Here is a 57,671-nt window from a genome sequence, read left to right as displayed (position 1 = left end):
CGACAGCCCATCGCGGATCGCGCACATCGAGGCGCCATTGCCAAGATGGGCGACGACGACGCGTCCGGCCGCGTGATAGGGCGCGATTTCGCGCAGGCGCCGGACGATATATTCATAGGAAAGCCCATGAAAGCCGTAGCGCCGCACGCCCTCGTCGTAAAAACGGCGCGGCAGAGCGAAGACGTCGTTGACGAAGGGGTGCGTGCGATGGAACGCCGTATCGAAACAGGCGACCTGTTCGAGATGGGGCCAGGCTTCGCGCGCGCCGAGAATGCCCGCTATATTATAAGGCTCATGCAAAGGCGCGAGCGGGATCAGCGTGTGCAGATATTTCAGCACCTCGTCGGTGACGACGACAGGCGCGGAGTAATCGACGCCGCCATGGACGACGCGATGCCCCGCGGCGACGACATTGGCGTCCGGGAAGGCGCTCTGGCGCCAGGCGAGGATGCGCCGCAGAGCCTCGGCATGGAACGGCGCCTCGACCTGTTCGGTTCGCTTGACTTCGTAGATCTTTGCGCCGGCGCCGTCGTGGACGGCAATGCGGCGCTCCTCGCCAACCATCTCGGCAAGCCCGATCGCGAGGGGCTGTAGCTCTTTTGCCTTCCCCTCTTGCGCCAGAACTTCCTCAAAGAGAGCGAATTTGATCGAGGACGACCCGGCATTGAGGGTCATGACGCAGCGGCTCATCTGCCGCCCTCCGCGTCCGGCGCGACCGCGCTCTTGCCGGTCTCGAGCCAATGCGCGTAGAGCATGGCGACGGCGCAGGAAAACAGCCGCGAAGCCTCGTCGTCGGCCCGGCTCGTGAGCAGCACGGGAACTTTGGCGCCGATCACCAACCCGGCGCCCTCGGCCTGCGCGGCATAGGTCAGCTCCTTGGCGAGGATGTTGCCCGATTCGAGGTTGGGCGCGACGAGAATGTCGGCGCGCCCGGCGACCAGCGAGGTCAGCCCCTTGGTCCGCGCGGCGGAAACGCTGATGGCGTTGTCCATGGCGAGCGGCCCGTCGACCACGCCGCCGGTGATCTGTCCGCGTTCGCTCATTTTCGAGAGCGCCGCCGCATCGAGCGTCGATTGAATTTTGGGGTTGACCAGTTCGACGGCCGACAGAATGCCAACCTTCGGCTTCTGGAGGCCAAGCGCGAGGCCAAGGTCGATCGCATTTTGCACGATGTCGACTTTTTCCTCGAGCGTCGGGGCGATGTTGATCGCTGCGTCGGTAACTAGGATCAGCTGCGACAGGGTCGGCGCATCCATGACGAAAACATGGCTGATGCGCCGTCCGGTGCGAAGCCCGCCCTGCGACTTCACGACATGGCGCAGCAATTCATCGCTGTGCAGATGTCCCTTCATCACGGCTTTCGCCTTGCCCAGATGGACGAGTTCGACGGCGCGCGCCGCCGCCGCGTCATGGCTCGGCAGATTCTCGATCTCGACGCCGGTCAGATCGGCGCCAAGGCTTAGCGCCAGCGCCCGGATCTTCGCCTCATCGCCGATCAGGATCGGGACGATCAAATGATCCCTTCCGCCGGCGAGCGCGCCGAGCAGCGCGTTCTCTTCCTCGGGCGCAACAACCGCCGTCGGCATCGCCGGCAGATTGGCGCAGGCCGCCAGTAGACGCTGCACGTGCCGATGGCGCTCGACCCGCAATTCCGGCAGTTCGACGAGCTCGAATGTTTCCTTGGTCTCAGGCGCGCGGACCTCGGCCGTCCCGTCGACAATGAGTTCTCCGGCCCGCTCGACCTTCGTCGCCAGCACAACGGTCGCCGGCGGCCGCAGCGCCTCGACCCGCACCGATATCGTCAGCTTGTCGCCGACCCGGGCTCTGGCATGGAAACGCAGGTTCTGCGTCTCATAGATCGTGCCAGGCCCTGGCAGCAGATTGCCGAGAACGGCGGAAAACAGCGAGGCGACCCACATCGAGGGAGCCGCCGGCGGGTCGGCGGGGGCGCACTCGCCCGGCGCCGGCGGCAAATTGAGCGGGTTGAGATTGCCGCTCACATGCGCGAACACATAAAGATCGTCCGGCGTGACGATGCGCGTGATCGTCGCCTCGTCGCCGGCCGCAAGCTCCGCGTAAAGCCGGTTCGAATAGGTCATTGCAGCGCCTCGATCGTGTCACGCTGGCGGAACAATGGCGTCAAATCGCTTCTCACCCGGGCGCCGTCGTCGGGCGCGCCCAGCTGCTGGCGCAGCCGCGCATACATGGCGACGGTCGGTTCGCTCATTTCCCTGACCTCGCCAACGATGTCCTTGACGAGATCGAGCGCGCGCCGGCGATCGGCTTCATAAGGCAGAAGATCGGGCAAGGTCGCCAAAGCCGCCTCCGGCTCGAAGTCGATAATCAGCGTTTGCTCATGGATGATCCGCGTGCGCTCGCTCTCGCCAAGGCTCTTGAACGGCTCGGCATTCTGCAGCGTGGCGTTGGAGCGTTCGAGGCGGGTCTGGCGCACCTCCCCGCGCGAACGCGCGAGCAGGATCAGCATGCGGATGACCGCCTCGGCAAAGCCGCCGCGCGAGAGATTCGTCAGCGCTTCGCGCACAAGCGGCAGTTCGCGCAGACTATCGGCCGGATCGCTCGCGGCCGGCGAGCGGTCGCGGTCCGTCAGGCGGGACAGCAGCGGATTGGAATAAATCGCGAAGAAGGCGAGTTCGTCGAACGCGCCGCGCAGATCGCTCCAGAAATTCATCGATTGTTCGATCATCGCCGCGGTCAATTTTTCGGTGGCGAAGAAGGGGTTGTCGGCTGCAACGGGTTTGCGCGCCTGCCGCGCCGCGGCGGCGAGCGGCGCAACAAGCGGCATGACGGGATTTCGGTCCGACAGAATGGCGCGGCGAGCGCGCAGCGGATGCGCCCGCGCCATCATCTGCGCCGAGGCCGGCGTCGCCAGGGCCTGGATGGTGGGCCGAAGCAGCATTTCGTAAAGATCGACGCCGAATTCGGAGATCCGCGCGACCGCGGCGAAAGCCTGATCCTCGTCGCCATCGTCATAGGCGTCGAGATCGGCGAGGGTGCGCTCCTCGAAACCGACGAGATAGCTTGGCTCGGAAGCGTCCGAGACGAGCTTTTCGATCTGCATTTCATAGAGGCCCGGCGCCAGCGCCTCGATCGCATCGAGGGTCGAGACGATGCGGTCGTGCTCCTTCAGCGCCACCTTGGCGGAAACGAAGATGCCGAGATGACCGATATCCTCATGCACGATGTAGAGAATCTTCTGTCCGCGCGCTCGTATCTCGCGTTCGTCGCCATAGACTTTGGCGATCCAGGCGAGCGCCTGAGGCGGCGGCGTGATGTCGTCGCCCTTGCTCGCGAAGATGATGATCGGCGATTTGATCTGCCGCAAATCCACCGCGCCACGGCCGCCGAGCACAGCGTCGCCGCGCTCCAGTTTGTCGCCGATGAAGAGATTTTCGACGATCCAGCGAATTTCCGCTTCGTTCATGTCATAAAATGACGACCACCATTTCTCGAACGCCTTGAAGCGAGGCCCCTCGCTGTCGACATTCGCGAAGACGTTGTAATATTTGGTCCACCATGTATTGCCGGGATTCATCGATTCGAAGTTGAGGACGAGATTGGCGCCGTCGAAACGGCCATTGCCAAGATCCGACAAAAGCAGAACCGGCATGGCGCCGCCCTTGAGCCCGCCCTTGTAGCGGAGCGGATTTTTACCGCGTTCGCCGGCCCAATAGCTGAGCGGCGCGCCATTGAGCACGATCGGACCGGTGACATAGGGGTTCGAGGCGGCGACGAGCGCGGCGGCCCAGCCGCCCTGACAATTGCCGAGAATCGCCGGCTTGTCGGCGCCAGGATGACGCCGCGATACTTCCCGCACGAACAGGCCTTCGGCGGCGCAAACATCGGCGAGAGTCTGGCCGGGCTCTGGATCAGGAAAGAAAATCACGAAATAGACGGCGTGACCGTGCGCGAGGGCGACGCCGACTTCGCTGTCGAGCTTGAAGCCGCCGATGCCGGGGCCGTGTCCGGCGCGCGGGTCGATGATCATGAAGGGCCGGCGCATCGGATCGACCGGCGTTCCCTGCGGCGGAATGATGCGGACGAGCGCATAATTCACCGGCCGGCTCATCTGGCGGCCGTCGAGCGCCATTTCATAATCATAGACGAGCACGGGCGTGCGCTCGCCCGCCATCTGCTCGTTGAACGCATTGCCGACATCGCGCATGATGTCGAGAAACAACACGGATCGTTGCGCGAAATCGACCGCATATTCGTTCCAGGCGCGCAACAGCTTGGCGCCGTCGCGGCGTTGCGACCAGATCTCGCGCAGTTTGGCCGCGTTTTCCTTGCGCGCCTGCCCTTGCGTCGTCCCGATGCGTGCGAAATGGCCGGAGCGCAGCTTTTGCAGCGATTGCGACAGCGCCGTGACATCACTCAGGCGGCGGCTCAGGCTTTCGCTTTTCTGGGCGAGGCCGAGACGCTCCAGCGTCGCGGCGGATTGCGCTATAGGCTTCATCGGACGGTCCTTAATCATTGCATCGGATATGGGCGCGGCGGCAGGCCGAAACTCAGGCGACGATATTGAGGCCCGCATCAACATAGATGGTGTCGCCGGTCATGCCCGAGGAAGCGCCGCTCACAAGAAAGGCGACGACGCGTCCGACCTCGGCGATATCGACGATCCTTCGGCTCGGGGCGCGCTCGATGGCGTCGTCGATCAAGCCCTTGAATTCGGCGATCCCGCTCGAGGCGCGCGTCCGCAGCGGTCCGGGCGAAACCGCAAAGACGCGGATGCGCTGCGGACCGAGTTCGGCGGCCAGATAGCGCACGCTGGCCTCGAGCGCCGCCTTGACCGGTCCCATCATATTGTAATTATGAACGACCTTGTCGGCGCCGTGATAGGTCATCGTCAGCAGCGCGCCGCCGTCCGTCATCAGGGGCTCGGCGAGCTTAGCCATGGCGATGAAGGAATGACAGGACACCGTCATCGCCTGCTGGAAGCCCGCGAGCGAGCAGTCGACGACGCGGCCGTGCAGATCCTCGCGCGGGGCGAAGGCGATCGAATGAATAAGGAAGTCGAGGCGGCCCCATTTGCCATTGACCTGCTCGAACGCCGCCTCCATCTGCCCGGGCGCCTCGACGTCAAGCGGCAGGATAAGCTCCGCGCCGATCCCCTCCGCCAGCGGCCGGACAAAATGTTCGGCCTTTTCATTGAGATAGGTAACGGCGATATCAGCCCCGAGCTGGCGCAGGGCGGTGGCGCAGCCATAGGCGATGCTCTCTGCATTGGCGACGCCAACGATCAGCCCCTTGCGCCCGCGCAGCATGTCGCCGATGCGCGTGGCAGGATCCCAGATCGGCGGCGGGCAATCGTGGCTGGGGGAAGGCTCTGACACAGACGCCTCTATGAGAAAGTGCGCGACGCCGCAGCGCCGCTTCTCCTCTTCATAGACGAAATCTTATCGCAAAATTATGACGCAGCGCAACATAAGCAGCTGTCCCCGCCAAGCCAGCGCCCCGGGGCCGATTGAAGCCTGGGGGCGAGCGCGGGCTGGCCTGAATGCAAACGCGCCGCCGGCGGAGTTCGGGCCTTGCTGCGCAACCGGCCGACCGGATGGGCGGAAAGGAAAGGAGTTTCGCTTCGTCCATGCCGGCTCCCATCGCCCTGTCGAAAGCCTCCTGGCGCGACCAGCGATGACGCCTGAAGCTCCGATGCGCCATCCCGCAAGCCTGATTTGCGGAGAGCAAAAGCGACGCGACCGCCATCCTGTTGCGGATAAGGCACGTCAACGATTAATCCGGCCTCTTTCGCGCCTGACGCATGACGTCGCGGCGCCAAGACACGATAATTGCCAAATCGGCGGACACTTGATCAGGCCGATCGGGATAAGGAAACGCCACGTGATTTCCCTAAGCGCCAAGTTTCACAACGCGCGAGCGCTATTGGCCGCCGGCTGCGCCTGCCTCGCAGCGCCGGCTTTCGCCGCCGATCTCGCTCCGCCGCCGCCGGTCTTTACCTGGAGCGGCCTCTATATCGGCTTTAATTTCGGTTACGCCGTTCCTGCCAGCACCTCGTTCAACACATCAGCCGTCGATCTTGGCGATTCGTCGGCGGTCATTCCGCACCTTTGGGGCGCGGCTGCCGCGGCCGGAGCGACAGGCGCGGTCGGCGCGCGTCTCAATGGTTTCATGTCGGGCGGCCAGCTTGGCTACAACTGGCAGTTCGGCGATCGCTGGATCGCCGGCGTCGAGACGGACATCGCCGCCGGCGGCGTGCGCGGCGGCGGCGGCTTTACCACGGTGACGCCGGCTGCCGTCCCGCCCTTCAACGTAGCCACCAGCGTCAGCGTCAACCGCACGCTGGAATATCTCGGCACCGTGCGCGGGCGCCTCGGTTACGCCGTCACGCCGACGATCATGGCCTATGTCACTGGCGGTCTCGCCTATGGCGGCCTTTCGACAGCGACGACAGTCAGACAGTCGTTCAACCCGTCGGTGTTTCCGTCAGCGGCGGCGCAGAGCGACTTTTTTAGCAACCGCTTCGGCTGGACCATCGGCGGCGGCGGCGAGATGGCGCTGACCGACGCGATGTCAGCCAAATTCGAAGCGCTCTACTACAATCTCGGCTCCGCCAACACGAGCGGCGTTCCATTGATCCATAGCGCGCTGATCGGCGACGGCGTGGTTGGCACGGGGATCTCGACTTCGACCCGCTTTCAGGGCGTCATGATCCGCGGCGGCCTCAATTATCGCTTCGTCGGCAGCGCGCCCACAGCGTCCGGCGCCGCGCCAACGCTTCCCGCGCCGCAATTCGTCGCGCTGACGCCGCCGGCCTTCGCCGACTGGCATGTGACGGTGATGCCCTATTTGTGGGCGCTCTCGCTCAACGGCACGACCACCGCGCATGGCGAGCAGATCGGCGCCAATGTCAGCTTCCCCGATCTTTTGACCAAATCCAGCTCGCCACCGCTCGAGGCCGCCGCCCATATCGAGGCGCGCAACGGCCCGCTCTCCATCTTTGCCGATTATGTCTGGGCGCAGGTGCGCGCCTCGGGTTCAATCCTCGCCCAGCGCACGCCGGTGACCGGCCTCACTCTTGCCGCCGACGGGACCGGGCATCTAAAATTCAACGCGAGAGCAATCCTCGAAGGCGGCGGCGCTTATGAGGTTCTCCGCTGGGACGGGCCGTCAGGCTCCTCTACCGCAATCGACGCCATCGCCGGCGCGCGATACTGGAACATGCGCACAAACGTGTCGCTCGACATTGTCGGAGCGGCCAACATCCCGGCGCTGGGGCTGACCCAGATCGGACGCCAGGCGCTCGCTGATTCCGGCGAACTCGCCTGGGTCGATCCGCTGGTCGGCCTGCGCCTGCGCCAGGAACTGGCCTCGGGCGACGAATTCCAGCTCAAGGGCGACATTGGCGGCTTCGGCGTCGGCAGCAAGATCAGCTGGCAGACGGTTGGCGGCTACGTCCACAACTTCCAGTTCTACGGCTTCAATTGCCAGAGCATGATCGGCTATCGCGCCCTCGAGGTCGATTATGCGAAGGGCAGCGGCGTTGGCCAGAGCGGCATCAATATCGTCCTCCACGGCCCGATCGCCGGAATCGGCCTGCGGTTCTAGAAGTCCATTTTTCCAGTCGCGCTTGCCCGAGGCGCCTCTTCATTATTGATCCGTGTAACCGGTCCTGGATCTGTGCAAATGCAACAGATCCGAACGTAATAATCCCGAAATACGGCCTCGCCAGCACGCGCCGCGCCGCCGTTTCCTTCTTGCGCGTAGCCTTCGCGGAGGCGGCATTCAAACAGGAATAACGCCATCTTGCGCGAAGCGGGGGTGGCGCCAGACCTGCTTGCGGTTATGATCTGATCAGAAATTTAACGTCCGGGTGCAGAGAATGCTGACCACAGGCTATCAACTTGCCGCCGCGCGGGCGCTGATCGGCATGGATCAGGCGACGCTGGCCAGATTGGCGAAGGTCGGCGAGGAGACGATCGCGACCATGGAAGCCGCCGGGGACGGCGCGATCGCGGGGCGTCCCGAGGCTCTCGCGGCGGTTCAGCGCACGCTTGAGGCGGCCGGCGTCGCGTTTCTCGGCGAGGGTTCTCCGGGCGTCCGTTTGCAGAACGGGTCGCAAAAAGGCGGCTCGATCGACGTCGAGGATCTGACCAGCGAAAACGACGAATAGAGCTGCCGCGAACGCTTCCGTCTCCTGCTCCCGTCGCCGCCCGCTCGAGGCGCCGCGGATGCGCATGCCGGGTTGCGCCGCGTCATTCGTCCGCGCCAACCATATGACAAGCGGCCAAGCACACCCTCTGCGCCTGATTTCTTGCACGGCGGCTTTTTTGCGCGCCGGAACGAGTTTGCGCTTTGCCGATGCAGATATTATTAATATCATCTTATGTAGTGAATTTTGATTCGAATATTGCGCTGCAACCAATTTGCTGTGAGGATTGAATGTCAAGATATGAGAAAGGTCATAAGGCGGATACGCATCGCCGCGTCGTGGAGATCGCCGCGCAGCGGTTTCGCGCGGAGGGGGTCGACTGCGTCGGCGTCGCCTCGCTCATGGCCGACGCGGGCCTGACCCATGGCGGCTTCTACGCCCATTTCGCCTCGAAGGAAGCCCTGGTCAAGGAAGCGCTAATTCTCGCGCTCAGCTCCTCCTCTGTCTATGCGAAAGACGCGACCGCCGTCCCTGCTTCGCCGCTCGATTTGCGCGCCTATATCGATTTCTACCTATCCCCACCGCACCGCGACAAGCCGGCGACCGGCTGCGCCATGGCGGCCCTCGCGCCCGAGGTGACGCGCCGTCCAAAAGCGACGCGAACCGCATTCGGCAAGGAGCTGCAGCGCCTCATCGCCCGGATTTCGACAGGCCTGCCGGAAAAAAAATCTCCCGAAGAGCGCCTCGCTTTGGCCTATGGGATCTTCGCCCAATTGATGGGAAGCCTGCAGCTTTCCCGCGTCATTGCCGACAAAGCGCTTTCTGATCAGGTTCTGACGCTTGGCCGCAACAACGCGCTCGCTTTCGCCGGTCTCGCGCAACAGCCGGCGGCAGAAAAGCAGGCTGTGGTCTCAAAAAAGCGCTGAACCGGCAGTCGGGGCCGCTCGCGCCAACACAACAGGGCGTATTTTTCCCTGTCAATGATCTGGATCATATTTTGGAGATGCGACCCTTGAGACCAGCGTTCGCGCGCGGCGCCCGTCGAACAAGGCCGCATGATGTACTGGCTTGACGGCGTCCTTTACCCGCAAAGCCGCGCGCCCTTCGATCTCGGCGATCGTGGCCTGACGCTCGGCGACGGCGTATTCGATACGGCGCTCGTGCTGAACGGCCGCGTGTTCCTTGAGGAGGCGCATCTTGCGCGTCTCCTGAACGCCCTGCGCGAACTCGACATCGCCGCCGATGAAACATCCATCCGCCAATGTATCGGCGCGCTCGCGCCCCGCGGCGACCGGCATGTGCTGCGCGTCACCGTCACGCGCGGCGCGGGGTTGCGCGGCCTTGTTCCCGCAGGCGTTCAGAAGCCGGTGATCTTTGGCGCGCTTTCGCCCTTCACGCCGGGATTCTTCGGGCCGCCACTTGCGATCGACGTCGCCGAAATCCGGCGCAATGAAACCTCGCCGACCTCGCGCCTGAAAACGCTCTCCTATCTCGACGCCATCCTCGCCATGAGGGCCGCAGCCGCGCGCGGCTGCAATGAGGCGCTGTTTCTCAACGGCGCCGGACGCGTCGCCTGCGCCTCGATCGGCAATCTGTTCGCGCTCCATGGCGACGAGCTTGCCACCCCGCCGCTCGCCGACGGCGCGCTGCCTGGAATCATCCGCGGCTTTCTGCTGGAGCGGGCGCCGGCGCTCGGCCTCGACTGCCGGGAACGCGCCCTGACCCTTGAAGAGTTTTGCTCCGCCGACGCCGCCTTCATGACCAACAGTCTGCGCCTGATCGCGCCCATCGAGCGGATCGGCGCCGTTGCAATTGGTTGGAAAGGCGCCAAAATCGTCGAAGCGTTGCAGGAACTGCTGCGGCGCGCTATCGCCGCCGAATGCGGGGCCGAAGTCCGATGATGCGCGCGCGCCGCGCCGGCGATCCCTTCACTGAGGCGGCCGCCATGCTGCGCTCGGCCTTCACCTTGATCGCGCCGCCGCTGCGCGGCGCAGCGCGCGCCGCTGCCGACCTTGTATTTCCGCCGTCCTGCCTCAGTTGCCGGCAGGCGACCGCAGCGCATGGCTCGCTCTGCGCCACATGCTGGGCGAAAGTGCGCTTCATCGAACGGCCGTTTTGCGAACGTCTCGGCGTGCCCTTTGCCTTCGATCTCGGCGGCGAAGGCCTGCTGTCGCCCGACGCCGTGGCGAACCCGCCGGTCTATGAACGCGCCCGCGCCGTCGCGCAATTCGAGGACGGCCCAGTCCGTCATCTCATCCACCGATTGAAATATGGCGACCGGATGGAGCTCGCTAAGCCGCTCGGAGCCTGGATGGCGCGCGCCGGCGTCGATATTCTCAACGAGGCCGACGGCCTGATGCCGATCCCGCTGCATCGCGGGCGCCTGTTTTCGCGACGCTTCAATCAGGCGCAGGCGCTGGCGCAGGCGGTCTCGGCGGCGAGCGGCGTGCCGGTCGATCCGCTCAGCCTCATGCGCGTGAAGCCGACAGCGTCGCAGGTCCGCCTCACCAAGTCGCAGCGGGCGATCAACATGCAGGGCGCTTTTCGCGTCCGGGGGGACATGATCGCACGGGTCGAAGGCCGCGCCATCGTGCTGGTCGACGACGTCATGACCTCGGGGGCGACGGTGAACGCCGCCGCCCGCGCGCTGCTGCGCGCCAAGGCAAAACGCGTCGACGTTCTGGTGTTCGCGCGGGTGATCTAGAGCCTTTTCACAATTCATGGAATCGTGAAAAGGCTCTATCTATTTGTTTCAACGCATTTTCTTATCGCAAAAGTCTGCAACTTTTGCGGAAAATGCTCTAGAAGAGCTACGCCGCCTTGACCTCAAGGTCGGGCGCGACGGTGAATTTGGCTTCTGTCTTGGCCTTGATCTCGTCGACCGTAACGCCGTCGGCGAGCCGCATCAGCACCATGCCGGTTCCACCCGCCTTGTCGATGTCGAATACGGCAAGATCGCTGATTACGCGATCGACGACGGCCGAGCCCGTCAGCGGCAGCGTGCAATGATGCAGCAGCTTCGACTGCCCCTTGGCGGTGTGCTCCATGACGACGACGACGCGCTTGACGCCGGCGACAAGGTCCATCGCGCCGCCCATCCCCTTCACCATCTTGCCGGGGATCATCCAATTGGCGAGATCGCCCTTTTCGGTGACCTCCATCGCGCCGAGGATGGCGAGATCGATATGGCCGCCGCGGATCATGCCAAAACTGTCGGCGGAGGAGAAAAAGCTGGTCGTCGCCAGTTCCGTGATGGTCTGCTTGCCGGCGTTGATGAGATCGGGGTCTTCCTCCCCCTCAAAAGGGAAGGGGCCCATGCCAAGCATGCCGTTTTCGCTCTGCAACTGCACATTCATGCCGGCCGGAATATAATTGGCGACGAGCGTCGGAATGCCGATGCCGAGATTGACATAAAAACCGTCGCGCAATTCCTTGGCGGCCTCGGCCGCCATCTGATCCCTCGTCCAGGCCATCGATTTCTCTCTCCTTGAAGTGGGTTCGCTCAGGCCGCGGCGCGAGGACGCGTCGTCCGCTTCTCGATCAGCTTGGCGATGTTTGGCGTATGCACGATGCGCTGCACGAAAATGCCGGGGGTGTGGATCTGGTCGGGGTCGATCTCGCCGGCCGGCACGAGGTGCTCGACCTCGGCGATCGTCATCTTGCCGGCGCTCGCCATCATCGGATTGAAATTGCGCGCGGTCTTGCGGAAGACGAGATTGCCCTCGGTGTCGCCCTTCCACGCGTGGACGAGAGAGACGTCGGCGACGATGCCGCGTTCCATGACATAGGTCGCCCCGTCGAATTCGCGGGTTTCCTTGCCGTCGGCGATCACCGTGCCGACGCCCGTCTTGGTAAAGAAGGCCGGAATGCCCGCGCCGCCCGCCCGGATGCGCTCGGCCAACGTGCCCTGCGGATTGAATTCAAGTTCAAGCTCGCCCGATAAAAACAACTGTTCGAACAGCTTGTTTTCGCCGACATAGGACGACACCATCTTTTTGATCTGCCGCGTCTCGAGCAAGAGGCCAAGCCCCGCGCCGTCGACGCCAGCGTTGTTGGAGACGACGGTCAAATGCTTGACGCCCGTGTCGCGCAGGGCATGAATGAGTTCGGTCGGAATGCCGCAGAGGCCGAAACCGCCGCACATCATGGTCATGCCGTCTTGGACGGCGTCCGCCAGAGCCGATTTTGCGTCTGGAAAAACCTTATTCATGCGCGGCGCCCGCCTCCGATTGATTTCCACGGGCGGGTCATTTCGACGCAGCCGCGCGCCCAATATAGCCAAGGCGAAAAAATGATCCAGCAGGTTTTCGCAATGCAGAAGAGCGTTTTGCGCGCGCCGCCAGAGAGCGCCGGAGCCCCTTCTTATGGCGCAGCTCGGCGCTCTGGACCGCGGCCGCGGTGAGCGCCGAGGATTTGTTCGACCGTGCCTTGCTACGCCGCAGATTTTTGCGCGCGGTTCGATCCGGCTTCGAGGATTTCTTGCTGCAGGCGGCGATCGACGGGGTCTGCGACCGTCTCGGTCTGGTCGTGCGGCCCTTCGCTAATGTGGCCGATATCGGCACGCCCTCGCCGGAACTGGCGCGGCGGCTCGCGACAGAGGGGCGCCTTTTAACGCGAATGGCGGCCATTCCGGCGGCGCTCGGCGGCTGCGGGCTGCGGCTGGTCGGCGATGAAGAGGGTTTGCCCTTCGCTGATGCGAGCTTCGATCTCGCGGTCTCGGCGTTCAATCTGCAAAGCGTCAATGATCTGCCGGGCGCGCTGATCCAGATCCGCCGCGCGCTCAAAGCGGACGGGCTCTTTCTCGCCTGCCTGCTTGGCGGGCGCTCCTTGCATGAATTGCGCAGCGCGCTCGCTGTAGCCGAAACCGAGGTCAGCGGCGGGACCAGCCCGCGCGTCGCCCCTTTCGCCGATGTGCGGGACATGGGCGGGCTCCTGCAGCGGGCCGGCTTCGCCCTGCCCGTCGCCGACAGCGAAACGACGATCGTGCGTTATCGCGATCTGTTTTCGCTGATGGCGGATCTGCGCGCCATGGGCGCAACCAATTCGCTTGTCGCGCGCCGCCGCCGTCCTGTCCGTCGCGCTCTGTTCCAGCGGGCGGCGGAGATTTACGCGGAGCGGTTCAGCGATGCCGACGGGCGCATCCGCGCGACATTCGACCTCGTCTTCATCTCCGGCTGGGCACCGCATGAAAGTCAGCAGAAGCCGCTGCGGCCGGGGTCGGCGCAAATGCGCCTCGCCGACGCGCTTGGCGGAATCAAGCCGCCCCCGCAGTAAAAGCTACTGCGCCAGCTCCCAGGCGACCTGCACCTCAATGCGCAGCGTCTGCACGCCGGGCTCGATCGGGATCGCAACGCTGGCCGCGTCGCTCTTTGCCGCCCGCGCCGCCATCGCCATCGGCATCGGACCCCGCCCGCGCTCTGGCGGGGAGATTGCCAGCACACGGCCAAGTCTTATTCCAAGGCCGCTTGTGAAAGAGGTCGCCTTGCGCAGGGCGTCGCGCACGGCTTCGCCGCGCAGCGCGTCATATTTCGCTTCCTTTTGATCAACGTCGAACTCGACGCCGCCGAATTGATTGACGCCCTTCTCGATCCATTGCCGCGCCAGCGCTCCGGCCTTGTCGATCTGCCGAACCCGGACCGACAGATCATTGCGGGCCTGATAGCCGCGTAAAGTCTGCTTGGTCACGCGGCCATTGGCGTCGGTCGTCTCGTCATAGACGGGCATGAGCGTCACCCCGAGGGTGCGCATATCGCGCGAATCAATTCCCGCGGCCCTGATCTCGGCGATCACCGCCTGCGTCGCTTTGGCGTTCTCATTGGCCGCCTCGATCGCGGTCGGCCGCTCGGTCTCGACCCCAAGCGAGAGAATGGCGATGTTGGGTACGACTTCAAGGCTCGCCTCGCCTGTTATGGCGATCGAGGGGACCGTATCCTTCAGGGTGAGAAATTCCTGCGCGGGGGCGGCGCCTGCCGGGGCGGCGAGGAACGCGACGAGGGCAAGGCGAGTCGGCAGTGAACGAAAAACTGGCATGTTGTGTCCCGGATCGAGGTCGAGCGGCGATGATGTGTGCTGCTTTGTGAACGGGCGTTCAATGCATCGGGATTATGGAGAATTCCCGCCTTCCATGGTAAGAGGCGCGGATGACCTCGTCCACTTTGCTTGAAACGCCGGCCACCGCGGCCGATCACGATTGCGCCAGGGCGCCGCGCTCGCTCGCCGGACTGACCCGGGACGGGCTCGCCGCCGCGCTCCTCGAGATCGGCGCGCCGGAGCGGGAGCTGCGCATGCGCACGGCGCAGCTCTGGCACTGGATCTATCATCGCGGTGCCGCCTCCTTCGACGACATGCTGAACGTCAGCAAGGTTTTGCGCGCGCAGCTGGCGGAGCGCTTCACGCTGGCGCGGCCGCAGATCGTCACCGAGCAGGTTTCAACGGACGGCACGCGGAAATGGCTGATCCGCCTCGCGCCCTCGCGCGAAAGCGATCGTCCTGCCGAGGTCGAATGCGTCTATATCCCGGATGTCGACCGCGGCACGCTCTGTGTTTCGAGCCAGGTCGGCTGCACCTTGACTTGCTCCTTCTGTCACACAGGCACGCAGAAATTTGTGCGCAATCTAACGGCGCAAGAGATAATTTCTCAATTGATTATAGCCCGCGATAGGATTGGCGATTTCCCCGGGCTTGTGCCGCAGGACGGCAAGGGTTCGAACAGCGGTTCGCGCCTCGTCACCAACATCGTCTTCATGGGGATGGGCGAACCGCTCTACAATCTGGACAGTGTCGTCGACGCGGTGTCCGTCCTGTCCGATGGCGACGGGCTGTCCCTGTCGCGGCGGCGCATCACGGTTTCGACCGCCGGCGTCGTCCCAAAACTGCCGGAACTCGGCGAAAAGACCGGCGCCATGCTGGCGATCTCGCTGCACGCCGTGCGGGACGATTTGCGCAACACGCTTGTGCCGCTCAACAAGAAATATCCGATCGCCGCGCTTCTGCAGGCCTGCCGCGACTATCCCGGCGCCTCCAATGCGCGGCGGATCACCTTCGAATATGTGATGCTGAAGGGGATCAATGATTCCCCGGCCGACGCGCGGGAGCTCGTGCGGCTGCTGAAGGGCATCCCGGCCAAGATCAATCTGATCCCATTCAATCCATGGCCCGAAACGGCTTATGAATGTTCCGACGACGCCGTGATCGAGAAATTTTCCGATATCGTCTTCAACGCCGGCTATGCGAGCCCGGTGCGCACGCCGCGCGGGCGCGACATCCTCGCCGCCTGCGGCCAGCTGAAAAGCGAGACTGAAAAGCTCAGGGCGCGGGCGCTTCTGGCCGCCGGAGACTGAGCGCGACGCCGATTGCCGCCAGCGCCGTAAGCCCCACCGAGATCGCCGCGTTCCAGGCAGCGAGCGAGAGGCCGAAGACGCGCAGCGCGACCTCATCGCAGCGCACCACCTTGACGGTCTGAAGCTGCTTTAGAAAATCATTCACCGAGCCGGCGTGATCGAGCGGACCGGTGCAATCCGTGGGGCCCGGCCAAAAGCCCCATTCGACGCCGGAATGATAGACGCCCAGCGCGGCCCCCGCCGCGAAGATCACGGCGATGGCGGCGAAGCAGGCGGCGAGCAGACCCGGCCGGCCGCGCCCGGCAAGCCACACGGCCAAGGCGGCGAGCGGGATTGCGGCATAGTAGGGGATGCGCTCCTTGAGGCAAAGTTCGCAGGGCGCATAGCCCATCGCCTGAAAGATCCAGGCGCCGCCGATCGACCCCACCGCTACAAGGAAAATGGCGGCGGCAAGCCGCATAGGCGTCAGAAACTTTGACATTGCGCGCTCAGAGGGAATGCCCGGCGATCCAGAAGCCGAGCACGATAACGACGGCAAGGATCAGGAGGAACCAGCCGAAATAACGATCGAGCAGCTTCTTGATCGGCTCGCCGTAATATTTGAGGACGAGGGCGAGGGCAAAAAAGCGGGCGCCGCGCGTGATCATGCACAAGAGGACGAACAACGGCAGATTATAGGCAAGAAGGCCGCTGACGATGGTCACCAGCTTGAACGGGATCGGCGTAAACCCCTTGATGAGAATGACCGCCCAGCCCCATTTGGCATAAAGCGCCCGCATTTCGTCGACGCGCGCGCCATAGCCGTAGAGATCGATCAGCCATTTGCCGAGAGTTTCGAAAAGCAGCGCGCCGATGGCGTAGCCAAGCAAGGCGCCGAGCACGGAGCCGACCGTGCAGATCAACGCATAGGTCCAGGCCCGTTTCGGCTGGGCGATCGACATCGGCACGAGGATCGCGTCGGGCGGAACGGGAAAAAACGAACTCTCGGCGAAGGCTATGGCGCCGAGCGCGAGCGGCGCATGCCGGCTCTCCGCGAGCTGCAACGTCCATCGGTACAGTTTTTGAAACATCGTTCCCCTGGCCGGAAAGCGCCGGGCGCGAAAGGTCGCGGCTACGGCTGTCGGAAGATGCGGCCGCCCGCGATGCGGTCGAAGCGAGGCTGCCGCTTGCGGCGCATGCTCCAGAGGCCGGTTGAGGTTTAGCCTCATTTGCGCGGCGATGTCCACAAACCGCGCCGCGACGGATGGTCCCCTTTTGGGATTTGCCGCGGCGATCGGCTATGCTGACCGCGCGGCCGGTGCTTGCCGCCGCTTGCCCGCCGGAACGCTCTCGAAGAGGATTTGATGCCGCGCCGCGACAGTTTTGGACGATCGGGGACGGCGGCGACGGAAGAGGACGCGCGCGCGCCGGCGCAGTTGCGCCTTCTGCCGGCCGAGGCCGGCGCGCGGCTGCAAGGCTTCAACGCCGCGCTCCTTGCCTCCCATAGCGCGACTGCGACGCTTGAGCAGTGGCGCCGTGGCGCCGCGGCGGGCGGCCCGATCCGCGCGCGGCGAATGGCGGGCCCGGACAAGGCCCCGACCCGCGAGCAGCGCGAGCGTCTCGAAGTCGGCCGCGAGGAGATCGTGCTTTACCGCCGGGTCGAACTTCTATGCGGCGGCGCCATTCTGTCCGAGGCCGAAAACTGGTATGTGCCGAGCCGCCTCAGTCCCGGCATCAGGGCCATGCTGGAGACGAGCGACATGCCGTTCGGCCGCGCGATCATCGCGCTCCATCCGGTGCGAAAAACCTTTGCCGTCGAGATATACTGGCGCCCTGCGGAAGATACGCAGCCTGCGATCTCCGCGATTCCCTGGCGCGTGTTGCAGCATCGCGCGCTCGTCCACGGCCCGGACGGGCGCCCCTTTTCCGAGGTGAACGAGTTTTATACGCGCGAGATTCTGGCGTTTGGCGCGGACGGCCTGCCTCAGGACAAATCGACGGCGTAACGCTTCAGATCAGACAGCGCGCAGGATTCGAGCGCGCCCTCATGCGTCGCCTGCAGCACGACGCGCGGAGCGGCCTCGGCCTCAAGCGCCTCGGCCCAGCGCGGCGCACAGAGGCACCAGCGATCGCCGGGGTTAAGTCCCGGAAAGCCATATTGGGGCAACGGCGTCGAAAGATCATTGCCGCGCGATTTCGAGAAGCGCAGAAATTCCGCGTCGACGACGATGCAGACCGTGTGACTGCCGACATCCTCGGCGGCGGTGTCGCAGCAGCCGTTGCGGAAGAAGCCGGTCAGGGGATCATCGGAGCACCCGGCAAGCGGCTGGCCCAGAACATTGCGCGACGGCCGCCGGCCGCCGCCGCCCGTATCGTCTCTCAGCATGCTGGCCTCCGATGGGAAGATTGTCCGGCCCACACGGATGAAACCAGAGTTTTACGCCATCAGCAATGCGCCCGGCGCTCCCCCCGCTCAATCAAGGCTGGCGCAGAAGCGCTGTATTTTAATGCAGGCGTCTTCCAGCACGGAGGTCGAGGTCGCATAGGAGATGCGGAAATTCGGCCCGAGCCCGAAGGCCGAGCCCTGGACCACAGCGACTCCCTCTGCGTCGAGCAGCGCCGAAACGAAATCCTCATCGGATTGGATCAGCTTGGCGTCCGGGGCGCGCTTGCCGATCGCCTCGGCGCAGGACGGATAGACGTAGAAGGCTCCCTCGGGCATCGGGCAACGCAGATATTTGGCCTGATTGAGCATCGAGACGACAAGATCGCGGCGCGCCTCGAAGGCCTTGCGCCGTTCGGGGATGAAATCCTGCGGCCCGTTCAGCGCCTCCACCGAGGCCCATTGCGCGATCGAGCAGGCGCCGGAAGTCTGCTGCCCCTGAAGCATCTCCATCGCCTGGATGAGCTGAGTCGGACCAGCGGCGAAGCCGATGCGCCAGCCCGTCATGGCGTAGGATTTCGAGACGCCGTTCATGGTCAGCGTGCGCGAAATCAGGCGCGGCTCGACCTGAGCCGGCGTCGTGAAGGCGAAATCGCCATAGACGAGATGCTCATAAATGTCGTCGGTCAGGATCCAGACGTGCTCGTGGCGCAGCAGCACGTCGGTGAGAGCTTTCAGCTCGTCACGGGTATAGGCGGCGCCCGACGGGTTCGACGGCGAATTCAAAAGCAGCCATTTCGTCCTTGGCGTGATCGCGCGCTCGAGCGCGTCCGGCTGCAGCTTGAAGCCGTGCTCGATCGTCGTTTCAACGGCGACAGGGCGCCCGCCGGCGATCAGCACCATATCGGGATAGCTGACCCAATAGGGCGCAGGGATGATCACCTCGTCGCCCGGATTGACCGTGGCGAGGAAGGCGTTGAACAGGATGTGCTTGCCTCCGGTGCCGACGATGGTCTGCGCCGGCTTGTAGTCGAGCCCGTTCTCGCGCTTGAATTTGGCCGCGATCGCCTCCCGCAGGGGGGCGATGCCGGCGACCGGCGTATATTTCGTCTCGCCGCGGCGGATTGCCGCGATCGCGGCCTCCTTGATGTTGTCCGGCGTATCGAAATCCGGCTCGCCGACCGAAAGGGAGATGATATCGCGCCCGGCGGTCTTCAGATCGCGCGCCTTCTGGGTCACCGCGATGGTGGCGGAGGGTTTTACGCGAAGGAGGGCGTCGGCGATGAAGGGCATAACAAAGGGCTCCGGTTTGCCAGATGAATAACTGATTTAGCGTGCTCGTCCAGCCACGGGAATGACGCGGCGATCAGGAAACGGCGACGGGTCGATTCGTCCAAGGCAGTTCAAGGCTCGGCGCCGGACTTGAGGATAAGCTATTAACCCTGAAACCTTTTTCGACTGAGCACGTTTGCGCGCCAAATGCTTTCTTTACCGAATGAGGGCCAAAAGCGCCCTTGCGGGTGCCGTGTTCTGGCGCACAGGCAAACTGCCTTCGAAGCTGCATTGCTGCACTCAGCAAGCGCCTGATCGTTTTTGCCGCAGCGATGCGGCGAGGGAGTTGCGGCATGTCCATCGCCGATCATTTCGACCCAAGCCCCGACGCCGGCTTCGTGCGCCGCTATGATCTGCGCGCGGCGCGGCGGCAGCTTCAGGTTTCTCTGTTTTTGGTGGTAGTATTAGCTTGCGCGGCTGTCGCCCTCGCTGTGATGTCTCGTCTTGAAACAGGCGCCAAGCCCGAACATCCCGCAGCAATGCGCAGCGGTTCATCACTGGTCGCTCAATCGTTACTAGACAAAACCGGCAAAATTCATCAAATTGTCATCTGAACTTCCCAGAGGCCCCCGGGAAGCTCGCATGATGGCCGCGCTTCAGCTCTGCTGGTGCGCGGCCTATCTTTTGGTAGTCTTCGCTGCCGCCCCGCTCATCTTGCTATATATTTATGGATATAGATTGGCCTGAACGACCACTGCGGTTTCGCGCCGTTATGAGTGTTCCGAGAGGCCCAGCACATCGGCCATCACATAGAGGCCGGATTTCCGGTCCCGCCCCCATAACGCCGCCTTGACGGCGCCGCGCGCGAAAATACTGCGGTCCTCCGCCACATGCGCGAGTTCGAGCCGCTCCCCTGCCCCGGCGAAATACACCCTATGCTCGCCGATGACGCCGCCGCCGCGCAGCGAGGCGAAGCCGATCGCGCCCTCCTGTCGCGGCCCGGTGTGTCCATCGCGGGCGCGCAGGGAATGGGAGGCAAGATCAATGTTCCGGCCGCGCGCCGCCGCCTCGCCGAGAAGAAGCGCCGTCCCGGAGGGCGCATCGACTTTCGCGCGGTGATGCATCTCGACGATTTCGATGTCGAATTCGGGCCCGAGCGTTCGCGCCGCTTTCTCGACGAGCGCCGCGAGAAGATTGACGCCAAGGCTCATATTGCCGGACCGCACGATCACCGCGTGACGCGCTGCGGCGGCGAGCCCTTCGAGATGCGCCGGCAAAAACCCCGTCGTGCCGATGACGTGAACGACGCGCGCCTGTGCGGCGAGGGTCGCAAGCGCCATGGTCGACGTTGGTGAGGTGAAATCGAGCACGCCGTCACAGTCAGCGATGGCGCGCAAGGGATCGGCGCTTATCTTGACGCCGATTTCGCCGCAGCCGGCCAGAACTCCGGCGTCCTGACCGATCGCAGGCGAATCGGCCCGGGCCAGCGCGCCCGAAAGCATGGCGCCGGGGGTTTGCTGGACGATCTGAACAAGGACCCGGCCCATCCGGCCTGCCGCCCCGGCGACCACGAGGCGCATGTCGCCCATTCCAACTCTCCTTTAGATCATGAAACGCGGATGCGGCCTTGCGCCTCCGCGATGTCCGCTAGGATGGCCTCAGCCGCCGCGCGCGGATCGGCCGCGCCGGTGATCGGGCGTCCGATCACGAGATAATCGGCGCCGGCGCCGATGGCTTCGCCCGGCGTCATGGTGCGTTTCTGGTCGCCGGCCGGCGCGCCCTCCGGCCGGATGCCGGGCGTGACGAGAAGGAAGTCCGCCCCGACCTCGCGCCGCGTCGCTTCGAGCTCGCGCGCCGAGAGGATCAACCCATCGACGCCGGCGAGGCGCGCTTGCTTCGCGCGGCGGGCGACGAGCTCGCTCACGCCAAAAGCGTATCCGGCCTCAGCAAGATCGTCGTCGTCGTAAGAGGTCAACACGGTGACGCCAAGAATGCGCAATCCGGAGCCAGAGGCGCCGCGGACAGCCGCGGCCATGGTCTGCGGATAGGCGTGCACGGTCAGAAAGGTCGCGCCAAGCCGCGCCACATTGGCGCAAGCTTTCTCGACAGTGGTCGGGATATCGTGCAGCTTGAGGTCAAGAAAAAGCCTCTTGCCCGCGTCGATCAGGTCGCGCGCAAGCGGAAGGCCTCCACCATAAGCGAGCTCCATACCGATCTTGTAGAAGGAGACGCTTTCGCCCAGCGTCGCTATCATCCGCCGCGCCTCTTCGGGCGTCGCAAAATCGAGCGCGACGATGAGCGCTTCGCCGCGGTCCCGCCCGGCGATGTCCCCTGGCTTCATGGCCGCAGGGATTTGCCGCCCCTGCCCTTGTGGGATGACGGGGCCCCCGGACGCCTCGTCTTGCGGGCAGGCTCTGAGAGCCGCGCCTTGGGCGAAAGGCGCGCGCGCGCGCCATCGAATTCGCGCTTGAGGTCGATCTGGATCCGCTCGGCGCCGCTCCTCAGCCGGTCGAAAAACTCCTGCGCCGGATTTGGACGCGCCCGGCTTTCAAGTGAGGCCCCCTGCCGGTAAACCCAGACGCGCGCCGGCGGCAGGTTAAGCCAGACGGGCGGCGACGGTTCGGCGCGAAACGCCGGCCCCATGGACGAGTCGCGCGGGATCGGCGAGACCACCCCATAAGTGAACTGAATGAACGTGCCATCGGCCGCCATACAGTCGAAGGCGTCGCCTAGCAGGGCGAACCGCTGCTTTTCTGATTTGACGAGAAGGGGCAGGCTCGAGACGACGGAGGTCACGGCCTCATCGAAACGCCCCGCGAGCAGTTCGCGAAAACGGTAGGCGTCGCCCTCGATAACATGCACGCCGGGAAAGCGCCGGCGCAGGTGACGGCAGAAATTCGGGTCGAACTCAATGAGATACAGGCGGTCTGGCGCAACGCCGCGGGCGAGCAGCGCTTCAGTGATCGCGCCCGTGCCCGGCCCGAGCTCGACAACCGGGCCGGCCTTGTGCGGATCGACGTAGCGCGCCATCATGCGCGCGAGAAAGCGCCCCGAAGGCGACACCGCGCCAGCGCGCAGCGGATTCTCAAACCAGGATTTAATGAACCGCGCCTCGTCGGCGAGGCCCGTTTCGATCGGCTTACGCTTTTTGGGAGAGGGATGCTTTGGGCCGCGCGAGAGATCGCCTAGCACATAAATTCTCCCCGAATTCGATAATAGGCGCGCCGAGAAGCCGCACGCGAGGTTCCGCGCGAAAATAGCGACAATCGGCGGTGCGTCAAGGAAGCCGCATGCGGCCAGGACCGCTTTGCCGCCGCCGCCGACAAGTCGAAGTCTACTGTCCGCTCAGATTTTCGAAGAAATCTTTCATCTTGGCGAAGAAACCAGAGGCTTCCGGGTGGGTCTTGGTCGATGATTCGGCCTCGAACTCCGCCAAAAGCTCGCGCTGGCGCTTGGTCAGATTTTGCGGCGTTTCGACGTCGACCTGAATATAAAGATCGCCCATGTCGCGCGAGCGCAACACCGGCATGCCCTTATGACGGAGCTTGAACTGCCTGCCGGACTGCGTTCCTTCCGGAATCTTGACCTTCGCCGACCCTCCGCCGAGCGTGTGAACCTCGACGTCGCCGCCGACCGTCGCCTGCACCATGGAAATCGGCACGCGGCAGAACAGATCGGCGCCGTCACGCTTGAAGAAAGGGTGCGGCTGCGTCGACACGAAAATATAAAGATCGCCGGCGGGGCCGCCCCGCTGACCCGCCTCGCCCTCGCCGCTAAGGCGAATGCGCGTGCCATCCTCGACGCCCGGCGGCACGTTGACCGAGAGGCTACGCTCGCGCGTCACGCGTCCGGTCCCGCCGCAGGGCGAGCATGGGTCGTCGATGATCTCGCCGCGGCCGTGGCAATTCGGACAGGTGCGCTCGATCGCGAAAAATCCCTGCTGCGCGCGCACGCGGCCGTGGCCGCCGCAGGTCGGACAGGCGCGCGGCTTCGCCCCAGCCTTCGCGCCGGAGCCGGAACAGACATCGCAGGTGACGGAAGCCGGCAAAGTGAGGGTCGCGACCTTGCCGTGAAAGGCCTCCTCCAGCGTGATTTCCATATTATAGCGCAGATCCGAGCCGCGCACCGCGCCGCTGCGGCCGCCGCCGCCGCGCCGGTTCATTACGTCGCCGAACAGATCGTCGAATATATCCGACATCGACGCGGCGAAGCCGTCGCCGGCGCCAAACCCGCCCTGCTCGAAGGCGGCATGGCCGTAACGGTCATAGCTCGCGCGCTTCTGCTGGTCGGAGAGCGTCTGATAGGCTTCGTTGACTTCCTTGAATTTGATCTCCGCTGTATGGTCGCCCGGATTGCGATCTGGATGATGCTCCATCGCGGCCTTGCGGAAGGCGGCCTTCAGGTCGATTTCCGTGCAACTTCTGGAAACGCCCAAAACCTCGTAATAGTCGCGTTTCGCCATTTCCGCTGCGTTCCGATTCATAGCTTATCTTGCCTTCAGGCGCGCGGCCCGCGCTTCGTCGCAACTTTGCCCGCAGCCGACCAACGCCGCCTCCATCCCGCTTTCGAATTGAATGAAACGAAGGCCCCGCTTTGGTCAGACAAGGCTAAAGCAAAATATGTGCTGCGAGGCAAGCTCCCGCTGCCGTTCGCTTTAGCCCAAAAGACCGCCTCCAGACCGCGAGATTTCAAGATCCCTCGGGCCTGGAGGCGCATCGTCACGTCACGGCGCTCCGGATTGCCCGGTCAGGCCGATTTCTTCTTGTCGTCGGGGCCGACTTCCTTGAAGTCGGCGTCGATGACATCGTCTTTCTCGGCGCCGCCGCCCTCCTGCGGGCCAGCTTCGGCGCCCGCCTTGTACATGGCCTCGCCAAGCTTCATCGAGGCCTGCGCGAGATCATTGGTGCGCGCCTTGATCCCTTCGACATCCTCGCTTTCGAGCACGCCCTTCACCGAGGCGATCGCAGCCTCAACGGCGCTCTTGTCGGCGTCCGAAACCTTGCCAGCGAATTCGCTCAGCGATTTCTCCGCCGAATGGACCATCGCTTCGGCCTGGTTGCGCGCGTCGACGAGTTCGCGCCTCTTCTTGTCCTCCGCGGCGTGGAGTTCGGCGTCCTTCACCATCTTGTCGATATCGCCCTCGCTGAGGCCGCCCGACGCCTGGATGCGGATCTGCTGCTCCTTGTTGGTCGCCTTGTCCTTCGCCGTCACATTGACGATGCCATTGGCGTCGATGTCGAAGGTGACCTCGATCTGCGGCACGCCGCGCGGCGCGCCGGGAATGCCGACGAGATCGAACTGGCCAAGCAGCTTGTTGTCAGCCGCCATCTCGCGCTCGCCCTGGAACACGCGGATCGTGACCGCCGTCTGATTGTCCTCCGCCGTCGAAAAGACCTGGCTCTTCTTGGTCGGGATTGTCGTATTCCGGTCAATCAGACGCGTGAATACGCCCCCTAACGTCTCGATGCCGAGCGAGAGCGGCGTCACGTCGAGCAGCAGCACATCCTTGACGTCGCCCTGCAGCACGCCGGCCTGAACCGCCGCGCCGATGGCGACGACCTCATCCGGATTGACGCCCTTGTGCGGCTCCTTGCCGAAGAAGCTTTTCACGACTTCCTGAACCTTCGGCATGCGGGTCATGCCGCCGACGAGGACGACTTCGTTGATCTCGCCAGCGGTGAGGCCCGCGTCCTTCAGCGCCTTGCGGCAGGGCTCGACGGTCTTCTGGATCAGATCGTCGACGAGCGCCTCGAATTTGGCGCGCGTCAGCTTCAGGGTCAGATGCTTTGGACCGGAGGCGTCGGCGGTGATGTAGGGCAGGTTGATCTCGGTCTGCGTCGCCGAGGACAGCTCGATCTTGGCCTTTTCGGCGGCTTCCTTCAGCCGCTGCAGGGCCAGCTTGTCCTTCTTGAGGTCGATGCCGCTCTCTTTCTTGAATTCGTCGGCCAGATATTCGACGAGGCGGATGTCGAAGTCCTCGCCGCCGAGGAAAGTGTCGCCATTGGTCGACTTCACTTCGAACACGCCGTCGCCGATCTCGAGGATCGACACGTCGAAGGTGCCGCCGCCGAGATCATAGACGGCGATGATGCCAGCGCCTTTCTTGTCGAGGCCATAGGCGAGCGCAGCCGCGGTCGGCTCATTGATGATGCGCAGCACCTCGAGCCCGGCGATCTTGCCGGCGTCCTTGGTCGCCTGGCGCTGGGCGTCGTTGAAATAGGCCGGCACGGTGATCACCGCCTGCGACACCGGCTGACCGAGATAGGCTTCGGCCGTCTCTTTCATCTTTTGCAGGATGAAGGCGGAAATCTGCGAGGGGGAATATTGCTTGCCGTCGGCCTCGACCCAGGCGTCGCCGTTCGGGGCGCGGATGATTTTGTAAGGAACGAGGCCCATGTCCTTCTTGGTCATGGGATCGTCGTAGGTGCGGCCGATCAGGCGCTTGATCGCAAAAAAGGTCCGCTCCGGATTGGTGACGCTCTGGCGTTTGGCCGGCTGGCCGACGAGACGTTCTCCATCGTCGGTAAACGCGACGATCGAGGGCGTGGTGCGCGCGCCTTCCGCGTTCTCGATCACTTTTGGAGTCGTCCCCTCCATGACGGCCACGCAGGAATTGGTGGTGCCAAGGTCGATTCCGATTACTTTCGCCATGTTTTTTCTTCCCTTCGATACGCAAGACCAGCGGACCCCGAAGCGATCCAGCTTATGGGCGGACGGATTTCCGCCCGGTCCCCGATAGTCAACAAATTGGCATTACAAAGCAGGAGCGCAAGATGGCGCACGAGATCGCCCGTATATAAGAGGAGCCTCGCCGCGCGCAAGACGAAGCGGCCGCGCTATAGTCGCTCCGCTCACGTCGCGACGGCGCCATGCGCGTCCGCGAACGTCGGGACGGAGGGGGCGATAAGATTATGATCTGGCGAATAAAATTGTCATGACGCCGCAGAGCCAGGCATGAATTCTGTCCGCTCTGGCGGGACCGCGCCTCAGGCGGCGATTTCCTTCGCGGCCGCAAGCCGCTAGATTGAGCCCTCACGTCCCATGTCCCCGCCCTTGCTCCGAGGCTTTCCTTGAAACTCCATTTTCCGGCCGCCCTGCTCGCCGCGCTTCTGGCCGGCTCGCAGGCGTGCGCGCAAATGATGCTGCCCGGCGCCTTGCAGGCGACGCCGGAGGGCGCGGCGAAGCCCCCGGGGGCGCCGTCAGCAGAGGGGACGTCGGCGCCGGCAAAGCCAAAACCCGTGATCGAGAAGCCGCCCTCGGAAGAGTCGATCGTCGACCGCGATCTCCTGCGCGACGGATCGCAGGGGCGGATCGCCTTCAAGCGCGGCGACGGCGCGGGGACAAGCGGGGCGCCGCTCGAAATCACCGCCCTCTCGCTCGAAGGCGAACAAATCTCCCATCGCGGCGAAACCTGCCGCGTCGATGTCGTCGCCGGCGCGCCGATCGAGGCGACGCCGGCCGTCAAGACGCGGGGGCTGCTCCGCTTCGAGGTCGGCGTCGAGGCCTGCCCTTTTGCCTTCGACGTGCTCGACGGCGCCATTCTCGTCACGGGCGGCGGCGCATCCTGCACCTTCACGGCCGCCGACTGCCGGGTCAATCCCGCTGGCCTCTGGGGGCCTGCCGGCGCCTCGATCGACGACAAGCAAATCAAGCTGTTCGAAAAGGCGAGGGGACGCGCCGAAGCTTCCATGAGAGACAATTTTCGCGCGCTGCTTTCGAGCCCCGGCAAGGACAAGGACGCAGTGAAGAAGATCGCCGCCGAACAGGCGGGGTTTTCTTCCGAGCGGGAAGTCGTCTGCCGCACTTACGCGAAAGAGGACACGCACGGATTCTGCGCCCTCAAGATGACGCAGGGGCGCGCCTTCGCGCTCAAGGCGCAATTGCAGGAGGCCGGCAAGACTCAGGGCTCGGGCAGGAAAGGCAAGAGCGCGCGCGTGGAGGCGCCAAAGGAGCCGAAGCCTTAGAGCAAAAGCCGATCTGATCGGCCTTTTGCTCTAACCCATTGCTTCAACGCATCCGCTTGGTCAAAAGAGCCTTCAGCTTTTGGGCTGGCGCGGTGGACCGTCCGCAGACGCCCCCCTCCCCCGGGAAAACGCTATGTCTCCGCGCGGCGAGGCATGAGCCCCGCCGCGCAAGGATTGTTGCTTGCGACGCCACGTTCGACGCCGCTGCGGAAGCGCTCGCTCAATGCGCGCGCCAAAACATTCAGTTCGCCCGCCTCACTTCGACGAGGTTGTCCGAAAATGTCGGCGCCCGGCCGAGCCCGCTCCAGGCGTCGGATGATATGCAGTTCACCGACCCGTCCGAGCGGTTGAGCGAGCGCCAATAGCCGAGCGTCGCTACGATCACGCCTTGCGGCGAATCCTCGCTGACGCGGGCGACCCCCTGGAAATCGCCGCGATCATTGAAGACGCGGACCGGGTCGCCATCGCGGATGTCGCGATTTTGCGCGTCGCCCGGATTGATGATGACGAATTGCTCGCCCTGCCCTTTGATCTTGTGCGGCTCATTGGCGTAGCAGGAGTTGAGGAAGCCGTGGCTTTTCGGTGAAATGATATTCAGCGGGAAAAGCTCTGCGCGCGCCGGGTTGGTTTGCGGCGTCTCGCGCGGCGCCGCATAGCCCGGCAGCGGATCGACCGGCTCGCCCGATTGCTCAGCCTCATACATCATGCGGAAGGGCGGCGCGACGAAGTTTTTCGCGTCATGCAGCAGGAATTCGACCTTGCCCGATGGCGTCGGGAAATTGCCATGCGCATGTGGCGCCCGCTCGTCCGGTCCACCGACGTTGATCCGCAAAAAGCCCTGCTCTTTAAGGTGGGCGAAGTCGGCCCCGCCCAGCTGCGGCGCATCCCAATTGATATAGGCGGCGCAGAGCTCTTCGTCCGTCTGCGAGAAGACCGGATCGTCAAAGCCCATCTCACGCGCAAGCAGGCGCCACATCTGCGACGACGGCTTGCATTCGCCGCGCGGCTCGATCGCCTTCTGATTGTAGGTCAGATAGAAATGGCCCCACGACCACATCATATCGTCATGCTCGCCGGCCATGGTGGCTGGCAGCACGATATCGGCGTATTTTGCCGTATCGGTCAGGAAATGCTCTGAAACCACAGTGAAGAGATCTTCGCGCTTCAGGCCTTCGACGATCCTGTTGGTTTCCGGCGCCTGACTGACCGGATTGGTGCAGTAGACGAACAGGCTCTTGATGGGCGGATCGAGCGGCATGCCGCCGGTCAGCGCGGCCCCCAGCTTGAGATTGTTGACGACGCGGGTTCCGGGCCTGATCCAGTCCGGCCGCGACGCCTTGACCCAATCGATTGGAAATTCCCACAGCGGCATCTGCAACAATCCGCCACCGACATGGCGCCATGAGCCGACCAATGCCGGCAGGGCGCATACCGCGCGGATCGCCTGCGCGCCGCCGGCGCTCCGCTCCAGCGCGACGCCGACGCGAATGACGGACGGCTGTATGGTCGCGAACTCCATCGCGAAGCGCTTGATGTCCTCCGCCTTCACGCCGGTCAGTTCCTCGACATAGTCGGGCGTAAAATCCGCCGCGCGCTCCTTCAGCTCCGCAAATCCGTAGGTATGTCGATCGACATAATCTTCGTCGACCAGCCCCTGTTCGATGATGGCGTTGATAAATCCGAGCGCCAGCGCGCCGTCGGATCCGGGCTTTGGCGCAATGTGCCAATCGGCCGCCTTCGCCGTCCTCGAACGGCAGGAATCGATGACGACGATCTTCGCGCCGCGCTTCCTCGCCTCGAGCACGAACGGCCAATGATGCAGATTGGTGGAGATCGAATTCGCCGCCCAGATGACGATATATTTGGCGTGGACGAAGCTTTCGGGATCGACCCCGCCTGTCGGTCCGACCGTCAGCAGCCAGGCGGTCGAGGAGCCGGAGGCGCAAAAGGTCTTTTCATTGACGGTCGAGCCGAGGCGGTTAAAGAAGGGGTCGCCCGAGTTGATGCCCTGCACCAGCCCCATGTTGCCGAGATAGCTGTAGGGCATGATCGCCTGAGAGCCAAATTCGCCAATGATGTCGCGCCAGCGCGCGCCAATCGTCGCGACGGCTTCATCCCAGGAGATGCGCTCGAATTGCCCAGACCCCTTCGGGCCGGAGCGGCGCAGCGGATAAAGCAGCCGGTCCGGATTGTAGTGATGCGCGTGAAAATCCTTGAGTTTCACGCAAAGGCCGCCGCGCGTGAACGGATGCTCCTTGTTGCCGACGACGCCGACGAGCGCCCCATCCTTCGCCTCATAGACCATCGCGCAGGTATCGGGACAATCATGCGGACAGGCGCCGTGGAAAAACTGCGAGCCGGACTGTTCGTTCATCTTTTCCTCCCGGCGCCAAAGCTTGAGCTATGCTTTTTATCGTGCGCCTGCGCAAGATTAGGCGGGATTCGGATTTTGGGAAAGATCTGCTCTCAAACGCCCCGCGGGGGAAAAGGACTTCCTCTCGCTCGGGGCGGTCCAAATCCGCGAAATAGGCGCCTGCATCGCTCAGTGGCAGTGGGAGGCCCCGATCCGCTCCCGGCTCTCGCAAACGATGTCGGGGCTGGTTTTCACCGGCTCCGATGCTAGGATGACGACGCAAGCTGCTTGAAAGGGTATATTTGATGACCGATCCACTACCTATCCATCACCTGAGGGCCGCCCTCGAAGCGCAACGCCTGACGGCCGTTGAGGAGCTGGCCGCCGAAGGCGGCGCTCAGACGCTCGAGTCTTTGCAAAAGCTCGCGATAATCCAGGGCGCCTTGCAGGCGGTCGGCGACGAGATCAAGGCGCACGAGATCAAGGTTGGCGGCGGCGGGGAAAAGCCTCTGGCGTAATGGATCAGCCAAGAGCGGCGCAATTTGCCGCTTCAGAAAGCGCAAGCCAGAACGCTCCAAGGTAGATCCGCTAACGCGATGGCCCGGCGAGAAAAGGCATTCTGCACCATCGACGCCATGAGATCAGGACCGGGATGGAATCGGAAGACGGCGACATCACAGTTCACGGGACAGCTGATGATTTCGCCGCCTTCACCCAATCAGGAATAGTAAAGTCTAGGGCAGCTTCTTCAAATTGGCTTGCGCCCAAAACGGGACGCCAAAGCGCCTCGAAGGGCAGGTTACTTTCGAATCTGCGGCCGACTCGAAGTTAACGCTTGCCCCGTTGCGAGCCTCGCGTTGGTCGCGTTGTCCATCACCAGCTGAACCGCATATTTGATCCGTTTCTCGATCAATTCATGTTCGGGCTCATCAGCGAGCCGCAATAGCGACCGCAAGATGAAATCTCCAGCGACCATCGCAAACAAAATGGCGGACATTTCCTGAGGATTGGAGATATTCAATTTGCCGCGCTCGGTTTGAAGAATGATCCATTGTTCCAATGCGCCTTCGCCGCGATTGAGACCGAGATGGTCGAAGGCCGTCGCCATTTCGAGTGAGAGGGGAGCCTCGACGATCATCAATCGCGCCAGCGCGATCTGGCGAGGCCCGACAGCAAAGGTCACGAGATGTCGCAGCAGGTCTGTGAGCACCTCCGCAACCGGGCGCGCGCCATCGTCTTCCACGGGCAACATGATTGGAAGAAAGCGATCCCTCAACAAGGCTTCAATCAGCGCCTCCTTAGAGGCAAACACCTGATATAATGTTTTTTTAGACATGCCCGCACTCCGGGCGATGTCGGCCATGGTGGTCGCGTGATATCCATGGACCAGGAATAATTCTTCCGCAGCATCCAGTAATCGGCGCCGGCGATCACCGACCGTGAGTAAACGCGGACGCCCCCGCCCGCTGGATGGCGCGCCGCCTGTCGCGGATTCGGTCATCTCCCTCTCCTTTTTTTGATCTCTAACCGCATCCAGCACAGCAGGTTCGACAATCTTGACTCTAAATCGGAAACCGTGCAGTTTCCGATTTAGAAACCGATCGGTTTCCAATCTAAGCCACAGGCTTCGGTTCGGGCAAGGTGTTTCTGACCCCGCACGGCCAATGCCTGTTATGCGCAGAGAAACATATGTCACGCCCGCCGTTTGTATCCGCAACTTCGTGCGCCGCACTTCTACTCGTTGTCCTCCTCGCCGGATGTAAGGAGGACGCCAAGATGGCGCCCCCCCCCGCCGGGCCGCCAAAGCAGGTCGGAATCATCAAGGTCTATCCTCAGCCGGTCGCACGCACAACGGAGTTGCCGGGCCGGACCTCCGCGGTGATGACTTCCGATGTCCGGCCACAGGTGAATGGCGTGATTCTCAAACGGCTCTTCACCGAAGGAAGCGAAGTCAAGGAAGGTCAGCAGCTCTATCAGATCGATCCCGCCACCTATCAGGCCACCCATGACAGCGCGCTGGCGACTTTGGCGCATGATCAGGCGGCCCTCGAATCGGCTAACGCCAAGGCTGCGCGCTATAAGCCTTTGGCGGCGGCGCAGGCTGTCAGCAAGCAAGATTATGACGATGCAGTGGCCGCCGCGAAAGAGGCCGAAGCCGACATCGCCACCGCCAGGGCGAGTATCGAACAGGCCAGCATCAACCTCAACTATACCAAGGTCCTCGCGCCGATTTCCGGCAATATTGGTCGCTCCGCCTTCACTCCGGGCGCTCTTGTCACTGCGAACCAGACATCAGCCCTCGCTACTGTGACGCAGCTCGACCCGATCTACGTCGACGTCAACCAATCGGCAACTGTGTTGCTGCGTCTCAAGCGCGAACTCGAATCCGGCGATATTCAGACAGAAAGCACGGGCGGCGCCAAAGTAACGCTCAAACTGGAAGACGGCAGTACATACCCATTGCCGGGAACCCTGCAGTTTTCCGAAGTGACCGTAGACGAAGGGACCGGCACAGTGCTTCTGCGGGCGGTGTTTCCGAACCCGAAGCATTTATTGCTGCCAGGCATGTATGTGCACGCGGAACTGCAGGAAGGCGTAGATCGCAACGCCATACTGCTGCCGCAGCAAAGCGTGTCGCGCAATTCGCATGGCGATCCCACAGTACTCGTGGTCGGCGCCGACAATACGGCGCGGCTGCGTATGATTCAGACCCAGCGGGCGATCGGCGACCAATGGGTCGTCACCGGCGGATTGAAAGAGGATGAACGCGTGATTGTCGACGGTCTGCAGGGCCTTCGTCCGGGAATGCCGGTACAGCCAATCCCGGCAAGCAGTCCCTTGGCGGCTGTGAAAACATCCAACGTTCAATAGCCGAGGGACGACATGTCACGTTTTTTTATCGACCGCCCAATATTCGCTTGGGTATTGGGCCTCATATTGATGCTCGGTGGCGCCATCGAGATTTTCCAGCTTCCCATCGCCCAATATCCGAGCATCGCCGCCCCGCAGATCTCGATCACTGTTACCTACCCCGGCGCCTCGGCGCAGACGGTGGCGGATACGGTGGTGCGACCCATCCTGCAGCAAATATCCGGTTTGGACGGGCTGGAATACGTCTCCTCAAGCACTCAGTCCAGCGGGGCGATGGAAATAGATCTCACCTTTGTTCAGGGCGTCGATCCGAACATCGCGCAGGTGCAAGTTCAAAATAAGCTTTCTTTGGCCGAGGCCAACCTCCCGACCGAAGTGACCCAGCAAGGAATCAAGGTCAATAAGGCGGTCAAGAATTTCATGCTGATCGTCGGATTGGTTTCGAGCGATGAAAGCATGTCCGGCGCCGACATCAACGACTATGTCGCCGCGAATTTGCAAGATCCGCTGACCCGCATTTCCGGCGTCGGCGATTTCACCCTGTTCGGTTCTGAATATGCCATGCGCATCTGGCTCGACCCCGACAAGCTCTTTAAATACTCTCTGACGGTCGGCGACGTCTCCACTGCGATCAGCGCGCAGAACGTGCAGATTTCCTCCGGCGAACTCGGCGGCCTGCCAGCACAAAAGGGCCAGCGGCTTGATGCGACCATCATTGGCCCAAGCCGGATGGAGACGCCGGAGCAATTTGAAAATATTCTGCTGAAAGTGAACCAGAATGGTTCGCAGGTCCGCCTGCGTGATGTTGCGCGCGTAGAATTGGGCGCGCAATCCTATGCGACGGAAGCGCTCTACAATAACAAGCCGGTGTCTGCCCTTGCATTGAAGCTTGCCCCAGGCGCCAACCAGCTCTCTACAGAGACCGCGGTCCGAAACGAACTGAACCGCTTGGCGCAATTTTTCCCGGCCGGGCTGGAGATTGTCTATCCACTGGACACGGAGCCGTTCATTACCCTGTCGATAGAAGAAGTGGCCAAGACGCTGATCGAGGCGGTCGCCCTCGTCTTCCTGGTCATGTTCATTTTCCTGCAGAACTTCCGCGCCACGCTAATCCCCACCATTGCCGTGCCCATCGTGCTGCTGGGCACCTTTGCCGTGCTGGCCGCTTTTGGCTACTCAATCAATACGCTGACCATGCTTGCCATGGTGCTTGCCGTTGGCCTGCTGGTCGATGATGCGATTGTCGTGGTGGAAAATGTCGAGCGCCTGATGAGCGAGCGGCAGCTTTCGCCACGTGAGGCGGCGCGGCAATCCATGGATGAAATTTCCGGCGCTCTTGTTGGCATTGCGCTGGTCCTTTCAGCGGTGTTCCTGCCCATGGCCTTCTTGAGCGGATCGACCGGCGTCATCTATCGTCAATTCTCGGTGACGATTGTCTCGGCCATGGCTCTATCCGTTATTGTCGCGCTGACTTTGACGCCGGCGCTCTGCGCCACATTGCTCAAGCCGCGCGCGCATGGCGCAGAAAGCAGCCAGAAAGGCCTGTTCGGCTTGTTCAACCGAGGCTTCGCCTGGACGAATCGGCGCTATTGCGGCGGCGTCGGACGAATGATCGCGCGATCGCGCTGGTCGATGCTTGGCCTCGTTCTGGTGGCGGGATCGGTCGTCTTCCTGTTCGCGCGTATGCCGACCGGGTTTTTGCCGGACGAAGACCAGGCGCTTTTGTTTGGACAAGTCACACTGCCGCCCGGCTCGACGGCCGAGCAGACTCAGGCCGTGACCCGGCGCGTGACCGATTATCTGTTGACCCAGGAAAAAGACAGCGCCGAATCGGTTCTCTCGGTCAACGGGTTTAACTTCTCCGGCCAGGCGCAAAATGCGGGATTTTTTGTCGTCAAATTGAAAGATTGGTCGGAACGGCCGAACGCATCCCAATCGGGAGCTGCGGTCGCAGGTCGCATCATGCAGCATTTCGGCGGCGATCGCGACGCGCAGATCTTTGCGTTTCAGCCTCCGGCCGTGATGGAACTGGGCAATGCCACCGGCTTCGATCTGGAACTCGAGGATCGCGGGCAACTCGGGCACGAGAAGTTGCTTGCCGCGCGCAACCAGCTTCTTGGCATGGCGGCGCAGTCCCCCGGCCTCATGGCGGTGCGCCCTAACGGTTTGGATGACGCTCCGCAATATCGTCTCGATATCGACCGCGAGAAAGCGAACGCGCTTGGCGTTTCCGTATCAAATCTCAATACAACGATCCAGGGCGCCCTGGGCTCGGCATTCGTCAATCAGTTCATGCGCGGCGGACGCGTCAAACAGGTCTATATTCAAGGCGACGCCAGCTCACGCATGCTGCCCTCGGATCTGTCTCAATGGTATGTGCGCAATACAGCCGGCAACATGGTGCCGTTCGATTCCTTCCTCGGCGGCTCCTGGTCATCGGGCCCGCAGAAAGTCGAAGGCTACAATGGCCTGACCTCATTCGAGATTCTTGGCGCTCCCGCTCCAGGTTCAAGCACCGGCGCCGCCATGGCCACGATGGAAGGCCTGCTCGCCAAACTTCCACAGGGCGTCGGATATGAATGGACCGGGCTGTCCTACGAGCAGCAAAAGTCCGGCTCGCAGACCGGGCCTCTTTACGCCATATCCCTGATCGTGATTTTGCTGTGTCTGGCTGCTCTCTATGAGAGCTGGCCGATTCCGCTCGCCGTATTGCTGGTCGTGCCTTTAGGCGTTGTCGGAGCAATTATCGCCACGCTGACTCGCGGCCTCGACAATGACGTATATTTTCAGGTTGGATTACTCACCACCGTCGGTTTGGCTGTCAAGAACGCCATTCTGATCGTGGAATTCGCCAAGGCGTTCTTCGACAGCGGCATGTCCCTCGCGGAGTCGGCCATTAAAGCTGCGCAGGAGCGGCTGCGGCCGATCCTGATGACCTCCATCGCCTTTATGTTCGGCACGTTTCCGCTTGCCATCGCGTCCGGCGCCGGCGCCGGCAGCCGTGTCGCCATCGGCACAGCGGTCGTCGGCGGGATGTTGAGCGCAACCTTTCTCGCCATCTTCTTCGTGCCCGTCTTTTTCGTGGTCGTGCTGCGGCTGTTTCGGGTGGCACCGCGGAGATCACGCGAAGCAACCGATCATGTCGCTCCTGACGCCCGGCAGGAGGCCTGACATGCGCCCACTTCCCTTGACGATCATAACGCTCGCAATCAGCATGGGTGGTTGCAGCCTTGTTCCCGACTATCAGCGTCCCGCGTTGCCGGTCGCCGCCAATTGGCCGGGCGGCTCTGTCGCGGCTGGCGTAAAGCCGGCCGATATGATTCCCGCCGCCGACGTCGGCTGGCGGGATTTCTTCATCGATCCCGTGATGCGCGAATTGATCGCGCTCAGCCTAGCAAATAACCGGGATCTGCGGGTCGCCGTACTCAATGTCGCTCAGGCTCAGGCGCAGTACCGCTCCGACCGCGCCAGCCTGTTTCCGACGATTGACGCCACTTCTGGCCTGCAATGGTCCCGCACGCCCGGCGATGTATACGGGTCTACCTCCGCGACGACCATGCGCGAATATAGCGTGGGGCTCGGGGCCGTAAATTGGGAGCTCGACCTCTTCGGACGTATCCGCAGTCAGGCGCAACAGGCGCAGGAAACCTATCTGAGCGACGCCGCCACCCGCCTCAGCACGCAAATTTCGCTCATCGCCCAGGTCGCCTCAGCCTATCTCACCTGGCTTGCTGACAGGGACGCGCTCGCCGTTTCGCAGAATACGGTCAAGGCGCAAGGCGATTCCCTACGTTTAACCAAGCTGAAGGCCTCGCAAGGTAGTGACAATGCGCTCAACGTTGCCCAGGCCGAGACGACCTTGCACACAGCGGAAGCGAGCGTCGCTCAATATACGAGGCAGGTCGCGCAGGATATGGATCAGCTTGTATTGCTGGTCGGCGCGCCTTTGCCGGACCTGCTCGTCAAGCGGATGAACGCCGCCGGCGGGCTCAGTTCGCAGTCCAGATTTCCGCAACTTCCGGCAGGTTTGCCGGCAAATCTGCTTGAGCGCCGGCCTGATATTGTCGCCGCCGAACACACTCTGCTTGGCGCCAACGCCAACATCGGAGCTGCAAGAGCGGCTTTCTTCCCCAGCATCACGCTCACGGCGAATAATGGAACGGCCAGCAGCAGCGTCGGCCGCCTCTTCAGCAAGGCCCATGGCGCGTGGCTGTTTGAGCCCAATATCAGCGTGCCTATCTTCGATGCAGGCCAAAATCTCGCAAATCTGGATATTGCGAAGATCGAAGAGCGAACCGAAGTCGCGAATTACGAAAAAGCCATTCAATCCGCTTTCCGGGATGTCGCGGATGCGTTGGCCGCGCGCGGCGCCTACGTGAAACAGGTTGCCGCCGAGCAGGCCCTCGTCGATGCGAACGCGCTCTACTATCACTTATCCGACATGCGGTTTCGCGCTGGAGCCGATACCTATCTAAACGTCTTGATAGCGCAAAACGCATTGTTCAGCGCACAGCTCACGCTGATTAGTCTAAAGTTAGCTGCGATGCAGAATAGCGTGACCTTATACAAAGCCCTTGGCGGAGGGTGGCGGGAACATTCTTCGCAAGCCGCCGTAAACTGATCGCGAAGCAATCACGGACAGCGATTCATCGCTAGCATTCGTGAGTTGAGAACTTTCCCCCGAATCGGACAAGTGCGATGCTTGCTGCCATCTGATCCAGGGCCGTTTCGATCACGACGCTTAAGGTCAAGACCATCGCTCTTCAAGTCACGGAAAGGCAGGAAAATGGATCCGGCTCTGATTTCGGCCCTGTCCGCCCTTGCCGGCTCGCTTATTGGCGGCCTGACGGCGATCGCGACGACTTGGTTTACGCAGCATGGGCGACTAGTCAGTGAAAGGCGGGTTCGTGAAGTAGTTCGACGCGAGGCCCTTTATACTGAGTTCATAGCCGAGATCTCGCGCCTGCTGGTCGACGCCCTGGAACATGAGTGCCAGACCCTTGGACAATTCGTGAATGTCTATGCCCAGATTGGGCGAATGCGTCTGATATCCAGTCCCGAAGTGGTCGCAAAGGCTGAAAAACTCGTGCGGTTTATCGGAGACGCCTACATGGCGCCCAATATGAGTTTTGCCGACCTGAAAGCGATGGTCTCCAAAGGCGACGCAGACCCGCTCAAGGATTTCAGCGAAGCTTGTCGCACCGAGATGATCGCGTTCGAGAACCTTCGATAAGCCAGCGACCGACAGTCGAGATAGATCATGCCGATAGCGAAATCCCGCCAAGGCGTTCAATCCGGGGATCGGCTGCGGTCCGCAAAACGCGCACTGGCCGATCCGTCAGAAGGCGGCTACGACGATTGATGAATGCCTGATGCTCCCAAACCGCGGCCGGTCTATTGGAAGCATAGCATCCCAATCTACGTTATGAATGTCATATGGAGCGGGTCATGACAGGTCGGACGGGCGGCGAACTCATTCAGGACTTCCTTGGGACGTACGAAATTCCATTCGTATTCGGCAATCCGGGGACAACGGAGACGACATTCCTCGCGGCCGTAGCGGCGTCGAAAGCTACATACATCCTGTCATTGCACGAATCGAGCGCGGTCGGCATTGCCGCCGGCTACGCGCTGATCACCGGCAAGCCGTCGATCGTCAGCCTGCACACCTATCCAGGTCTGGCCAACGGCATGTTCAATATGCGCAATGCATTGATGTCCGGTGTACCGCTGCTCGTGATCAACGGGCAGCAGGATTCGCACTTCCTCATTCACAATCCGGTCCTTGGCGCGCCGAACACAAAGCTTGCCGAGACCGCCACCAAATATGCGTATGAGGTGATCCGCACCGACGATCTGGCGGTGGCGCTGCAGCGTTGCTATTTGCAGGCAAGGCTTCAGCCGAAAGGGCCGGTCTTCCTGTCGATTCCCATGGATTTCATGCTGGAGCAAACCGAAAACACGACATTCAAGAAGACGCGCATCATTGACGATATGGCGCCGCGCGAAATCGGCGAGGTCTCGCGCGCCTTGCAGGCTGTTCCGCCAGGCAAGCTCGTCATCGTCGTCGACTATGCGGTCGGCGCCGCGCATGGCGTCGACTCTGTAAGCCGCATTGCGACGGCGCTCGCCGCCGACATCTACGCCGCGCCATTCCATGTGCAGGGCGCCGTCGATCCCCTGCATCCGAACTTCCGCGGCCAGCTTCCGCCGACCACCAAGGAAATCAACACGACGCTCAGCCGCTATCACACGATGCTGTTGATCGGCGAGAAGGTTGACACCTTCACATATGATGGCCTCTCCGCAATACCGAACGAATTACAAGTGATTCAGATCGCGCCCGCGGCCAGTCAGCTGGGTTTCGATTATCCCTGTGACCTCGCAGTTCTCGGCGACATAAAAGCGACATTGGAGGCATTGGCGGCGGACATCGGAGCTCCAGCCGCGCCGCCCGGCGAGCGGACCGCCGATGTTGCGGCTTTGGAAGCCAAATATCCATCGTCCGGCCAGCGCCCGAGCGACGCTTTGATACTGGGATTACTGCGTCATCTCGATCTGGCGACGCATGTCATCACCGAGGGCTCTTCCGAGGATCCGATTGTGCAGGACATGGCAGTTCGCCTGGGTTTTCGCAACGTTCATTTTTCGCCCCGCGGCGGAGGGTTGGGCTGGGCGATGCCGCTTGGCGTCGGGATTGGACTTGCGACAGGAAAGCACGCCGTCTGCTTCGTCGGCGACGGCGGGAGCCTTTTTTCGATCCACGCGCTTTGGACAGCGGCCAAATACGCCATCCCGTCTATTTTCGTCTGCTTCGTGAACCACGAATATAGGTTGCTGAAGGATTTGTGGTGTAACGCGATGGGGACGACGATCGAGACCACGCAGTTCGTCGGGATGGATTTCAATAATCCGGATCTGGATATGCGACGTATCGCCGAGGGCTTCGGCGCACGCACCGAAAAGATCGAAAATCTTCGGACGATCGACGAGGTTCTCGGCCGCGCGCTCGCGCATCGGGGGCCGAGTTTCCTGATCATCGATCGTGAGCCCTGACCGGCCGCCGAGCCGGATGCAAGGAGAGGAAGGCTGCAGGGGCGCAGAGCGACGATGGGCTCCGACGACCGGTTTCAACGACGGCTGAACAGAAGCCGCGGAATGCTGGCCGCGCGCTAGCGTTTTTTCTTCGCACGGACTATCAGTTTTTCTCCCTTTCACTGAGGAACCGCCATGTCGGAGGCCAGCGAAACCGGCGGCGCGAAGCCGCGCCTTTATCATGCGCCGCCCTCCTATTATTCTATGATCGCGCGCCTCGCGCTCGCCGAAGGCGGCGTCCCCTATGAACGCGTCTTCGTCGACATCCATTTCAGGCTCAGCCAGGAACAACCGGACTATGTCCGGCTCAATCCAAACATGACCGTGCCGACCCTTGTGCTGGCGGACCGCGTTCTCGATCAGAGTCGCGACATCGCCGAATATGCTTTTGGCGTCAACGAGGCGACGGTGGGCGCGGAGGCCAAAGCCTGGCTCGATCTCCATTACGCCCTTCCAATCGAAGAGCTGACCTTCGGGTTGTTTCTCGCCCGTAGCCGGCTGGCGCGCATCATGGTCCCAAAAGTGCTGGCAAGGGTCCACCGCCACCTGCTCAAGCACGCCGCGGAGACTCCCGATCTTGCAGCGGTTTATCGCGCGCGCGCCGAGGTCTTCGCCAAGCGGCTCCGCATCTTCGATCCCGCCGCGGCTGGGCCACTTGCGGAGCGCCGCCGCGCCCAGGCGATCGACATTCTGGAGCGGATGGAGCGCGCCCTCAGCGACGGCCGCGCGACGCTGACGCCACCGGCTTATGGCGTCGCCGATACGATCCTCACTGTGTTCCTCGCGCGCGTCGCGTTCGTCGGCCTTGGCGCCGAAATATCGGGGCGGCCGGCGCTTGAGCGCTATTGGCGCGCCATGCAGGCGCGCCCCAGCTTCGCCGTCGCGGACATTTGGACGAGGGCGCATATCCTCCGGATGCTCAAAGGAATTCTGTTCGATAGAGCGTGACGGCGACGCGATCGGGCAAAACGGGCCAGAACCGTCGACGGACCCGGCGCCCTCCGATGCAAAACTCGCGGCTCCCGCCGGAGGGTGACATGGACGCCGCCGTGGAGAACAGCGCTTCGGCGAGCGCTGCGGGCCGGTCGAGCATCACGTCGTGACCACGGATTTGAAAGATCGAAGGTGAACGGACCGCGCACAAACTCCACGGATTTTCCACGTCTGCGCACGCCATGTTCTGCGAGTGTTCGCCAAAATGTGCCTGATAGGGTCAGGCTAATATCATCTAAGTCTTTGATTTAATGGTGGGCGCGACAGGGATTGAACCTGTGACCCCTCCCGTGTGAAAGGAAAGAAACGCCGGTTTGGCGGGGTTAACTTCGGCTTTCTCGCTATATTTCATGTTCGCGTTGTTGTTGATTTATATGGCTTTTCTGGAATATTAGCGTATAGCTTCGGCTGAACGCGTATTTTCAAACCGTGCTACCCAGGTGCTACCCAAGGCCCGTGGGTAGCACGGCGCCAAGCTGCGTACGCGCGAGCGGGAGCGCCCAATGCCGAAAAGAAAGCTCACTGATGCCTTTGCCGCGGATGCGCAGCTCGACGAAGGCTCGGGAGAGACGATCTATTGGGATACCGACGTAACCGGCTTCGGCCTTCGGCTGCGGCCGGGATCGAAAACCTGGATCATGGCTTTCCGCCCGGCCGGCGCCGGCCGGGCCGCCAACATGAAAAAGCTCAAGCTTTCCACATTCCCTAGCGTCAAGACCCTCGACGCCCGGAGGCTGGCGCGCGAGATGGCGGGACGCGTCGCGGCCGGCGAAGACCCCGCGGCCGAACGCGTCGAGCTCAAGCGGAAGGAAGCGTCGAGCGTTGAGGCGCTCCTAGACCGCTACGACGCCGATCTCGGCCGCCGTGGCTATGTCAACCGAGTGACCGTTATAGGCGGCCTCCGGAACCGCCTGGCGCCCTTCAAGGCGCGAGACGTAAAGGCGGTGTCCGGCGCCGATCTGTGGACGATTATCGAAGCCCTTCAAACAGGCGGCATGGCCGGGGCCGCCGAAGATTTCCGATCGAGGGCCCGTGCTTTCTTCACCTGGTGCGTCAAAAGCAAGGCGCTCCAGACAAATCCTTTGCTCGGCTATCGCAAAGAGCGAGCGACGCGAGCCGACAGAATTTCGAAGCAGGAGCACGGCCGGGCGCTTTCAGACGTCGAGCTCGCCAAGATTTGGCAAGCAGCGAGCCTCAGCACAGCGTTCGGGCGTCTACTCCGTTTCTTGATCCTGACCGGCTGTCGGCGGGGCGAGGCCGCCGGGCTGACGTGGTCAATGGTCGACCGGGAGGGGGGAGTTATCAATCTGCCGGCTGCGTTTGTGAAACAGGGCCGCGGCCATGCCGTGCCGATCGCGCCGGCGCTCGCCGATTTGATGGACGCATGCCCGCTTAGCGCCGGTTCCGATCTTGTCTTCGCTTCTGCCCGAAGCGGCGGGGCTATGTCGGGCTGGTCCGATCTGATGGGCGCCCTTTCGAAATCCTCTGGCGTGGACTTCAAGCTTCACGATCTGCGCCGGACATTCCGCACGGGCCTCTCACGGTTGAGCGTGGAAGCCGATCTTGCCGAGCTGGCGCTCGGCCATGCGCGATCCGGGCTCGAGGCGCGCTACAACCGGGACGCCGGCCTTGCCGCTTTACGAACGGCTTTTGAGCTATGGGCGGATCACGTCGGCGCGATCACGAGACCGTGAAAAACTCACATTCCATGAGTGCAAATTCGACGTATGGCAGATAGATCATCCACTTGCACTCAACCATGTCACAAGATTAAGACATACAACAGACATACATTTACTCGCCATTTCCCTGAAGAAACTATTTTTATTCTTGACTTCAAGTATAGCCGCGGGTATTGATGATTATCAGTCGCAATGATCCCTGTGTCCCTGTTGTCCCTGTTTCCGCGATCTGACTAACCGGGCGCCTCGGCGCTTAATCATCAGGGACACTACCATGCCCGCTTCAAGTTTGGCCGAGGCGCCCCCGCGCAGGCCGCGAATGCACGCGAAAAAGCCCCTTCCTGATATCGACACATTGCCGGCCTCTGCGTTGCTTAACGACGCGCAGGTTTCCGCGCTGTCAGGGTTCGCAATTATCACCCTGAAAGTGTGGCGCCGAGAGGCGCAGGGGCAAGGGCCGAAAGTAACGCGGATCGAAGGATGGCCGCGCTATCGCGCCGGCGACGTGCGCGAGTGGCTCTCGGGCAAGACGCAGCCGAAATGAACTGCCTTCGCACGCAGGCCACGGGCTTGCTGCAAGCGACGATCAAGCGCCTAAGCCAATCCAACGCGCCAGCACAATTCGAGGCTGCTTTCGGCCGGGGCATCGTCTTGCGGACATTCGCGCTGCTCGTCGCCTGTTGCGACACGCCTGAGCGCCTCGGCGCCCGCGCTCGCGTTGAGGCCGTCGCATGGCGCTTCACGCTGCCATTTGCTGACGCCGGCGCTGCCGAGGCTGTCGATATCTTTGAAGGCCTGTTGATGGCTGTTGCCGAGGATGACGTCGAGCCAAGCGAGCGGCCGAGAAGCAAGTGGGCCAGGCGTGCACTCGGCGTGCTGCTTTCGTGCCTTGCGATCGAGGAAGCCGAGCAAGACCTCGAGCTGGCGCTCCTGGCGCTGACCGGCCCTGAGCGAAAAGAACGGAAGGTTTCTGCGTCGAGCGCGCAAGGCGTCCAGCCGAACAGCCGTCAGGGCGCTTCCGCCGCGACGTCGCCAATGATGGAACGCCGCGACGACTGGCGCTGATCGACGCCGGCGGGGAAAGAACGAACGCAGCGCGCTTGTTGTGCGCTGCCGACACAACCAAAGAGCAGACAAGAAAAATCCCTGCAGCGCGCGACTGATGCAGGGATTTTCCGAAAGGCGATTTAGTAATGGATCATCACTCTATACCGCCAAGCGTTGGCGAAGACAAGTCGTCTGCCGACGAACCAGCGGCGCCGGCGGCCCCGCCGCAGCACGGCTCGCCTTCGTCCAATCGCTTCACAGAGCTATGGGATCGCGGATATCGCGCGCTTCGGCCGATTATCCCGCACGACGCGAGGATGAGCGCGGGCTCGAAAATCAGGCCCGAGCTCATCGGCAAGATACCAGGCAAGCGTAACGCAGACGGGGCGTGGAGCGGTTTTCACGGCTGGCAAACACATAGCACGACGGACGCTGATCTTTTCGAATGGGCGGCATGGGGCGCCGGCGTCGGCCTCATGACGGGGCTTGTCTCCGGCGTGATCGCAGTCGACATCGACACGCTTGATCATGGCCTATCAGCGCGCGCGTCCGAGCTCATGCGCAAGATGCTCGGGCCGGCGCGGCCGCGCGTCGGCCGCGCGCCAAAAGCGCTTTTCCTCTATAGATGCTCGCTGCCTGTCCCGTTCCTAAAGGTCAAGTTCGATGGCCTTGACGGGAAGCGCGAGCTTGTAGAGCTCAGCACAGACCGGCGCCAGATCGTCATGCGCGCGACGCACCCGAAGACGGGAAAACCTTACAGCTGGCCGGAAGGGATACCGCCGTTCAAAGAGCTGACAGAGGTAACGCCCGAGCAAGTCGAGGCGTTTTTTCTTGAGCTCTCGCACATCATGCCGAATGCAGAGTTCCGGGGGCGAAAGCTGTCGGCAGGATCAGGCTCGGGCGGCGATCAAACGAAGTTCACCGGGCCGGCGGAAGCCGTCGCGCGCGCCGTGCGCAGCCTGCCGAACACCGAAGCGCTCTATCCGACGCGCGAAGCCTGGCTTGACGTGCTCTATTCGATCAAGGCGGCGCTGCCGGACGATCCGGGAGCCGCAGAGGCCTTGGCTATCGAATGGTCTGACAAATACGACGGCGAGCCGGCCGATCCAGACGACGTCATTGCAAACTTGGCGCGCTGCGTTCCACCGTTTCGCCGCGGCGCAAGCTGGCTTTATGAGCAAGCAGAGTTACACGCGCCAAAAGACTTCGACCGCGTCTCGGTCTATTTCGACGAGATTGATGAGGACAAAGACGCCGCGATAAAGAGCCTTAGTTTGACGACCGGCGCCGACCGCGACGTGCTTCGGGGGGCTCTGGAAGGATTTGACGTCAAAACCAAGGTCGTCCCGGCAGGACCGACCGGCGCGATAAAATTTCGGGCGGTCCTGGGCAAAGACGCGGCTCCCGTCATAAACGGCAACTGGACCATCAAGAAAATCCTGCCGCGTGTCGGCTTAGGGGTTCAGTACGGCGCGCCCGGCAGCGGCAAGACGTTCTCTGCGATGGACTTGGCTTTGCATGTCTCAGCCCCGGCGAAATTGTCTTGGCGAGATCATCGCGTCAAAACCGGCGGCGTCGCTTACATCGCCTGCGAGGGCGGGAGCCTTACCCAAAACCGTGTCGCCGCATGGCGCGACAAGCACGGCGATCCGGGCAACTTCGCGCTGTACCCATACACCCCTGATCTTTCGAACGCGACGTCAAGCGACGTGGCGAAGATTTGCCAGGATATAAAAGATCAGCAAGGGGAGGTTGTGCTTGTGGCGATCGACACGCTTGCAAAAGCCATTAAGGGCGCCGACGAAAATTCAGGCGTCGATATGGGCAAATTTATTGACGCGTGCGAGCGAATAAGAACAACGCTGAATTGCTTTGCGCTAATCGTGCACCACAGCGGCAAAGATGCGGGCAAAGGCTCTCGCGGGCACTCATCATTGCTCGGCGCTATTGATCTCGAAATGGAGGTTACGCGCGCGACCGGCCAGGACGGCGTGCACACCATGAAAATCACGAAGCTGCGCGACGGTGAGGCCGGAGCCGTCTTCGGGTTCCGCCTAAAGACGATCACCGTAGGAATGGATGAGGACAGCGATAAAGTGACAACGTGCCTCGTCGAGCCCGTGGAAGTTTCTTCTCACAAGGTGAAGCCACGCAGAGGGCAAGAAAACGATCGGAGAGAGCGCGTGCTTTTGGCGTTGAACGAGAACCCTAGCCAAACGCAGCGCATGCTAGCGGCCGAGCTGGGCATGGACCGGCGAGCGGTGGCGGCGGCGCTCGAGACTTTAAGCGCTGAGCGTCTCATTCGCGAACCGACAAACTGTCGGGCCAGGTCTTTAACGCCGGCAGGTTTAGCGTGCGTAAAGTCTATTATTGCGACTAATAGCGACGTTATAAGCGATGATCAAAATAGCGAATGACATACAAGGTATGTCGCCCGAGACTGAGGATTTGGTACACCGGCCTACACCAAACAAAAGCTGCGCCAAAACTGCACCAACGGGTGCACCACGGATTAAAAAATACTCTATAAAACAGATGTATAGCCGCTTTTTGCGAAATGCACCAGAAATGCACCACTACGCACCAAAGGGCCTATTTGGTGCATGGTGCGCAACCTTAAGGGCGCGCAACTTGCACCAACCGCGCCGAGGATCGTTTTTTGATGGGCCAAGCTAAAATTATAAATCATCTTGAAACCTTGCAAGCCATCGGGTGGAAGCCAAAACAAGCCGGCGCTCAAACAGTATGTCCGCGGCGGCGTCTGGGCCAGCAGGCCGGTGCGGATGGACCGAAATTAAGCTCACCCGTCCTTTGATCTAAAATAGCAGCGGCAGGCGCGCATGGATTATTCCCGTAGAGCTAAAAACCTCCTCGCACACAGCCGCTCTCTGGCATGGCGAAAGCGATGTTCCGATCTCATGAAGCGGATCAACGCCGAGCGCCTCGCCGGACCGCGCTGCGGCGCCCGTCGCAAGCGCGACGGCGAGCCTTGCCAACAATTGATCCTCTATTCGAACGGCCGTTGCCGCTATCACGGCGGCAAGACGCCCAAGGGCAAGCACTGGCACAAACTCCAGCTCCCGACCGCAGACGCAGGCGCCGACGCCCTGGCGCGGAAAGAACGGTCGGTCGCCCAACGCCAAAAAAAGCGCGCCGCCGCTCGCGCAGCAAAACTGGCGGACATGACGCCGGAGCAACGAGCCGCATATGACAACCAGTTCGCCAAGCGCGTGATGAACCCCGGCCCGGCGAAGCGCCGCGCCGGCATTCGCAAACAGCGGGCCGACGCCAAAGCCTTCAGAGAGATCGTCCTGGCGACGGAGGCCGCTTTCGAAGCCAGAAACCACGCCCAAGCTGCCCGCGGCGCCGAAAGCCAGCCAGCGGCTGCCGCTGGCGATCCAGGCCTTATCTCGCTTTCACCCGAAACTCTGAGAGAACTTTTTCCATGACGAAGAAACAATCCAGCATTTCGGCGACAGAAGCATTTGCCGACCTTAAAAAGCTGATCCGCCGAGAAGGGGTCGAAGTCGCCTATGCGACGTTGCTTTCGGTTTGCAATGATCCCAAAGCGCCAGCGCCGGCACGCGCGACCGCAGCGACGTCGATCTTCCGCGCCGCCGGCTTGTTTGATAAGGTGGAAAACGCAGCCGACGATAAGCCGTTGTCCGAGATGACACACGCCGAGCTTGATCAAATCATTCGCCGTGGGGAAAGGGCGGTTGGCTCCAGCGCCCCGAAAGCCAAACGGCGCAAATCGAGCGACACTGCGCCAGACGTTTTCGAGTGACTGCGGATGACCATTGCGGCGTTTCCCGGCGCGCTCGTTAGCGGCCAAAACGCGCCGCCGCCGCTGTGAACCGAAGGAAATCAGATGCTCGCAATTCCAAAGATAGCATTCGAGCGAACTATACAGGCCCTTGCGTTGCTGACGTTTTTGGGCGCCGTGGTTCTCTTACCGGTCCTGATCGTCGCCGGCATTTACCAGGGCGCGAAAGAGCTTCCAGGCGCCATAGCGCGCATAGTGACGGGCGTGGAAGAACTTCCAGGCTCCATCGCAGGCGCCATAGGGAGCACGATGACCCTAGAACGCCAGGAAGCTCAGGTGGCCGCGTGCGCACCCTGCTATTACGCGCTCGTCGCCATTCTCAACGCCGTGCGGCCGGGCGATGAGCAGATCACGCCGCTCGACGCGGCTTTCGAAGCGAGGCAGGCGGCAGAGGCCAAAGCGGCCGAGGTCGATAGGCGTTACGCCGAATATCACGCGGCCCGCCCGGTTCGTGAATACAAGATGCTTGATTTGATCGAACGCGACTATGAAAAGTCATTCGCCGCGTCGCAGGTCAGTGATCCTTCGCAAAATTCTTTTGCCGCCGAGCTCGAGCGACGTAAATTCCTCGCGGAGATCGCGGAGCAGAAACATTCGGCGATGTCGCGCATGCAGCTTCAGCCAGCCGCCGCAGCTGCCCCCAAGACCCGATAGACACTCGCGCGGCCGATGCCGAGCCGCTCGGCAATCTCTGTCGGGCCAAGCCCGTCGACGTCGCGCAGCCGTCGCACAGCCGCCACGTCGATCGACGGCTTGCGGCCCTTATAAACGCCCTCAGCCTTCGCTTTGGCGATCCCCTCGAGCTGGCGCTCCTTGCGGATGTTGGTTTCGAATTCAGCAAACACGCCGAGCATGCCGAGAAACGCCTTGCCGGCCGCTGTGCTTGTGTCGATCGGCTGTTCCGTCGCTTTGAGCGCCGCGCCCTTGCTTTCGAGCTCGCGCACGATCCCCGCCAGATCGCCTATCGAGCGCGCCAGTCGATCGATGCGCGTGACCATGAGAATGTCGCCAGCGCGAATGAAGTCGAGCAGCGTGCGCAGCTCTGTGCGGCCGACGAGCTTCGTTCCTGTCATCTTCTCCGCCCGAATGATCGTGCAACCGGCGGCCTTGAGAGCTTTCTTCTGCAAGGCGAGGTCTTGGTCTGTCGTCGAAACCCGCGCATATCCATAAGTGGCCATGTCATCCTCAACTGTCTCGATAGCCTTTAGACCCTTCCTTTATGCTGTCTTATAAAATCAAAGTCAACCCTATTAAGACGCGAAATATGTATCACGGCGATGTTTCGTAGGGGTGTACCCAAATTGGACGGTATCGCGGCGCATAAAGCTTCCGGCTGCCGCGCGGAAAGCCCCACCGTTCCAATCGTGTCAAGGCATCCTTGCGGCCAGCGGCCCGTTCGCGAGCATCCACGAATTATTTTCTGAGTTAAAGCAGTCCAAAATTGTCGGTTGGCATCCTGGCCGCAGATTGAATTTAAACAACAGTATGCGCGTTCCCGATGGCATTTGCCGCCACTATTTGTAGGCCAACAGTCGGCCAACATATTGTAACTTAAGCCTTTTTTTAATTTGTTGGCATTGACACCGCGAAGATCACCGCGCATCGTTGCGTTGTTGACGCCGGGAGGTAGTTACCATGTGGAAAGAGTTTAATGCGCGGAACTATTGGGTCGAAATGAACTTTACGCGGAGCGCCGAATACGCGGCGAGTTCTTACGAACGGTTCTGCACAAGGCAAATCTTTCAGGGCCTATGCGAACACTTGGCGCGCGATGATCCACACATGTCCCGGCTCGCCCGAAAGGCATACGAAGCATCGTTCGTCGCCGAGTTCGGCGTCGACGGCGCCGCTGCCGGATGCGCCGAGCATGAGCGCTTGGACGCAGAGCATCTTGCGGCTATGAACGATCCCAACAACCCTGGTTACGAGAACGAAGACAAGCGGCCGCTCCAAGCCTTTCGCCGGCAGTTCGCCCGGATCGATCGCCGGCGGCGCGCCTAGCTAGGCCTTTAGCCGCGGCTCGATGCCCGCCGCATCGCCGCATAAGCGTGAGCGCCTATGGCGCTCCGCTGCCGCATCTTCACCCAGCCGACGCGAATGTTCCCTTGCCTCGCGCAGGCCTGCGCAGCGAAGCGCAGAAGTCACGGCGCCTTCCACGGCGGCGGCGGATCGTCGGCCGCCGCCACCCGAAGCGGCCGCGAAGCCCGATGCCACCCCTGGCCTACGGTCCGACCGTGTGGCGATTTCTAGCGGGGAGCGCGAAAACAAAATTGTCCCGAGCTGGAAATTGCCGTTTTCGATCAGGCATTTCACGCGTCACGCCGGATTGCCCTGTCGACAGGATCAAGCGCCGAGTTGATGCGACCAACAGGCACCGACCCGACGCGCTCCACACGCCGAGGCATTTCATCGCCGCGCCAACAGGGCCACAAAATACCATGCGACGCTTGACAAAACCAAATAAACACCTATACGCTGACCACGCGAGCGGGTTAGGCAAAGGCGGAAATTATGGACGTTCAAGTAGAGGCTATAGACAAGGCGCTTTGCGCTATCCGTCACAGCAAAAATCCGCTTGATGCAACAATCGTCGCAATCGACACTGCCGTTGCCTATAGTGGGCCGGTCATTGGAGGCGCCGATCTTGAGTTATTGTTTGTCCGGCTGCTCGATGCACGCGGCGCATTGGATCGCGCCTGCCCCGAGCGCGCGCCGCTTTTTCTGTACGGCGCCAAGGCGCTGAAGGCGCTGCTTGCTCTCCGCGGGATTTCCGGAGAAGGCGCCGAATACATGGTTTATTTTAACTTCCACGCGGGGTTGATCGACAACGAGCCGGCCACAGAAGATTTAGAGAAAGGAGCCGTCATCGATACGCTTAGAGCTTCTATGCTTGATGCGACGTTGGCCGATCTCCATTTCTTCAAAACGGGCCTCGTGCATGAACTGGCCTTGCAGGAGGCAATCCGGAAAGGTGAGGCGTTCGACAAAGCCCGCGCTGGCTACGTCGTAGCGAGGGTCAGGGACGAGATGAGCCGTCGGGACCACATCACCATGAATGCGCGTATCGACGCGGACGAGGCAAAAATGCGCGCCTATCACAACGAGCTCGGCGCGATGACTGCTGGCGAGATGCTACAATGACGTCGGCTGCGGGGCTGCCGGCGATGACGACGCCGTTTATGCAAATACTCATGGCGTCAACGAGCATTGGCGAGGGCAGATGACCGACAATGCATTCGCCGCGAAGCTCGCAGCGCGCAAAGCCGCGGCCGCCACGCCGGCGCCTGTTGATCCCGTCGCAGCCAAGATCGCCGCCCGGCGCGCTGAGCTCGCGGGCGCTCCCAAGGCCGCGACTGAGACGGGCAAAGACGTCTCAGCGCCGGCGAACCCGTTCGCCGCAGAGCTCGCGGCGCGCAAGAGCGCGCCCGCGGACCCGGCCGCGCCAAAGACCTGGGCCGACACAGCGAAAGACGCCGCCGCCTCATTCGGAAGCGGCGTCAGCCTTGGCTCGTCTGAGCTCTTGCAGCTGCCCGTCACTGCGCTGCGCGGGATAAAAAACGGCTTGAACTACGGCGCCGACAAGATCGAAGACGCTGCTCGCTCCGTAGTCGGCGCGCCGCTGTCCGATCAGGCGCGCGCCGATCGCGAAAGCACGCGGCAGAGCCATGACCTTGTCGGCCAGGCGCAGGACGCCGCGCGCGGCGCGCTGACGAGCTATCTGCACAAGCCAGAGACGAAGACGGGAGAATATGCAGCCTCCGTCGGCGCGGCTTTGCCCGGCGCGGCGCTCATGCCGGCGCGCAGCGCCGCTGAGACGGCCTTAAACGCCGTCCGCTTCGGCGTGCCGTCGGGGTTGGGCTCCGAGGCCGGCGGGCAAATGGCGAAAGGCTCGAAATATGAGCCGGCCGCGCGCGCCGCCGGCGGCGCTCTTGGCGCTCTTGTCGGCCCCGGCCTCGTCGAGGGCGCGAGCCGCGTCGTCAGCCCGATCGACACGCCGGCCGCGCGCCTGCCGGCGATCGACGTCATGCGGCGTGAAGGCATCCCGCTCACGGCCGGCCAGGCGACCGGCAGCAAGCCGCTTAAATGGATGGAAAGCGCCATAAGCGATCTGCCTTTCGCAGGAGGCGGCGCGAACCGCATCACTGAGGCGCAGCGCGAGGCGTTCACGCAAGCGGGGCTTCGGCGCATGGGCGTCGCCCCTGTAGAGGGCCAGCTAGCGACGCCGGAAACCATGCGTCAGGGCGCGCAGGCGCTGAGGGACGAATTTAACGACCTTTCGAGCCGTAACGTCATGATCAATGACGCGCAGTTGCGCAGCGATCTGCGGGGCGCGCGCACGGCTTACGATCAGGCTGCAATCCCGGCGCAGCAGCGGCCCGTCGTCGGAAACACGATTGGCGATCTGCTTGCCGAGCCGTGGGGCGTCCATGGCGAGCGCTATCAGAACACGCGCTCGAGCTTGTCAAAGCAGGCTGAAGGTCTGCGCTTCGCCGATCCACCGTCAGCGGACGCGCTGCGCGCCGTGCGCGACGCCATGGACGCAGCTATGCGGCGCTCGATCTCACCGCAGGACGCTCGCGCCTGGGATGACGCCAGGCAGCGATACGGCAACATGAAAACGCTTGAAAAGGCCATGGGCGGGGCCGGCGAGCAGACAGCGCAGGGCGTGCTTTCGCCCACGAAGCTGCGCGCTGCCGCTTCGGCCGGCAACGCCAAGCCGGGATACGTCCGCGGCAATAGCGATCTGGGCGAGCTGGCGCGCGCCGGTGAGACTGTCCTCGCGCCGCTTCCTCAGTCTGGCACCGCTCCGCGGCAAGCGGTGATGCATTCGCTTCAGAGCGGCGGCGCCGTCGGAGCCGCGCTGAGCGGCCATCCGATCGCAGCGGCCGCCGGCGTGATCGGGCCGGCCGTCGCCGGGCGCGCACTCATGTCGCCCGTCGTGCAAGCCTATCTGCGCAACCGCGCTGCGAGCGGCGTCCGCGGCATTCCGACGGCGCCGCAGCTCGCCGCCGGCGTCGCCAACGGCGCTGTCGCAAATAGCGCGCTTGCACCCTCCGGGCTTTCCGGCCTGTCCGACTTATTCGCTCCACAACGCAAGGCATACGCGCGATGAGAATTGAAACTGACCTGCCGCAAGCGGTCTATGATATTGCGTTGAAAATGCGTGCGCGAGACTTCGAAGAGCTCGAAGCCGTGTCGCATATGAGCACGCGCGAGGACCTGGCGCGCCTGCTCTCCGATCGCTACGGATCGCGCGACGATGTCTTCGCCGTCGGGCTCGACGGCAAGCCGATCGCCATTTGCGGGCTTATCGAGCTCAGGCCCAACGTGCTGTCGCTTCTGTTTTTCGCGACCGACGAATTTTCCTCGATCGCGCTGCCGCTAACAAAGTACGTCGAGCGCGAGCTCTTTGCGCCGCGGATCGCCGCCGGCGTTCATCGGATCGAATGCGCGTCCATGTCGAGCTATCGCGCGGTGCATAATTGGATCGAAACGCTCGGGCTTTCCTTTGAAAGCACGATCCGGAAATGCGGCAAGGCCGGCCAGGATTTCGATTATTACGCTTGGGTTGCTGGGGCGGACGCGCCGCGCACGATTAACTGACAACAGCGGCGACGCGATGTCGGCGTCGGCGTTTGCAAATCCAACGCCCGCGACTTGGGAGAGGCCAAAATGTGCGATCCGATTACCATTGCAGGAATTGCCCTCGGCGGCGCCGGCGCCGCCGCGAATGCGATCGGCGCCGGCAAGGTCGCGGATGCGACGGCGCGGACGCTTGCCGCCAATCTGGCAAAGCAGCAAGAGCTCGACGCGCAGGCCTCTAAACTCAATGACCACTCGCTCGGGCTTTACGGCGATTTCGCCGGCCAGACCGCGGCGAAATCGAAGTCGCTTGGCGATTATTTCGGGCAGGCCGTGCAGCCGGTAGCCACTTCGGCCGCGAATGTCGCGCCAGGAGGATCGGCGAACACGCAGGCAGCCGAGAGCGCCGCGCGCGGAGCGGCGCAGAAATTCTCGAACCAACAGGCAGCGGCCGGGGCCAAGATGCGCGCCTTCGGTGACGTGCTCGGAAACGACGCGCTGCTGCAGGGCCGCGACGCTTCGCAACTCGGACAGATTGCCGACTTCAAGCGCGGCGACACCGGCGTCATGGGCCTGCAGCTCAATCAGGACACGCACGCAGGCGATGGCTGGGATTTGGCCGGATCGCTCGCCAGCGGCCTGGGCGGCGTCGGTATCAAGGCCGGGCTTAGCGATGGCTGGAAAAAACTTCGCAACTCGTCCCCGCTAACCGCACTGTTCGGCTATGACCCGAAAGACGCGCCGCAGCCGGCCGGCAGCTACAACCTGCCTTTCGTGTGAGGGAAAGGGCGGTTCCTCAGCGCCGTCATCGCCGCCCGCGCCAACGGGACAGCGAGCTGCGGCGGCCGGCGCAGTTGCGATCGGAAGCCCGGCGGCCTCCGATATGTCCCCACCGCGAGAGGCGCGTGTGCGGTGAATTAAGCTTGGCCCAATTGCCGCGCTGTTCACCGAAGGATTTCCGTCCATTTCGTCGGTTGGATCGCAGAGGGCGGCGCGTCGACCGCGGCTAAAAATGGATCGCGCATTTAGCCTCCGCTCATGCGCTGCCGACGTGGAATAAAAGTGGGGCGGGACGTCCGCGATGCGCTCGATAAGAGCCCTTTAGCGTGGTGCCCGTTGTCCCTGCTCTCGGATCAACTCATCGAACCAATCGAGATTACTCTTGGTCCACCGCGCGTCGCTATTCGATAACCCGACTAAGCTCGCAACGATAGCTCTGCCACGGTTGAGAGCCTTGATAGCCTCATCGCTATTGCCCAAAATCCCGTATGTATTGCCAAGTTTTCCCAAGCTGACCGCCAGGTCGCGCCTCCAGCCGTCGTTGCTTGGTGTAGAGTTCGCTAGCGTCTCAAAGGTGGCGACGCTGCCCTTAAAGGATTTCAGCGCCCCAGCCAAATCCCCCTGCCCCTGCTTCACGGAGCCGACCTTAAAGTGGGCCACTCCTAGATCACGCCACCAGCCCGCGTTGCTGGGATCGGACTTCGTCAGCGCTTCCGCGATGGCGAGGGTATCTAAATAGGACCTCAGCGCTCCGGTGAGATCGCCCTGCGTCTGCATTGCCTCACCGATCCTGCCGTAGGACGCGATGAGATCGCGGCGCCAGACAGCGTTGCTAGGATCGGAGTTTGCCAACGCCTGTGTGATTGACAAGCTGTAGGAATAACTTTTCAGCGCCCCGACGAGATCGCCCTGCGTCTGCTGCAAATAGCCAATCGCGTTGTAGGAGGCAGAAATATCACGTCGCCAGCCGGCGTTGCTGGGATCGGATTTTACCAAGGCCTCAAAAATGAGAAGACCGTTTGAATAGGATTTCATGGCCGCCACGAGATCGCCCTGCTCCTGCTGCACGTCGCCGATATTCCCCAAGCTGATGGCAAGGTCGCGTCTCCGGACAGAGCTGCTGGGGTCGGACTTCGCCAGCGCCTCTGCGATATCGAGGCTATCGGAATAAGACTTCAGCGCCCCGGCGAGATCGCCCTGCGCCTGCTGCACGTCGCCGATCCTACTGTGGGATACAGACAGATCGCGTCCCCACCCGGCATTGCCGGGGTCGGACTTCGTCAGCGCCTCCACGATGGCGAGGGTATCCAAATAGGACTTCAGCGCCCCGGCCAGATCGCCCCGCGCCATCTGCACGTCGCCGAGCTTCTCGTAAGACAATGAGAGATCGCGCTGCCAGCCGGCATTTCCAGGGTCGGACTTTACGAGCGCCTCTGTGATATCACGGCTTTCGGAATAAGACTTCAGCGCCCCAGCGAGATCGCCCTGCGCCTGCTGCACGTCGCCGATCCTCTCGCATGACACAGAGAGCTCGCGCCGCCAGCCAGCGTTGCCGGGATCGGACTTCGCCAGCGCCTCTGTGATACCACGGCTATCGGAATAAGACTTCAGCGCCCCGGCGAGATCGCCCAGCGCTTGCTTTACACTGCCGATCCTATCGTAGGACGCCCCGAGATCGTGCTCATCCTTAGTTCGACGCGCCGCCTCGGCAGCAGCACGAAAAGCTTTCTCGGCTTCGCCTAACGGTCCCGTCGTCGTCCAGATGTCGCCAAGATCGATCCAACTCCAAACGCGATCGGGGTCTAAGCGTACAAGATGCTCAAGCGCCGCCTTGGCGGCGGGATAATCGAAGGCGATCCGTGCAACATCCGCTTTCTCGGCGAGCAGACTTATGAGCCTTTGGCGCCCCGCAGCCGCGGTTTTTTCTTCCTCAGCGATCTGTCGATCTAGGAGGGCCTGCGCGCCAGCGGTGTCGAGGCTGGCCAACTTCGCCCTTGAGGCGGCGATCGTCTTGTCGACGTCTGCGCCGACTTGCGACGGCTTGGCTTTCTGGTTGGCCTGCGCAAGGATGGCCTGGATCGCGTCCGAGGCCTTCTCGCGCATCTCGTCGCGAGTAAGTCCCTGCATGCCTAGGTTGTCAAATAAGGGCTTCAGGACCTCGGGGGGAACGCCCTGTTCGCGAGCCATTTGGAGACGGAGTAAATCTTGTGACGCCATCACCTCCCGATGACGCTCTGCACTGGCGTCATCCGCTTCTTGAACTTTCCTTTCGATGGCACGCTGATCAATCGGCGGCGACGGCGCGATCAACGCCTGGACGCCCTTGTAGGCGATAAGGATGACGAGCACGACGAACGCGATCGCCGCGATAATCCTCAGGATCTTAGGAATGAGATTGAGCCGCCGATCGCGTTTGATCTCTTGGAGCGGCAGGAGTTCCACCGGCCCTTCTTGCGATGTTTGGAGCGGCATTTTTTCGACGAAGTCGCGGGTCCGAGCATAGGCGATTGAGAAACGATCCAAGGGCTTCGTGATTAAAATATGATCGGCGTCGACCGGTACGGGCGGATCGCCAGGAAGGCCTGGGTCGGCGCTGGCCTCGTCGACAATGACGCCGGCGGGTGTGCCACGCGTTTCGTAGAAGATGCGGTGTTTGAGGATGTCCCGTCGATCATCGGCGAGACCGCGATAGGCGACATTGATCGCCCGCAAGGTCGGATCATTGGCGACGAGCGTTCGGGCAATTGATGTTGGCCACGCGATAAACCGCAGTCGGTCGATCCAGCTCCCTTGGCGCGACCCAGTATGAGGCGTCGCCAGAAAGACGATTTCGCTCACGCACTCGAGCAGTTCCTTGGCTTCCGGGCGACGTCCTTTCTGGCGCTCCAGATCAAGCATGATCTGTTTGATGAGGAGCCCGCCGAGGCTATGACAGACGAAGATGATCGGGGCTGTCCGCAGAGCCGGTTCGCTCAGTAGCACTTCGAGAATATTGACGGCGCGGTCCTGCAACGGCATCGCGGTGCCGAGCCAATTCGACGGCGGTGCCCCATAGACCAGAGCGTAGACCGTTATGCCCCGGACGTCTTGCGCCAGCCAGGTCGGCCAAAACGTGTCATCGTCCGGGTTTCTGCGCCAGGTGTCATAGACGTGACCGCCGAGACCATGGACAAAGACGACGCTCGCCCGTGGCTGGCCGCCGCCCCAATTCGCAATTTTGATCAATCTCGACATTGCACAACAAATCAAACAATTAAAACTGTATCCGACGCGTTTTGATGCCGGCGGCACGACGAGCTCGCCATCATCCATGCGCGCGATTGAGGCGCCACTTCAATCTTTGCGTCGACCGATCGTCGCTGCGTCGCCCTTCTCCAGCGTTTCACGGCCTTTCTTTTTTAACACGATCGCCTCCGCAGGCTTGGCGCTCTCCGACACGCCGGCCTGGCCCTTCGCGATCTTGTAATGCGCCCAGAGCGCCTTGGCGGCGACGGCGCGCCATGGGCGCCATCGCTCGGCGAGCGCGACAAGTTCCGAAGCGCTCGGCCGCGCCACCATTGCATAGGCGAGACGCGCGGCCTCCTGCAAGGCAAGGTCGCCCACGGCAAAGGCGTCAGAATGGCCAGGGCAGAACACGAGATAGATGTCGACCGTCCCGGGGCCAAGCCCTTTCACCGCCGTCAGTGCGGCATGGGCCGCGTCGGCCGGTACGGCTCCAAGTTCGTCGAGCGGCAGCGCGCCGCTTGTAATCGCCTCAGCAATCGCGCGCAACATGCAGATTTCTGGCGCTGACAGGCCGCAAGCTTTCAGTTCTTCATCTTTCGCCGCTTCGATCACCGAGGGCGTCAAAGTCCCGAAACGATCGATCAGCCGCCGCCAGATGGCGGCGGCGCTTGCGACCGAGAGCTGCTGCCCCATGATGATCCAGGCAAGCCCGTGAAAACCCGGCTCGCGCTTGCGCAGCGCCGACCGTGCGCCCTCGGCGACGAGGCGCGCCATCACCGGATCGAGGCGGCCAATCTCGGCGAGCCCTTCGGCCAGCGCCCAAAACGCGAACCGTCAGGATGCGGTCCAACCAACTAATGGCGCCGACGTCGGTTTCTACCAAGCAATTTCTGTTTCCATTAAGGCAACCTTGCCTACGTCAAATATAGAACCGGCACCGGAACAGGGCAGGATGCGAGCTAAAGCCCATACTGAGGGACGCAATACTGTTTTGCTGGATCGACGCGCTCAAAAAGCCGAAGTCGGCTACTGAATAGGAAGAGTAAGCAACGGCGCGGGTGAAGTCAGTGGGGCAATTAGAGGTTTGCCTCCGCCCCCACCGCCGCCGCCGCCGCCGCCGCCGCCGCCGCCGCCGGCTGATGTTGCGGAC

Annotated in this window: 49 protein-coding genes (1 of these 49 running past the window's edge); 28 read left to right on the top strand and 21 right to left on the bottom strand. The window is 62.4% G+C overall.

Features of this window, described 5'->3' with window-relative positions:
* The 4 genes in view from CR492_RS09020 to fabI are tightly spaced (at most 52 nt apart) and all read right to left on the bottom strand, a layout consistent with a single transcriptional unit that may run on beyond the window.
* Positions 1-690, bottom strand: the 5' portion of a protein-coding gene (locus CR492_RS09020; RefSeq protein WP_102843423.1) for an acetate/propionate family kinase. It extends 525 nt beyond the left edge of the window; only the first 690 of its 1,215 coding nucleotides appear in the window; it begins with the start codon at positions 688-690; the stop codon falls past the left edge of the window.
* Positions 687-2,099 carry a bifunctional enoyl-CoA hydratase/phosphate acetyltransferase gene (locus CR492_RS09015; protein WP_102843422.1) on the bottom strand — a complete coding sequence of 471 codons (1,413 nt, stop codon included), beginning with the start codon at positions 2,097-2,099 and terminating at the stop codon, positions 687-689. The genes CR492_RS09020 and CR492_RS09015 overlap by 4 nt, the downstream gene beginning before the upstream one ends.
* Entirely contained in the window at positions 2,096-4,474 is a 2,379-nt protein-coding gene (locus CR492_RS09010) for a DUF3141 domain-containing protein (RefSeq protein ID WP_102843510.1), read from the bottom strand. The genes CR492_RS09015 and CR492_RS09010 overlap by 4 nt, the downstream gene beginning before the upstream one ends.
* 52 nt (positions 4,475-4,526) lie before the next feature.
* Positions 4,527-5,285: an enoyl-ACP reductase FabI gene (fabI, locus tag CR492_RS09005; protein WP_102843421.1), complete on the bottom strand. Its 759-nt coding sequence runs from the start codon at positions 5,283-5,285 to the stop codon at positions 4,527-4,529.
* 574 nt (positions 5,286-5,859) lie between these two features.
* Here fabI and CR492_RS09000 point away from each other — a divergent pair.
* The 5 genes from CR492_RS09000 to CR492_RS08980 all read left to right on the top strand — a co-directional run bounded on the left by CR492_RS09000 (position 5,860) and on the right by CR492_RS08980 (position 10,832).
* Complete coding sequence (locus CR492_RS09000) at positions 5,860-7,584, top strand: outer membrane protein (protein ID WP_180982487.1); 1,725 nt, start codon at positions 5,860-5,862, stop codon at positions 7,582-7,584.
* 274 nt (positions 7,585-7,858) lie between these two features.
* A complete protein-coding gene (locus CR492_RS08995) occupies positions 7,859-8,149 on the top strand; it encodes a hypothetical protein (protein ID WP_180982486.1) in 291 nt (96 codons plus the stop codon).
* A gap of 269 nt (positions 8,150-8,418) precedes the next feature.
* Entirely contained in the window at positions 8,419-9,054 is a 636-nt protein-coding gene (locus tag CR492_RS08990; protein WP_102843419.1) for a TetR/AcrR family transcriptional regulator, read from the top strand.
* A 132-nt stretch (positions 9,055-9,186) separates the two neighbouring features.
* Positions 9,187-10,029, top strand: coding sequence for an aminotransferase class IV (locus CR492_RS08985; protein ID WP_102843418.1), 843 nt, complete (start codon positions 9,187-9,189; stop codon positions 10,027-10,029).
* Positions 10,026-10,832 (top strand): ComF family protein, encoded by an 807-nt coding sequence (locus tag CR492_RS08980; protein WP_102843417.1) that lies wholly within the window; start codon positions 10,026-10,028, stop codon positions 10,830-10,832. Before CR492_RS08985 ends, CR492_RS08980 begins: the two co-directional genes overlap by 4 nt.
* A gap of 106 nt (positions 10,833-10,938) precedes the next feature.
* Here the strand turns inward: CR492_RS08980 and CR492_RS08975 are convergent, their stop codons facing one another.
* A complete protein-coding gene (locus CR492_RS08975) occupies positions 10,939-11,601 on the bottom strand; it encodes a 3-oxoacid CoA-transferase subunit B (RefSeq protein ID WP_102843416.1) in 663 nt (220 codons plus the stop codon).
* A gap of 29 nt (positions 11,602-11,630) precedes the next feature.
* Complete coding sequence (locus tag CR492_RS08970; RefSeq protein ID WP_102843415.1) at positions 11,631-12,338, bottom strand: CoA transferase subunit A; 708 nt, start codon at positions 12,336-12,338, stop codon at positions 11,631-11,633.
* A 188-nt stretch (positions 12,339-12,526) separates the two neighbouring features.
* Between CR492_RS08970 and CR492_RS08965 the strand changes: the two genes are divergently transcribed.
* The gene (locus tag CR492_RS08965; RefSeq protein WP_102843414.1) at positions 12,527-13,402 is read left to right on the top strand and encodes a class I SAM-dependent methyltransferase; all 876 of its coding nucleotides are present in this window, start codon (positions 12,527-12,529) and stop codon (positions 13,400-13,402) included.
* Positions 13,403-13,405: 3 nt separating this feature from the next.
* Here CR492_RS08965 and CR492_RS08960 read toward each other — a convergent pair whose 3' ends face one another.
* The gene (locus tag CR492_RS08960; protein WP_102843413.1) at positions 13,406-14,158 is read right to left on the bottom strand and encodes an SIMPL domain-containing protein; all 753 of its coding nucleotides are present in this window, start codon (positions 14,156-14,158) and stop codon (positions 13,406-13,408) included.
* A gap of 110 nt (positions 14,159-14,268) precedes the next feature.
* Between CR492_RS08960 and rlmN the strand changes: the two genes are divergently transcribed.
* Positions 14,269-15,468 carry a 23S rRNA (adenine(2503)-C(2))-methyltransferase RlmN gene (gene rlmN, locus CR492_RS08955; RefSeq protein WP_102843412.1) on the top strand — a complete coding sequence of 400 codons (1,200 nt, stop codon included), beginning with the start codon at positions 14,269-14,271 and terminating at the stop codon, positions 15,466-15,468.
* On the opposite strand, the gene CR492_RS08950 is transcribed toward rlmN, so the two are convergent.
* Complete coding sequence (locus CR492_RS08950; protein ID WP_102843411.1) at positions 15,434-15,949, bottom strand: disulfide bond formation protein B; 516 nt, start codon at positions 15,947-15,949, stop codon at positions 15,434-15,436. The two genes, rlmN and CR492_RS08950, sit on opposite strands and share 35 nt — an antisense overlap.
* Before the next feature lie 7 nt (positions 15,950-15,956).
* Positions 15,957-16,538 (bottom strand): YqaA family protein, encoded by a 582-nt coding sequence (locus CR492_RS08945; RefSeq protein WP_102843509.1) that lies wholly within the window; start codon positions 16,536-16,538, stop codon positions 15,957-15,959.
* Between the two features lie 273 nt (positions 16,539-16,811).
* Here CR492_RS08945 and CR492_RS08940 point away from each other — a divergent pair, with 273 nt between their 5' ends.
* On the top strand, positions 16,812-17,453 hold the full coding sequence (locus tag CR492_RS08940) for a hypothetical protein (protein ID WP_146030224.1): 642 nt from the start codon (positions 16,812-16,814) through the stop codon (positions 17,451-17,453).
* Here the strand turns inward: CR492_RS08940 and CR492_RS08935 are convergent.
* Complete coding sequence (locus CR492_RS08935; protein WP_102843409.1) at positions 17,432-17,833, bottom strand: DUF2237 family protein; 402 nt, start codon at positions 17,831-17,833, stop codon at positions 17,432-17,434. The genes CR492_RS08940 and CR492_RS08935 overlap by 22 nt on opposite strands.
* 87 nt (positions 17,834-17,920) lie before the next feature.
* A complete protein-coding gene (locus tag CR492_RS08930; protein WP_102843408.1) occupies positions 17,921-19,123 on the bottom strand; it encodes a pyridoxal phosphate-dependent aminotransferase in 1,203 nt (400 codons plus the stop codon).
* Positions 19,124-19,455: 332 nt separating this feature from the next.
* On the opposite strand from CR492_RS08930, the gene CR492_RS08925 reads away from it, so the two are divergent.
* A complete protein-coding gene (locus CR492_RS08925; protein WP_102843407.1) occupies positions 19,456-19,716 on the top strand; it encodes a hypothetical protein in 261 nt (86 codons plus the stop codon).
* Positions 19,717-19,872: 156 nt separating this feature from the next.
* Here CR492_RS08925 and dapB read toward each other — a convergent pair whose 3' ends face one another.
* From dapB to dnaK, 5 genes are all read right to left on the bottom strand, one after another.
* Complete coding sequence (gene dapB / locus CR492_RS08920; RefSeq protein WP_102843406.1) at positions 19,873-20,691, bottom strand: 4-hydroxy-tetrahydrodipicolinate reductase; 819 nt, start codon at positions 20,689-20,691, stop codon at positions 19,873-19,875.
* A gap of 17 nt (positions 20,692-20,708) precedes the next feature.
* Positions 20,709-21,443: an orotidine-5'-phosphate decarboxylase gene (gene pyrF / locus CR492_RS08915; protein WP_102843405.1), complete on the bottom strand. Its 735-nt coding sequence runs from the start codon at positions 21,441-21,443 to the stop codon at positions 20,709-20,711.
* On the bottom strand, positions 21,440-22,294 hold the full coding sequence (locus CR492_RS08910) for a class I SAM-dependent methyltransferase (RefSeq protein WP_102843404.1): 855 nt from the start codon (positions 22,292-22,294) through the stop codon (positions 21,440-21,442). The genes pyrF and CR492_RS08910 overlap by 4 nt, the downstream gene beginning before the upstream one ends.
* A gap of 142 nt (positions 22,295-22,436) precedes the next feature.
* Positions 22,437-23,564, bottom strand: a complete 1,128-nt coding sequence (gene dnaJ, locus CR492_RS08905) for a molecular chaperone DnaJ (RefSeq protein ID WP_102843508.1) — start codon at positions 23,562-23,564, stop codon at positions 22,437-22,439.
* Between the two features lie 284 nt (positions 23,565-23,848).
* Entirely contained in the window at positions 23,849-25,753 is a 1,905-nt protein-coding gene (dnaK, locus tag CR492_RS08900; protein ID WP_102843403.1) for a molecular chaperone DnaK, read from the bottom strand.
* A 419-nt stretch (positions 25,754-26,172) separates the two neighbouring features.
* Here dnaK and CR492_RS08895 point away from each other — a divergent pair, with 419 nt between their 5' ends.
* A complete protein-coding gene (locus CR492_RS08895; protein WP_102843402.1) occupies positions 26,173-27,066 on the top strand; it encodes a hypothetical protein in 894 nt (297 codons plus the stop codon).
* A 241-nt stretch (positions 27,067-27,307) separates the two neighbouring features.
* On the opposite strand, the gene CR492_RS08890 is transcribed toward CR492_RS08895, so the two are convergent.
* Entirely contained in the window at positions 27,308-29,440 is a 2,133-nt protein-coding gene (locus CR492_RS08890; protein WP_102843401.1) for a molybdopterin-containing oxidoreductase family protein, read from the bottom strand.
* 284 nt (positions 29,441-29,724) lie between these two features.
* On the opposite strand from CR492_RS08890, the gene CR492_RS08885 reads away from it, so the two are divergent.
* The gene (locus tag CR492_RS08885) at positions 29,725-29,937 is read left to right on the top strand and encodes a hypothetical protein (protein WP_102843400.1); all 213 of its coding nucleotides are present in this window, start codon (positions 29,725-29,727) and stop codon (positions 29,935-29,937) included.
* Between the two features lie 281 nt (positions 29,938-30,218).
* Here CR492_RS08885 and CR492_RS08880 read toward each other — a convergent pair whose 3' ends face one another.
* Positions 30,219-30,920 carry a TetR/AcrR family transcriptional regulator gene (locus CR492_RS08880; protein ID WP_102843399.1) on the bottom strand — a complete coding sequence of 234 codons (702 nt, stop codon included), beginning with the start codon at positions 30,918-30,920 and terminating at the stop codon, positions 30,219-30,221.
* Positions 30,921-31,108: 188 nt separating this feature from the next.
* Here CR492_RS08880 and CR492_RS08875 point away from each other — a divergent pair, with 188 nt between their 5' ends.
* The 12 genes from CR492_RS08875 (at position 31,109) to CR492_RS08815 (ending at position 47,587) form a co-directional block, all read left to right on the top strand.
* Entirely contained in the window at positions 31,109-32,290 is a 1,182-nt protein-coding gene (locus tag CR492_RS08875) for an efflux RND transporter periplasmic adaptor subunit (protein WP_102843398.1), read from the top strand.
* Positions 32,291-32,302: 12 nt separating this feature from the next.
* Entirely contained in the window at positions 32,303-35,461 is a 3,159-nt protein-coding gene (locus tag CR492_RS08870; protein ID WP_102843397.1) for an efflux RND transporter permease subunit, read from the top strand.
* Entirely contained in the window at positions 35,430-36,911 is a 1,482-nt protein-coding gene (locus CR492_RS08865; RefSeq protein WP_348626709.1) for an efflux transporter outer membrane subunit, read from the top strand. Before CR492_RS08870 ends, CR492_RS08865 begins: the two co-directional genes overlap by 32 nt.
* A 165-nt stretch (positions 36,912-37,076) precedes the next feature.
* Entirely contained in the window at positions 37,077-37,523 is a 447-nt protein-coding gene (locus CR492_RS08860; protein ID WP_102843396.1) for a hypothetical protein, read from the top strand.
* Positions 37,524-37,738: 215 nt separating this feature from the next.
* Positions 37,739-39,346, top strand: coding sequence for a thiamine pyrophosphate-binding protein (locus tag CR492_RS08855; protein WP_102843506.1), 1,608 nt, complete (start codon positions 37,739-37,741; stop codon positions 39,344-39,346).
* A gap of 174 nt (positions 39,347-39,520) precedes the next feature.
* Entirely contained in the window at positions 39,521-40,333 is an 813-nt protein-coding gene (locus CR492_RS08850) for a glutathione S-transferase family protein (protein WP_102843395.1), read from the top strand.
* A gap of 548 nt (positions 40,334-40,881) precedes the next feature.
* Positions 40,882-42,072 (top strand): tyrosine-type recombinase/integrase, encoded by a 1,191-nt coding sequence (locus tag CR492_RS08845; RefSeq protein WP_102843394.1) that lies wholly within the window; start codon positions 40,882-40,884, stop codon positions 42,070-42,072.
* 307 nt (positions 42,073-42,379) lie between these two features.
* The gene (locus CR492_RS08840; RefSeq protein ID WP_102843393.1) at positions 42,380-42,604 is read left to right on the top strand and encodes a hypothetical protein; all 225 of its coding nucleotides are present in this window, start codon (positions 42,380-42,382) and stop codon (positions 42,602-42,604) included.
* Positions 42,605-42,861: 257 nt separating this feature from the next.
* On the top strand, positions 42,862-43,125 hold the full coding sequence (locus CR492_RS20490) for a hypothetical protein (protein WP_146030223.1): 264 nt from the start codon (positions 42,862-42,864) through the stop codon (positions 43,123-43,125).
* A gap of 299 nt (positions 43,126-43,424) precedes the next feature.
* A complete protein-coding gene (locus CR492_RS08830) occupies positions 43,425-45,524 on the top strand; it encodes an AAA family ATPase (protein WP_180982485.1) in 2,100 nt (699 codons plus the stop codon).
* A gap of 501 nt (positions 45,525-46,025) precedes the next feature.
* Complete coding sequence (locus tag CR492_RS08825; RefSeq protein WP_102843390.1) at positions 46,026-46,556, top strand: HGGxSTG domain-containing protein; 531 nt, start codon at positions 46,026-46,028, stop codon at positions 46,554-46,556.
* A gap of 485 nt (positions 46,557-47,041) precedes the next feature.
* Positions 47,042-47,587 carry a hypothetical protein gene (locus CR492_RS08815; RefSeq protein ID WP_146030222.1) on the top strand — a complete coding sequence of 182 codons (546 nt, stop codon included), beginning with the start codon at positions 47,042-47,044 and terminating at the stop codon, positions 47,585-47,587.
* On the opposite strand, the gene CR492_RS08810 is transcribed toward CR492_RS08815, so the two are convergent.
* The gene (locus CR492_RS08810) at positions 47,551-48,111 is read right to left on the bottom strand and encodes a recombinase family protein (RefSeq protein WP_102843387.1); all 561 of its coding nucleotides are present in this window, start codon (positions 48,109-48,111) and stop codon (positions 47,551-47,553) included. The two genes, CR492_RS08815 and CR492_RS08810, sit on opposite strands and share 37 nt — an antisense overlap.
* A 604-nt stretch (positions 48,112-48,715) precedes the next feature.
* Here CR492_RS08810 and CR492_RS20485 point away from each other — a divergent pair.
* The 5 genes from CR492_RS20485 to CR492_RS08785 all read left to right on the top strand — a co-directional run bounded on the left by CR492_RS20485 (position 48,716) and on the right by CR492_RS08785 (position 53,296).
* The gene (locus tag CR492_RS20485) at positions 48,716-48,934 is read left to right on the top strand and encodes a hypothetical protein (RefSeq protein ID WP_146030221.1); all 219 of its coding nucleotides are present in this window, start codon (positions 48,716-48,718) and stop codon (positions 48,932-48,934) included.
* Positions 48,935-49,444: 510 nt separating this feature from the next.
* The gene (locus CR492_RS08800; protein ID WP_102843385.1) at positions 49,445-50,074 is read left to right on the top strand and encodes a hypothetical protein; all 630 of its coding nucleotides are present in this window, start codon (positions 49,445-49,447) and stop codon (positions 50,072-50,074) included.
* A gap of 79 nt (positions 50,075-50,153) precedes the next feature.
* Positions 50,154-52,046, top strand: a complete 1,893-nt coding sequence (locus CR492_RS08795) for a hypothetical protein (RefSeq protein ID WP_102843384.1) — start codon at positions 50,154-50,156, stop codon at positions 52,044-52,046.
* Positions 52,043-52,537 carry a hypothetical protein gene (locus CR492_RS08790; protein WP_102843383.1) on the top strand — a complete coding sequence of 165 codons (495 nt, stop codon included), beginning with the start codon at positions 52,043-52,045 and terminating at the stop codon, positions 52,535-52,537. Before CR492_RS08795 ends, CR492_RS08790 begins: the two co-directional genes overlap by 4 nt.
* Before the next feature lie 69 nt (positions 52,538-52,606).
* Entirely contained in the window at positions 52,607-53,296 is a 690-nt protein-coding gene (locus CR492_RS08785) for a hypothetical protein (RefSeq protein WP_102843382.1), read from the top strand.
* Positions 53,297-53,617: 321 nt separating this feature from the next.
* Here CR492_RS08785 and CR492_RS08780 read toward each other — a convergent pair whose 3' ends face one another.
* Positions 53,618-56,608 (bottom strand): alpha/beta fold hydrolase, encoded by a 2,991-nt coding sequence (locus tag CR492_RS08780; RefSeq protein WP_102843381.1) that lies wholly within the window; start codon positions 56,606-56,608, stop codon positions 53,618-53,620.
* Between the two features lie 21 nt (positions 56,609-56,629).
* The gene (locus tag CR492_RS08775; RefSeq protein ID WP_102843380.1) at positions 56,630-57,295 is read right to left on the bottom strand and encodes a DNA-3-methyladenine glycosylase family protein; all 666 of its coding nucleotides are present in this window, start codon (positions 57,293-57,295) and stop codon (positions 56,630-56,632) included.
* Positions 57,296-57,671 lie beyond the last annotated feature (376 nt).

The sequence above is a fragment of the Methylocella silvestris genome (assembly GCF_002891535.1).
Lineage (GTDB): Bacteria > Pseudomonadota > Alphaproteobacteria > Rhizobiales > Beijerinckiaceae > Methylocapsa > Methylocapsa silvestris_A.
This window is presented reverse-complemented; position numbering and strand designations above follow the sequence as displayed.

Excerpts from the sequence above, each read along its gene's own strand:
- CR492_RS09015 (WP_102843422.1), bottom strand. The coding sequence starts at position 2,099 with ATGACCTATTCGAACCGGCTTTACGCGGAGCTTGCGGCCGGCGACGAG.
- CR492_RS09010 (WP_102843510.1), bottom strand. The coding sequence starts at position 4,474 with ATGAAGCCTATAGCGCAATCCGCCGCGACGCTGGAGCGTCTCGGCCTC.
- fabI (WP_102843421.1), bottom strand. The coding sequence starts at position 5,285 with ATGCTGCGCGGGCGCAAGGGGCTGATCGTTGGCGTCGCCAATGCAGAG.
- CR492_RS08995 (WP_180982486.1), top strand. The coding sequence starts at position 7,859 with ATGCTGACCACAGGCTATCAACTTGCCGCCGCGCGGGCGCTGATCGGC.
- CR492_RS08990 (WP_102843419.1), top strand. The coding sequence starts at position 8,419 with ATGTCAAGATATGAGAAAGGTCATAAGGCGGATACGCATCGCCGCGTC.
- CR492_RS08985 (WP_102843418.1), top strand. The coding sequence starts at position 9,187 with ATGTACTGGCTTGACGGCGTCCTTTACCCGCAAAGCCGCGCGCCCTTC.
- CR492_RS08980 (WP_102843417.1), top strand. The coding sequence starts at position 10,026 with ATGATGCGCGCGCGCCGCGCCGGCGATCCCTTCACTGAGGCGGCCGCC.
- CR492_RS08975 (WP_102843416.1), bottom strand. The coding sequence starts at position 11,601 with ATGGCCTGGACGAGGGATCAGATGGCGGCCGAGGCCGCCAAGGAATTG.
- CR492_RS08970 (WP_102843415.1), bottom strand. The coding sequence starts at position 12,338 with ATGAATAAGGTTTTTCCAGACGCAAAATCGGCTCTGGCGGACGCCGTC.
- CR492_RS08960 (WP_102843413.1), bottom strand. The coding sequence starts at position 14,158 with ATGCCAGTTTTTCGTTCACTGCCGACTCGCCTTGCCCTCGTCGCGTTC.
- rlmN (WP_102843412.1), top strand. The coding sequence starts at position 14,269 with ATGACCTCGTCCACTTTGCTTGAAACGCCGGCCACCGCGGCCGATCAC.
- CR492_RS08950 (WP_102843411.1), bottom strand. The coding sequence starts at position 15,949 with ATGTCAAAGTTTCTGACGCCTATGCGGCTTGCCGCCGCCATTTTCCTT.
- CR492_RS08945 (WP_102843509.1), bottom strand. The coding sequence starts at position 16,538 with ATGTTTCAAAAACTGTACCGATGGACGTTGCAGCTCGCGGAGAGCCGG.
- CR492_RS08940 (WP_146030224.1), top strand. The coding sequence starts at position 16,812 with ATGCCGCGCCGCGACAGTTTTGGACGATCGGGGACGGCGGCGACGGAA.
- CR492_RS08935 (WP_102843409.1), bottom strand. The coding sequence starts at position 17,833 with ATGCTGAGAGACGATACGGGCGGCGGCGGCCGGCGGCCGTCGCGCAAT.
- CR492_RS08930 (WP_102843408.1), bottom strand. The coding sequence starts at position 19,123 with ATGCCCTTCATCGCCGACGCCCTCCTTCGCGTAAAACCCTCCGCCACC.
- CR492_RS08925 (WP_102843407.1), top strand. The coding sequence starts at position 19,456 with ATGTCCATCGCCGATCATTTCGACCCAAGCCCCGACGCCGGCTTCGTG.
- dapB (WP_102843406.1), bottom strand. The coding sequence starts at position 20,691 with ATGGGCGACATGCGCCTCGTGGTCGCCGGGGCGGCAGGCCGGATGGGC.
- pyrF (WP_102843405.1), bottom strand. The coding sequence starts at position 21,443 with ATGAAGCCAGGGGACATCGCCGGGCGGGACCGCGGCGAAGCGCTCATC.
- dnaJ (WP_102843508.1), bottom strand. The coding sequence starts at position 23,564 with ATGGCGAAACGCGACTATTACGAGGTTTTGGGCGTTTCCAGAAGTTGC.
- dnaK (WP_102843403.1), bottom strand. The coding sequence starts at position 25,753 with ATGGCGAAAGTAATCGGAATCGACCTTGGCACCACCAATTCCTGCGTG.
- CR492_RS08890 (WP_102843401.1), bottom strand. The coding sequence starts at position 29,440 with ATGAACGAACAGTCCGGCTCGCAGTTTTTCCACGGCGCCTGTCCGCAT.
- CR492_RS08885 (WP_102843400.1), top strand. The coding sequence starts at position 29,725 with ATGACCGATCCACTACCTATCCATCACCTGAGGGCCGCCCTCGAAGCG.
- CR492_RS08880 (WP_102843399.1), bottom strand. The coding sequence starts at position 30,920 with ATGACCGAATCCGCGACAGGCGGCGCGCCATCCAGCGGGCGGGGGCGT.
- CR492_RS08875 (WP_102843398.1), top strand. The coding sequence starts at position 31,109 with ATGTCACGCCCGCCGTTTGTATCCGCAACTTCGTGCGCCGCACTTCTA.
- CR492_RS08870 (WP_102843397.1), top strand. The coding sequence starts at position 32,303 with ATGTCACGTTTTTTTATCGACCGCCCAATATTCGCTTGGGTATTGGGC.
- CR492_RS08865 (WP_348626709.1), top strand. The coding sequence starts at position 35,430 with ATGTCGCTCCTGACGCCCGGCAGGAGGCCTGACATGCGCCCACTTCCC.
- CR492_RS08860 (WP_102843396.1), top strand. The coding sequence starts at position 37,077 with ATGGATCCGGCTCTGATTTCGGCCCTGTCCGCCCTTGCCGGCTCGCTT.
- CR492_RS08855 (WP_102843506.1), top strand. The coding sequence starts at position 37,739 with ATGACAGGTCGGACGGGCGGCGAACTCATTCAGGACTTCCTTGGGACG.
- CR492_RS08850 (WP_102843395.1), top strand. The coding sequence starts at position 39,521 with ATGTCGGAGGCCAGCGAAACCGGCGGCGCGAAGCCGCGCCTTTATCAT.
- CR492_RS08845 (WP_102843394.1), top strand. The coding sequence starts at position 40,882 with ATGCCGAAAAGAAAGCTCACTGATGCCTTTGCCGCGGATGCGCAGCTC.
- CR492_RS08840 (WP_102843393.1), top strand. The coding sequence starts at position 42,380 with ATGCACGCGAAAAAGCCCCTTCCTGATATCGACACATTGCCGGCCTCT.
- CR492_RS20490 (WP_146030223.1), top strand. The coding sequence starts at position 42,862 with ATGGCTGTTGCCGAGGATGACGTCGAGCCAAGCGAGCGGCCGAGAAGC.
- CR492_RS08830 (WP_180982485.1), top strand. The coding sequence starts at position 43,425 with ATGAGCGCGGGCTCGAAAATCAGGCCCGAGCTCATCGGCAAGATACCA.
- CR492_RS08825 (WP_102843390.1), top strand. The coding sequence starts at position 46,026 with ATGAAGCGGATCAACGCCGAGCGCCTCGCCGGACCGCGCTGCGGCGCC.
- CR492_RS08810 (WP_102843387.1), bottom strand. The coding sequence starts at position 48,111 with ATGGCCACTTATGGATATGCGCGGGTTTCGACGACAGACCAAGACCTC.
- CR492_RS20485 (WP_146030221.1), top strand. The coding sequence starts at position 48,716 with ATGTCCCGGCTCGCCCGAAAGGCATACGAAGCATCGTTCGTCGCCGAG.
- CR492_RS08800 (WP_102843385.1), top strand. The coding sequence starts at position 49,445 with ATGGACGTTCAAGTAGAGGCTATAGACAAGGCGCTTTGCGCTATCCGT.
- CR492_RS08795 (WP_102843384.1), top strand. The coding sequence starts at position 50,154 with ATGACCGACAATGCATTCGCCGCGAAGCTCGCAGCGCGCAAAGCCGCG.
- CR492_RS08790 (WP_102843383.1), top strand. The coding sequence starts at position 52,043 with ATGAGAATTGAAACTGACCTGCCGCAAGCGGTCTATGATATTGCGTTG.
- CR492_RS08785 (WP_102843382.1), top strand. The coding sequence starts at position 52,607 with ATGTGCGATCCGATTACCATTGCAGGAATTGCCCTCGGCGGCGCCGGC.
- CR492_RS08780 (WP_102843381.1), bottom strand. The coding sequence starts at position 56,608 with ATGGATGATGGCGAGCTCGTCGTGCCGCCGGCATCAAAACGCGTCGGA.
- CR492_RS08775 (WP_102843380.1), bottom strand. The coding sequence starts at position 57,295 with ATGGCGCGCCTCGTCGCCGAGGGCGCACGGTCGGCGCTGCGCAAGCGC.